This window comes from Mesorhizobium sp. Mes31 (genome assembly GCF_024519675.1).
Taxonomy (GTDB): domain Bacteria; phylum Pseudomonadota; class Alphaproteobacteria; order Rhizobiales; family Rhizobiaceae; genus Mesorhizobium.
In genome coordinates this window covers 110468-168138 of sequence record NZ_JALJRL010000002.1, presented here as the reverse complement: position 1 = coordinate 168138, position 57671 = coordinate 110468, and the positions used below count along the sequence as shown (strand labels likewise).

The 57671-nt window shown below is 60.5% G+C and carries 47 protein-coding genes and 1 tRNA gene (2 of these 48 running past the window's edge); 19 read left to right on the top strand and 29 right to left on the bottom strand.

Annotated features, from left to right (window positions below):
• Positions 1 to 76, bottom strand: the beginning of a protein-coding gene (locus NR193_RS03455) for a phosphomannomutase/phosphoglucomutase (RefSeq protein WP_256749480.1). It extends 1445 nt beyond the left edge of the window; the window shows 76 of its 1521 coding nt (coding positions 1-76); the start codon lies at positions 74 to 76; its stop codon lies beyond the left edge, outside the window.
• 198 nt (positions 77 to 274) lie between these two features.
• Between NR193_RS03455 and NR193_RS03450 the strand changes: the two genes are divergently transcribed.
• The 4 genes from NR193_RS03450 (at position 275) to NR193_RS03435 (ending at position 2322) form a co-directional block, all read left to right on the top strand.
• Positions 275 to 351 (top strand) — tRNA-Pro (locus tag NR193_RS03450).
• 479 nt (positions 352 to 830) lie between these two features.
• Positions 831 to 1136, top strand: coding sequence for a hypothetical protein (locus NR193_RS03445; RefSeq protein ID WP_256749479.1), 306 nt, complete (start codon positions 831 to 833; stop codon positions 1134 to 1136).
• Between the two features lie 123 nt (positions 1137 to 1259).
• A complete protein-coding gene (locus tag NR193_RS03440) occupies positions 1260 to 1535 on the top strand; it encodes a hypothetical protein (RefSeq protein WP_256749478.1) in 276 nt (91 codons plus the stop codon).
• Between the two features lie 442 nt (positions 1536 to 1977).
• Positions 1978 to 2322 (top strand): hypothetical protein, encoded by a 345-nt coding sequence (locus tag NR193_RS03435; RefSeq protein WP_256749477.1) that lies wholly within the window; start codon positions 1978 to 1980, stop codon positions 2320 to 2322.
• A 39-nt stretch (positions 2323 to 2361) separates the two neighbouring features.
• Here NR193_RS03435 and NR193_RS03430 read toward each other — a convergent pair whose 3' ends face one another.
• The 4 genes from NR193_RS03430 to NR193_RS03415 all read right to left on the bottom strand — a co-directional run bounded on the left by NR193_RS03430 (position 2362) and on the right by NR193_RS03415 (position 7792).
• Positions 2362 to 3981: an ABC transporter ATP-binding protein gene (locus tag NR193_RS03430; protein WP_256749476.1), complete on the bottom strand. Its 1620-nt coding sequence runs from the start codon at positions 3979 to 3981 to the stop codon at positions 2362 to 2364.
• Between the two features lie 17 nt (positions 3982 to 3998).
• Positions 3999 to 5120, bottom strand: a complete 1122-nt coding sequence (locus tag NR193_RS03425) for an ABC transporter permease (protein ID WP_256749475.1) — start codon at positions 5118 to 5120, stop codon at positions 3999 to 4001.
• Positions 5113 to 6036 carry an ABC transporter permease subunit gene (locus tag NR193_RS03420; RefSeq protein WP_256749474.1) on the bottom strand — a complete coding sequence of 308 codons (924 nt, stop codon included), beginning with the start codon at positions 6034 to 6036 and terminating at the stop codon, positions 5113 to 5115. Before NR193_RS03420 ends, NR193_RS03425 begins: the two co-directional genes overlap by 8 nt.
• Before the next feature lie 163 nt (positions 6037 to 6199).
• Complete coding sequence (locus NR193_RS03415) at positions 6200 to 7792, bottom strand: peptide ABC transporter substrate-binding protein (RefSeq protein WP_256749473.1); 1593 nt, start codon at positions 7790 to 7792, stop codon at positions 6200 to 6202.
• A gap of 359 nt (positions 7793 to 8151) precedes the next feature.
• Here NR193_RS03415 and NR193_RS03410 point away from each other — a divergent pair, with 359 nt between their 5' ends.
• Both NR193_RS03410 and NR193_RS03405 read left to right on the top strand, forming a co-directional pair.
• Positions 8152 to 8607, top strand: a complete 456-nt coding sequence (locus tag NR193_RS03410; protein WP_256749472.1) for a TadE/TadG family type IV pilus assembly protein — start codon at positions 8152 to 8154, stop codon at positions 8605 to 8607.
• Positions 8608 to 10374: a TadG family pilus assembly protein gene (locus tag NR193_RS03405; protein ID WP_256749471.1), complete on the top strand. Its 1767-nt coding sequence runs from the start codon at positions 8608 to 8610 to the stop codon at positions 10372 to 10374.
• A gap of 19 nt (positions 10375 to 10393) precedes the next feature.
• Here NR193_RS03405 and NR193_RS03400 read toward each other — a convergent pair whose 3' ends face one another.
• The 10 genes from NR193_RS03400 to NR193_RS03355 all read right to left on the bottom strand — a co-directional run bounded on the left by NR193_RS03400 (position 10394) and on the right by NR193_RS03355 (position 26450).
• Positions 10394 to 12019: an alpha-glucosidase family protein gene (locus tag NR193_RS03400; RefSeq protein WP_256749470.1), complete on the bottom strand. Its 1626-nt coding sequence runs from the start codon at positions 12017 to 12019 to the stop codon at positions 10394 to 10396.
• Positions 12006 to 14054, bottom strand: a complete 2049-nt coding sequence (gene glgX, locus NR193_RS03395; protein ID WP_256749469.1) for a glycogen debranching protein GlgX — start codon at positions 14052 to 14054, stop codon at positions 12006 to 12008. The genes NR193_RS03400 and glgX overlap by 14 nt, the downstream gene beginning before the upstream one ends.
• Positions 14054 to 15682: an alpha-D-glucose phosphate-specific phosphoglucomutase gene (locus NR193_RS03390; protein WP_256749468.1), complete on the bottom strand. Its 1629-nt coding sequence runs from the start codon at positions 15680 to 15682 to the stop codon at positions 14054 to 14056. The genes glgX and NR193_RS03390 overlap by 1 nt, the downstream gene beginning before the upstream one ends.
• A gap of 3 nt (positions 15683 to 15685) precedes the next feature.
• Positions 15686 to 17131, bottom strand: coding sequence for a glycogen synthase GlgA (gene glgA / locus NR193_RS03385; protein ID WP_256749467.1), 1446 nt, complete (start codon positions 17129 to 17131; stop codon positions 15686 to 15688).
• 26 nt (positions 17132 to 17157) lie between these two features.
• On the bottom strand, positions 17158 to 18423 hold the full coding sequence (glgC, locus tag NR193_RS03380) for a glucose-1-phosphate adenylyltransferase (protein ID WP_256749466.1): 1266 nt from the start codon (positions 18421 to 18423) through the stop codon (positions 17158 to 17160).
• 15 nt (positions 18424 to 18438) lie between these two features.
• A complete protein-coding gene (gene glgB, locus NR193_RS03375; protein WP_256749465.1) occupies positions 18439 to 20658 on the bottom strand; it encodes a 1,4-alpha-glucan branching protein GlgB in 2220 nt (739 codons plus the stop codon).
• Positions 20659 to 20831: 173 nt separating this feature from the next.
• Positions 20832 to 23300 carry a glycogen/starch/alpha-glucan phosphorylase gene (locus NR193_RS03370; RefSeq protein WP_256749464.1) on the bottom strand — a complete coding sequence of 823 codons (2469 nt, stop codon included), beginning with the start codon at positions 23298 to 23300 and terminating at the stop codon, positions 20832 to 20834.
• A 132-nt stretch (positions 23301 to 23432) separates the two neighbouring features.
• Complete coding sequence (locus tag NR193_RS03365) at positions 23433 to 24215, bottom strand: ATP-binding cassette domain-containing protein (RefSeq protein WP_091585956.1); 783 nt, start codon at positions 24213 to 24215, stop codon at positions 23433 to 23435.
• Positions 24212 to 25273: an ABC transporter permease gene (locus NR193_RS03360; RefSeq protein WP_256749463.1), complete on the bottom strand. Its 1062-nt coding sequence runs from the start codon at positions 25271 to 25273 to the stop codon at positions 24212 to 24214. Before NR193_RS03360 ends, NR193_RS03365 begins: the two co-directional genes overlap by 4 nt.
• A gap of 160 nt (positions 25274 to 25433) precedes the next feature.
• A complete protein-coding gene (locus NR193_RS03355) occupies positions 25434 to 26450 on the bottom strand; it encodes a sugar ABC transporter substrate-binding protein (protein ID WP_256749822.1) in 1017 nt (338 codons plus the stop codon).
• A 229-nt stretch (positions 26451 to 26679) separates the two neighbouring features.
• Between NR193_RS03355 and NR193_RS03350 the strand changes: the two genes are divergently transcribed.
• The 4 genes from NR193_RS03350 (at position 26680) to NR193_RS03335 (ending at position 30667) form a co-directional block, all read left to right on the top strand.
• Positions 26680 to 27906, top strand: a complete 1227-nt coding sequence (locus NR193_RS03350; protein WP_256749462.1) for an ROK family transcriptional regulator — start codon at positions 26680 to 26682, stop codon at positions 27904 to 27906.
• Entirely contained in the window at positions 27907 to 28353 is a 447-nt protein-coding gene (locus tag NR193_RS03345; RefSeq protein ID WP_256749461.1) for an RbsD/FucU family protein, read from the top strand.
• Positions 28350 to 29273 (top strand): carbohydrate kinase, encoded by a 924-nt coding sequence (locus tag NR193_RS03340; protein WP_256749460.1) that lies wholly within the window; start codon positions 28350 to 28352, stop codon positions 29271 to 29273. The genes NR193_RS03345 and NR193_RS03340 overlap by 4 nt, the downstream gene beginning before the upstream one ends.
• Before the next feature lie 251 nt (positions 29274 to 29524).
• Positions 29525 to 30667, top strand: coding sequence for a DegT/DnrJ/EryC1/StrS aminotransferase family protein (locus tag NR193_RS03335; protein WP_256749459.1), 1143 nt, complete (start codon positions 29525 to 29527; stop codon positions 30665 to 30667).
• A gap of 14 nt (positions 30668 to 30681) precedes the next feature.
• Here the strand turns inward: NR193_RS03335 and cysQ are convergent, their stop codons facing one another.
• Genes cysQ through cysD form a run of 3 tightly spaced genes read right to left on the bottom strand, consistent with a single transcriptional unit; the run spans position 30682 to position 34329 of the window.
• Complete coding sequence (gene cysQ / locus NR193_RS03330; protein ID WP_256749821.1) at positions 30682 to 31473, bottom strand: 3'(2'),5'-bisphosphate nucleotidase CysQ; 792 nt, start codon at positions 31471 to 31473, stop codon at positions 30682 to 30684.
• A gap of 10 nt (positions 31474 to 31483) precedes the next feature.
• Positions 31484 to 33421: a sulfate adenylyltransferase subunit CysN gene (cysN, locus tag NR193_RS03325; RefSeq protein ID WP_256749458.1), complete on the bottom strand. Its 1938-nt coding sequence runs from the start codon at positions 33419 to 33421 to the stop codon at positions 31484 to 31486.
• A 2-nt stretch (positions 33422 to 33423) separates the two neighbouring features.
• Positions 33424 to 34329, bottom strand: a complete 906-nt coding sequence (cysD, locus tag NR193_RS03320; RefSeq protein WP_127412411.1) for a sulfate adenylyltransferase subunit CysD — start codon at positions 34327 to 34329, stop codon at positions 33424 to 33426.
• Positions 34330 to 34821: 492 nt separating this feature from the next.
• On the opposite strand from cysD, the gene NR193_RS03315 reads away from it, so the two are divergent.
• Both NR193_RS03315 and NR193_RS03310 read left to right on the top strand, forming a co-directional pair.
• Positions 34822 to 36126 carry an O-antigen ligase gene (locus tag NR193_RS03315; protein ID WP_256749457.1) on the top strand — a complete coding sequence of 435 codons (1305 nt, stop codon included), beginning with the start codon at positions 34822 to 34824 and terminating at the stop codon, positions 36124 to 36126.
• Positions 36127 to 36143: 17 nt separating this feature from the next.
• Positions 36144 to 37091, top strand: coding sequence for an NAD-dependent epimerase/dehydratase family protein (locus NR193_RS03310; protein WP_256749456.1), 948 nt, complete (start codon positions 36144 to 36146; stop codon positions 37089 to 37091).
• 48 nt (positions 37092 to 37139) lie between these two features.
• Here NR193_RS03310 and NR193_RS03305 read toward each other — a convergent pair whose 3' ends face one another.
• The 3 genes from NR193_RS03305 to NR193_RS03295 all read right to left on the bottom strand — a co-directional run bounded on the left by NR193_RS03305 (position 37140) and on the right by NR193_RS03295 (position 40800).
• A complete protein-coding gene (locus tag NR193_RS03305; RefSeq protein WP_256749820.1) occupies positions 37140 to 37679 on the bottom strand; it encodes a sugar transferase in 540 nt (179 codons plus the stop codon).
• Between the two features lie 120 nt (positions 37680 to 37799).
• The gene (locus NR193_RS03300) at positions 37800 to 38732 is read right to left on the bottom strand and encodes a glycosyltransferase family 2 protein (RefSeq protein ID WP_256749455.1); all 933 of its coding nucleotides are present in this window, start codon (positions 38730 to 38732) and stop codon (positions 37800 to 37802) included.
• A 79-nt stretch (positions 38733 to 38811) separates the two neighbouring features.
• A complete protein-coding gene (locus NR193_RS03295) occupies positions 38812 to 40800 on the bottom strand; it encodes a nucleoside-diphosphate sugar epimerase/dehydratase (protein WP_256749454.1) in 1989 nt (662 codons plus the stop codon).
• A 199-nt stretch (positions 40801 to 40999) separates the two neighbouring features.
• Here NR193_RS03295 and NR193_RS03290 point away from each other — a divergent pair, with 199 nt between their 5' ends.
• The 7 genes from NR193_RS03290 to NR193_RS03260 all read left to right on the top strand — a co-directional run bounded on the left by NR193_RS03290 (position 41000) and on the right by NR193_RS03260 (position 48909).
• Positions 41000 to 42010 (top strand): ABC transporter permease, encoded by a 1011-nt coding sequence (locus NR193_RS03290; protein ID WP_256749453.1) that lies wholly within the window; start codon positions 41000 to 41002, stop codon positions 42008 to 42010.
• Positions 41973 to 42746 carry an ABC transporter ATP-binding protein gene (locus tag NR193_RS03285; RefSeq protein WP_256749452.1) on the top strand — a complete coding sequence of 258 codons (774 nt, stop codon included), beginning with the start codon at positions 41973 to 41975 and terminating at the stop codon, positions 42744 to 42746. Before NR193_RS03290 ends, NR193_RS03285 begins: the two co-directional genes overlap by 38 nt.
• Positions 42747 to 43047: 301 nt before the next feature.
• On the top strand, positions 43048 to 44067 hold the full coding sequence (locus NR193_RS03280) for a glycosyltransferase family 2 protein (protein WP_256749451.1): 1020 nt from the start codon (positions 43048 to 43050) through the stop codon (positions 44065 to 44067).
• Positions 44068 to 44691, top strand: coding sequence for a bifunctional 2-polyprenyl-6-hydroxyphenol methylase/3-demethylubiquinol 3-O-methyltransferase UbiG (locus NR193_RS03275; protein WP_256749450.1), 624 nt, complete (start codon positions 44068 to 44070; stop codon positions 44689 to 44691). It begins immediately after the preceding gene.
• 4 nt (positions 44692 to 44695) lie between these two features.
• Positions 44696 to 45640, top strand: a complete 945-nt coding sequence (locus tag NR193_RS03270) for a hypothetical protein (protein ID WP_256749449.1) — start codon at positions 44696 to 44698, stop codon at positions 45638 to 45640.
• Positions 45637 to 48129, top strand: coding sequence for a hypothetical protein (locus NR193_RS03265; RefSeq protein ID WP_256749448.1), 2493 nt, complete (start codon positions 45637 to 45639; stop codon positions 48127 to 48129). The genes NR193_RS03270 and NR193_RS03265 overlap by 4 nt, the downstream gene beginning before the upstream one ends.
• Before the next feature lie 225 nt (positions 48130 to 48354).
• Entirely contained in the window at positions 48355 to 48909 is a 555-nt protein-coding gene (locus NR193_RS03260) for a bifunctional 2-polyprenyl-6-hydroxyphenol methylase/3-demethylubiquinol 3-O-methyltransferase UbiG (protein ID WP_256749447.1), read from the top strand.
• Positions 48910 to 48917: 8 nt separating this feature from the next.
• Here NR193_RS03260 and NR193_RS03255 read toward each other — a convergent pair whose 3' ends face one another.
• The 8 genes from NR193_RS03255 to NR193_RS03220 all read right to left on the bottom strand — a co-directional run.
• Positions 48918 to 49703: a class I SAM-dependent methyltransferase gene (locus tag NR193_RS03255; RefSeq protein WP_256749446.1), complete on the bottom strand. Its 786-nt coding sequence runs from the start codon at positions 49701 to 49703 to the stop codon at positions 48918 to 48920.
• A 4-nt stretch (positions 49704 to 49707) separates the two neighbouring features.
• Positions 49708 to 50391, bottom strand: a complete 684-nt coding sequence (locus NR193_RS03250) for a class I SAM-dependent methyltransferase (RefSeq protein ID WP_256749445.1) — start codon at positions 50389 to 50391, stop codon at positions 49708 to 49710.
• Between the two features lie 17 nt (positions 50392 to 50408).
• A complete protein-coding gene (locus NR193_RS03245; RefSeq protein ID WP_256749444.1) occupies positions 50409 to 53891 on the bottom strand; it encodes a glycosyltransferase in 3483 nt (1160 codons plus the stop codon).
• A complete protein-coding gene (rfbD, locus tag NR193_RS03240) occupies positions 53888 to 54796 on the bottom strand; it encodes a dTDP-4-dehydrorhamnose reductase (protein ID WP_256749443.1) in 909 nt (302 codons plus the stop codon). The genes NR193_RS03245 and rfbD overlap by 4 nt, the downstream gene beginning before the upstream one ends.
• Complete coding sequence (rfbB, locus tag NR193_RS03235) at positions 54793 to 55863, bottom strand: dTDP-glucose 4,6-dehydratase (protein WP_256749442.1); 1071 nt, start codon at positions 55861 to 55863, stop codon at positions 54793 to 54795. The genes rfbD and rfbB overlap by 4 nt, the downstream gene beginning before the upstream one ends.
• 34 nt (positions 55864 to 55897) lie before the next feature.
• Positions 55898 to 56449: a dTDP-4-dehydrorhamnose 3,5-epimerase gene (rfbC, locus tag NR193_RS03230; RefSeq protein ID WP_256749441.1), complete on the bottom strand. Its 552-nt coding sequence runs from the start codon at positions 56447 to 56449 to the stop codon at positions 55898 to 55900.
• Between the two features lie 2 nt (positions 56450 to 56451).
• Positions 56452 to 57333, bottom strand: a complete 882-nt coding sequence (gene rfbA / locus NR193_RS03225) for a glucose-1-phosphate thymidylyltransferase RfbA (protein ID WP_256749440.1) — start codon at positions 57331 to 57333, stop codon at positions 56452 to 56454.
• Positions 57334 to 57552: 219 nt separating this feature from the next.
• Positions 57553 to 57671 carry the final stretch of an NAD-dependent epimerase gene (locus tag NR193_RS03220; RefSeq protein ID WP_256749439.1) on the bottom strand. 907 nt of this gene lie beyond the right edge of the window, so the window shows 119 of its 1026 coding nt (coding positions 908-1026); its start codon lies beyond the right edge, outside the window; its stop codon occupies positions 57553 to 57555.

Genomic DNA, 57671 nt, shown 5'->3' with positions numbered 1-57671 from the left:
CGGACGCCTTGATCAGCGCCGCGGTTTCGAATTCGAAGCTGTTGGGCCGGGCCTCGCCGACGATCCTGGGGGTCAAGACTGGAAAACTCCGAGCAGTTGGAACACGCCTTGTCGAGGCCGTGGCTAGCACACAAGCCTTTAAGCCGTGTTTATCCCTAAGGAATATCCGGGCGCCCGCAACATGCATGACGAAAGGAGACGAAATGCGACAGAAGTGCTGCCATTGCCGCTTGCAGGAACGGAGCACGGCGGCTATAAGCCCGCGGTCTGGTCACGGAGTGTAGCGCAGCCTGGTAGCGCACCTCGTTCGGGACGAGGGGGTCGCAGGTTCAAATCCTGCCACTCCGACCAGAAAAACAATATGTTAGCGCATCCCGACTTTGGCGCTCCCCCGATGTTCCCCACAAGGAAATAGGGCGAGGTGACTCGCTTCCCCCGGCGTACAAGCTCAGGGTCTCGTCAACGCACCATGCCATTGTGCCTGTTGAAGACGCTGACGACGTAGGTCGCGCTTATCTGAGGCCGAAAAAGCTCAATATCGCTATCACGATGACCACTGCTCCAACGAGCCAAATGATGTTGTTCATGATCTATCTCCTGTTGCCTGAGGAACCCGTGCCTCTGGTGGAGGATGCGGGCCGACCAGCTTTTGTCAGCTGATCTCGAGCAGACACCACATCCTGGTGTCTGGGATAGAACTATCAGGTGCATCTAACGTTCCACCGTTTGGCAAGATCGCGAACTTGCCCTGGTGAATTGCATTTATATTAGCAATGGCGCATGTTTCGTTGGCGGCAGTGACAGGATGCCGGTGACAACCCGGAGCCACGATGCGCAAATTGATTTTCGCGGCAGCAGTTGCGCTTGCCTGCTACGGCGCGCCGTCCCAGGCTGACGACGAGCGGTCATGCGAAATAGTGGCAGCGGCCGCGCAGCTCTCCGGAAAGACCAACTGTAGAGAAGGCGATATCGCCACCATCTCTGGAATGAGCACCAAAGACCTGTCGATGTCAGTGGCCAGATATTGCGATTTCTGGGGGCAGATCGTCGTACTGCCCGATGCGGGCGTGACCGATGCATCGGGCCACATCGTTATTTGCAAATACCATCAGCGAGAGGCAGCCCCTCCTCCCTAGGTGGGCGATCGCTCCTCCTTTGCCTTGCCGCAAGTGTTCGGGCCGGCCCTCGGAAGACCGGAACCAAACTGGCCAGCGGCAGTTACCCGACGAAGGGTCAATTAAGGAAATGGAGAAACTGAAATGAAAACAATGATCATGTGCGCTTTGGCGCTCTCCATGGCATTACCGGCCGTAGCTTCGGCAGCCCAGACTGATGTGGTTATCAAGACGCATCATCGACACCACGGCAACGTCAAGATCATCAACGAGGACGGCCAGCGCCTGCATCACCGCCGCCACGGTAGCGTTGCGTTCTACGACCATGGCCGCCGGCATCATCGCCCGGACACCGTCATTGTCACAGGCTCCGTCCACCGTCACCATCACCCCGTGGTGATCGAAAACAACGATTACTGATACCGACCCGGCCCCGGCTCTCCGACTGGGGTCGGGCCCATCCTTTGACGACATCCCACGACGAGACTGACATTGCCCAGACAGTGCTCGCACGTTGCGCCCCACGACTTTCGTCGTCGAGGCAGTTCCAGGGCGACGAGGGCGAACTCCTGGACGAACCTGCTCCAAGTCGGAGATCGCCAAAGCGCGAAAAGCCCGCCCCGGCCTCAGCCGAGACGGGCTCTCGCCGTTTTCCAGTGATTGAATTGAAGCACTCGACGGGTGCTAACTTCGGGTGACCGAAAATGTTCCTGCATTCGGAACCCGTGAGTGTTCGGGCCGTCATGGTCGCGGCTCAGCGTGGGTTCCATCGCGATGGCAGACTTTGACGAAAGTGGCTGTCGGCTCTAGGTAGTTCGATGGCTATGATGGAGCCAGTAAAACTGGCGAGCCGGGTGCGGACATGACTCTGATTTCAAAGACAGCCTCGCGCCCGGTTCTGATAGTCGCGCTGCTTCTCGTTGCCGGCTGCTCATCGATCGGCAAAACCGTCGATCCGGCGAAATATGAAAGCATGAGCTGCACCGAGCTCAACAGCGCGCTGGGAAGCATCGCCCGCGACATCTCGCAAACCGCAATCACTCGCGGCAAGGTCGCAAACACCAGCGTTCCACACTGGCTGCTGGGTGGGTCTCGGGTGAAGAGTGCCGTCGCAAACCGTGAAACGGCCAGGATCGAAAGGCTGAAGCATCAGCAAGAAGCCATTGTCAGCGTGCGCGCACGCAAGTGCGCGAGGTCAACGAACTGAGCGAACAGGTGCTGCCTTGGTGCCTGGCGGCGACCTGTTTCAGGCACTCAGCCGAAAGCGCGTGACGTCGATCGCCGCGGCCATCAGCGTCTGCGTGTAAACGTGCTGCGGATTGCTGAAGATCGCCTCGGTCGGCCCCTCCTCGACGATCTTGCCCTGCTTCATGACGATGATGTAGTCGGCCATGGCACGCACGACCGAAAGATCGTGGCTGATGAAGAGGTAGGACAGTTCGTGGTCGGTCTGCAGTTTGCGCAGCAATTCGACGATCTGTTTCTGTACAGAGCGGTCGAGCGCCGAGGTGGGCTCGTCCAGCACCACGAGCTTGGGCTTCAGGATCATGGCCCGCGCGATGGCGATGCGCTGCCGTTGCCCGCCCGAAAATTCATGCGGATAGCGGTTGCGCGCGTTGGGATCGAGGCCGACCTCGCGCAAGGCTTCGACCGCGCGTTGATCGCGCTGCTTGCCCGAAAGGTTCGGCTCGTGCACCAGAAGCCCTTCTGTGACGACCTGGCCGACGGTCATGCGCGGCGACAGCGAGCCGAACGGATCCTGGAAGACGAGTTGCATCTCGCGCCGCAGCGGCCGCATCGCCTGTCGGTCGGCAGTGGAAATGTCGCGATCGCCGAAACGGATGAGACCGTCGCTCGGCAACAGCCGCAGCAGGGCGCGGCCGAGCGTCGATTTGCCGGAGCCGGATTCACCGACAATGCCGATGGTCTGGTTGCGTTGCAGCCGGATCGAGATGTGGTCGACAGCACGCAGCATCAGCGGCTCGCCGGCGAGAAAACCGCCGCCGATCCTGAAGGTTACTTCGACATTCCTGCCTTCGAGCAGTACGGGCGCGTTGGCGGGCGGTGGCGCCTTGCGGCCAGTCGGCTCAGCCGCCAGCAGCATCTTGGTATAGGCATGCTGCGGGTTGACGAAGATGGCTTCCGCCTCGCCCTCCTCGACAACCTCGCCCTGGCGCATGACATAGACCCGGTCGGCGAAACGGCGAACGATGCCGAGGTCGTGGGTGATGAAGACGATCGCCATGCCGAGCTTGCGCTGCAGTTCGGCCAGAAGCATCAGAATCTGCGCCTGGATGGTCACGTCGAGCGCCGTCGTCGGCTCGTCCGCGATCAATATGTCGGGGTCGTTGGCGAGCGCCATGGCGATCATGACGCGCTGGCGCTGGCCGCCGGACATCTCGTGCGGATAGGACTTCATCCGCCGCTCGGGATCCGGAATATGCACAAGCCGCAGCAGCTTGAGTGCCTCTTCATGCGCCTCGGCCGCACCAAGCCCGCGGTGCCGGCGGATCGGTTCGATGAGCTGGTTGCCGATCGAATAGAGCGGGTCGAGCGAGGTCATCGGCTCCTGGAAGATCATGCTGATCTTGGCGCCGCGGACCTTGTTCAGCTCGGATTTGCTCAGTGTCAGAAGGTTGCGGCCGCGGTAGTCGACACTGCCGGTGGCTTCGCCATTCGAGGCCAGCAGGCTCATCGCCGCCATCATCGTCTGGCTCTTGCCGGACCCGGATTCGCCGACCACGGCCACCGTCTCGCCCGCGTTGACGTGAATGTTGATGCCCTTCACCGCCTCGACCGCGCCATCGAGCGTGCGAAAGCGGACGCGCAGGTCCTTGACGCTGAGGATCGTTTCAGAAGCAGCCATGTCAGCGATCCCCATCTTTATCGATCTCTCGGGTCGAGCGCGTCGCGCAGGCCGTCGCCGACAAAGTTCAGGGCGAACAGCGTCGAGACTAGGAAGAAGGCGGGAAACAGGAGCAGCCAGTTGGCGGTTCCGATGTTCTTGGCGCCGACCGAAATCAGCACGCCCCAGCTGGTCATCGGTTCCTGCACGCCCAGGCCAAGGAACGACAGGAAGCTTTCCAGGATAATGACCTGCGGCACCAGCAGCGTCATGTAGATCACCACCGGGCCGAGCAAATTGGGGATGACATGGCGGATCAGGATGCCACGCTGGCCGACGCCCATCGCCTCCGCCGCCTGGACATATTCCTGGCGGCGGATCGACAACGCCTGGCCGCGCACGATACGCGCCATGTCGAGCCACAGCACGGCTCCGACCGCCAGGAACATCAGCACGAAGTTGCGGCCGAAGAACACCACCAGCATGATGACGAAGAAGATGAAGGGCAGCGAATAGAGCACGTCGACGATGCGCATCATCACCTCGTCGACCTTGCCGCCGGCAAAGCCTGCCGCAGCGCCATAGAGCACGCCGATCACCACCGCCACGACGCCGGCGAGCAGGCCGATGGCCAGCGATATGCGACCGGCCATCAGCGTGCGCGAGAGGAGATCGCGGCCGGTGTTGTCTGTGCCGAACAGGAAGTACTGCTGCTTGATCGACGCACTCATCGTCACTTCGAGGCCGTCGGGCGACTTGCTCTCGACCTTGGTGTCGTCGAAGGCATCGGAGCGGTCGAGATAACGGATATTGCGGTCGTCGATTGGCTTGGTCGACTTGACGGTAACGAAGACCTGATTGCCTTCCTGATGCCACTCCTTGACGTCGACCCGCATGCGCTTGATCGCCTCGGTGAGCGCCGTCTCGATCATGTCGGGCTTCGGATAGGCCGAAAGGCTCGGCGGCATGCGCACATAGTCGGCATAGATGGTCGTATACTGATGCGGCACGAACCAGGGCCCGAACACGCTGACGACACCGATCAGCGCAAGGTAATAGAGGCTGAACATGGCGGCGCGATTGGCCTTGAGGCGCGCCCAGGCATCGCCCCACAGGGAGCGGCCAACGACGGCGGGAGCTGTGGCTGCGATGTCAGTCATAGCGCACCCTCGGGTCGACGACCGCGTACATGACGTCGACGATCAGGTTGAAGACGATGGTGAAGATGGCGATCACCACCACCGTCCCCATCACCAGCGTGTAGTCGCGGTTGAGCGCGGCATCGACGAAATAGCGGCCGACGCCTGGAATGGAGAAGATCGTCTCGACGATGACCGAGCCGGTCAGCAGTGCCGCGGCTGCCGGGCCCGTGAAAGAGACGATCGGCAGGATCGCGCCGCGCAACGCGTGCTTGACCACCACCGACCAGTCGGAGAGGCCGAGCGCACGGGCCGTGCGGATATGATGGGAGCGCAGCGATTCGATCATCGAGCCACGCATCAGGCGGGCGACGATGGCGATCTGCGGCAAGGCAAGCGTCAGCACCGGACCGACCTTGTTGATGAAAGCGCCATCGCCCCAACCGCCGATCGGCAGCAGCTTCCAGGTCAGCCCGAACAGCAGCTGGATCACCGGCGCGATGACGAAGGTGGGGATGGTGCTGCCGGCGGTCGCCAGCGCAATCACCGTATAGTCGCCAAGCTTGTTCTGGTTGAGCGCGGCAATGGTGCCGAGCACGCTGCCAAGCAGCAGCGCCAGGATCAGCGCCGAGGCGCCGAGCTGGACCGAAATGGGCAGGCCCTTGGCAAACAGTTCGGTGACGGTGAAATCCGGCATGTTGTAGCTCGGGCCGAAATTGCCGCGCAGCAGGTTGCCGAGATAGTGGACAAATTGCAGCCAGAGCGGATCGTTGAGGCCGAACTGGGCTTCCAGATTGGCCCTGATCTCGGGGCTCAGCCCTCGCTCCTGGTTGAATGGCCCTCCTGGCGCGACGCGCATCAGGAAGAACGCCATGGTCACGATGACGAACAGCGTCGGAATGGCGGTCAGAAGCCGCCGGAATACATATCGCAGCATCGGTGCCCCGCTTGATCCAGAGCAACGAGCGTCCAGTTGGACACGTGCGCTCCAGCCTTCAATCTTCGCACCGAACTTTCCGAAAATCGAATCCGGTTCCCGGGCCGATGCGATGGCAAACCAGCGCCGCCGCGCACTCAGTGCGCGGCGGCTTGGCCAGGGATCAGTCCTTGCTGACGAAGCGGGACGGATGGACGTCCATCACGTTGTCGACAAAGCCGTGCAGCTTCGAGGAAACGATATCGTGGTAGCTGTAGTAGAGAAGCGGAATCTGGCCGACATCGTCGACGAGGATGCGCTCAGCCTCGGAGAGTTCCTTCATGCGCTCTTCGGGCTTGCCGCCAGCGGCGGCGGCCTTGTCCATGGCCGCCTCATATTGCGGGCTGTCGTAGTTCGAATAGTTGTTGCCGCTCGCCTTGCGCGAGATGCCGAGGAAGGTTTCCGGATCCTTGTAGTCGGCAATCCAGGCGGCACGCGCCACGTCATAGTCGCCCTTCTGTTCAAGGAAGGAGTAGTGGGTCTTGGTGTCGGTGTTGAGCAGCGTGACGTCGACGCCAAGCGGCTTCAACTGTTCCTGGATGGCGACCGCGGTGTTCTTGTGGTTTTCCGAGGTGTTGTAGCGGATCTCCATCTTCAGCGGGTGCTCGGGCGTGTAGCCGAGTTTCTCGAGGATCTTCTTGGCTGCGTCCTCGCGGTCGATCTGCGGCGTGTCGGCATACTTGGCCATCGCCGGCGTGTAGCCCTCAATGCCGGGAGGCACCATCGAGTAGCCGGGCAGCATAGAGTTTTGCCAGACCTTTTCGGCGATGAAATCACGGTCGATCGCCATCGAGATGGCGTTGCGCAGTTCGGGGTTGTTCCACGGCGCCTTATCGGTCTTGATCGCATAATAGTAGGTGCCGAGGTACGGTCCGACGTGAATCTGATCGCCAAACTTGGTCTTGAGGTCGGCGAGTTGTTCTGTCGGCAGATCGTCGTAGCTGTCGAGTTCGCCGGCCTCGAAGCGCTTCATCGCCGATGAGCGATCTTCGGTCGGAATGTAGTTGACAACGTCGAACTTGACGCTCGCGGCGTCCCAGAATTTCGGATTCTTGACCAGTTTCATGTGGTCGTTGGGGACCCACTCGGCCAGCGTATAGGCACCGTTCGAAACCAGATTGCCCGGCTTGATCCAGTCGGCGCCGAGCTTTTCGATGGAGGCCTTGCTGACCGGATAGGTCGCCTGGTGGGTCAGCATCTCCAAGAAGTAAGGCGTCGGTGCCTTGAGCGTCACCTCCAGAGTGGTGGCGTCGATCGCCTTGACACCCATATCCTCCGGCTTGCCCTTCTTGGTGTTGACTTCCTCGGCATTCTTCACGGGATAGAGCATGGACGCGTATTCGGCGCCGGTGGCCGGATCTTCCAGGCGATGGAAAGCGTAGACGAAGTCTTCGGCCGTCACCGGGCTGCCATCCGACCAGACGCCGTCCTTGCGCAGCTTGAACGTATAGACGGTACCGTCATCCGAAACCGTCCAGCTTTCCGCGGCGCCCGGAATGAGGTTTGCCTTCGCATCCTGCATGACCAGGCCCTGAAACAGGTCACGCAAGACATTGGCTTCATACACCGTCGAGGTCTTGTGCGGGTCGACCGATTCCGATTCGGCGGCCGTGCCCCTGTTATAGACGCTCTCGGCAAAGGCCGGCGTGTAGAATGTGCCGGCCGCCACGGCCATCGTCGTCGCGAACACCGTCGCCTTCAGCATGTTTTTCAGCATGAAGTTCTCCCTTTGGCGCTGCCGTCGGCGCGCCTCTATGTGTTGACGCCCCGAAGCCGATGTCTGGCCCCTTTGAGCGCGCCGCCGGTTCCCTTCCGGCGGCTGGTGCCCAGACACTAACGCGGAGATTTTTTATTTCAACAGACTCTCTGGTTCACCCAAAGTAAGGCGGCACGAAAGCTGTGGAGCGGCGCCCGAAACACCGCCGAAACCAGAAGCTTGACTTGGTTTCCTCACCTCGAGGCTATTTTTCACGGGGCCGCATCAGTTTGCCGGAATGTGTTAATGCGTTCTTAAGCAACCGGAGGTTACATTATGACTACCTTCTGTACGATTCACATTCAAGATGCATGGCGACTATGAGTAACTTACCAAGTAAACTATCTATAATTCGTCATAAAATATGGAAATTTCAAGAAGAGTCTGGAACTTCCGCGGTCGAATTCGCTTTGCTCTCGCCGCTCTTCATCCTCCTTCTGCTCGGAATGGTTGCATACGGTATATATTTTGGCGCCGCCAACTCGATCCAGCAGATCGCGGCGGATGCGGCCCGGACAGCCATCGCTGGATTGAACCAGACCGAGCGGCAGACGCTCGTGGCCAGCTTCGTTACCAACAACGCCAGCGGATATCCCTTCGTGGATGCCAGCAAGCTGACCTATCAGGCCAATGACAGCACCGCCGACGGAAGCCAGTTCGTGGTGTCCATCCAGTACGATGCCCGCAACCTGCCGATCTGGAACCTTTTCCCGGGCCTGGCCATGCCCGGAACCACGATCAAGCGCCAGTCGACGATCAGGGTCGGGGGCATCTGAATGCTGCTGCGTGGCCGTAAGGGGATCGTCCGGCTCGCACGGTTGATGCTGAGCGACAGGAAAGCGAATTTTGCCGTCATGACGGCATTGAGCGCGCCGGTGGCGCTGGCGCTGGCCGCGGTGGCCATCGACGAAGCCTCGATCTACACAGAGCGCCGGGAAGCTCAGGCGATGGTCGACCTGGCGGCGATCACCGCTGCCTCGAACATCACCAACATCCAGGCCGCCGTCGTCACGACACTCACCGACAACGGCATGCCAGGCGTCGTCGTTCAAGGTTCGGGGCAGACCATTCCCGCGGCTGTCGGGAAAACCGTGGTGACGGTCACGCCCGGGCGATACGCAACATCAACCGCCAATGTGAGCCAGCGTTTCCAAGCCGGCGTGACACCTTACAATGCGGTGCATGTCACCCTGAAGAAAATCCCTGCCCGCTATTTCGCGAGTTCGTTGATCCCCACTCCCGTCATCGGCACCGAGGCTACCGCCAGCATGACGCCGCAGGCGACATTCTCGGTCGGGTCGAGACTGCTCAGCGTCAATGGCGGCATCCTCAACGCGCTTCTCAGCGGACTTCTCGGCGGCAACATCTCGCTCAGCGTCATGGACTACAACGGTTTGATCTCGGCCGATGTCAGTGTCCTCTCCTTCGTAGATGCCCTTGCCACACAAGTGAACGTGACCGGCGGTACCTATTCGGATGTTCTGGCATCGAAGGCGTCCGTCGGCCAGGTGGCCACCGCCATGGCCAATGTGCCTGGACTTGGCAATACGGCCAAGGTCGCCCTGCAGACAATAGCCTCCAAGTCGACCAGTACGGTCAAGATCCCGCTCAGCAGCCTCGTCGATCTCGGCTCGCTCGGCAGCCTGGGCCTGGGGCAAAGGCCAGCCGGCCTCGGGGTCGACGCAAGCGCCATGGGCATGCTGACGGCCGCTGCCGTGCTGGCCAACGGCACCAACCAGGCTCAGGTCGATCTTGGCGCCACCATCCCGGGGCTCCTCTCCACCAAACTGACCATCGCCATCGGCGAACCTGCACAGTTCTCACCATGGCTGTCGGTCGGCGAGATCGGCACCGTCGTGCGCACCGCCCAGACGCGCATCAAGCTGGTGGCCTCCGTCGGTGTCGGTACGCCCGGTCTCGGCGGCGGCATCAGCCTGCTGGCCGTCAATCTGCCGCTCAATGTCGAAGTCGCGTATGCCGAAGCCAAACTGACCGACATCACCTGTCCGAAAGGGCCTTCCAGCATCAACGTTTCGATCGCCGCGCACCCAGGTATTGCCTCGCTGCATCTGGCCAACAGCAACAGCTCGGGCTTTGGCGACTTCAGCCAGCCTCAGTCGTTCACCGACGCCGAGATCGCGGATGTGAGCCTCAAGCTGCTGCTGGTCAACGTTCCGCTGATACAGGTGATGGGTTCGGCCGCGACCGCGATCACCAACAACAGCCCGACGACGCTGAACTTCAACGCGACTGACATCGCCAACAAGACGGTCAAGACTGTTTCGACGCGAAACATCTCGCAGTCGCTCACCACGTCGCTGGTCAACAACCTGTCGCTTTCGGTCAATGCGCTTGGTCTCGGGATCGATCTGACCGCCCTGCTCGGAACGGTCAAGCCGGCAGTGGTGGCCGTGCTGAACGGTGTGACGGCGCCGGTCGACGACCTGCTTTACAATGTGCTGTCAGCGCTGGGTGTCGGCGTCGGACAGGCGGATGTGCGCGTCACCGGAGCGACCTGCGGACGCTCGGTGCTTGTCCAGTAAAGGCGGCCGAGACGCCAGATCAGTCAAGTCGGCCGAGAAAGCAACCGAGCGCGGGCAACGACAACTCGGCTTCCTCGATGACAGCGGCATCGCCGCCAAGCCTTGCGACCGACCCTATATCCCGCGGCAACGGCCAATTGGCCGGCACCTCGGCGAAATTGAAGACGCAAAGCAGTCTTTCACCGCCACCTTCGCGGATGAAGGCGAGCACGTCACCCTCGGCGTCGAGAAAGCGGATCGAGCCTGTTGTCAGTGCTACATGCTCTCGGCGCAAGGCCAGCGCGGCCCGATAAAACGTGAGCACCGAGGCGATGTCGGCATTCTGGACGTCGACCGCGCGGGCGCGATGGCTGGCCGGTACCGGCAGCCATGGCTTGCCGGTAGAGAACCCCGCATTGTCGGCACCGGCCTCCCAGACCATCGGCGTGCGGCAACCATCCCTGCCCTTGACGCCCGGCCAGAAGCGGATGCCGACGGGATCGCGCAAGTCCTCGAAAGCGAGTTCGGCCTCCTCCAGGCCGAGTTCCTCGCCCTCGTAGAGGCAGATCGATCCGCGCAGGCAGCACAGCAGCATGATCGAGAATCTTGCGACCACGTCGGGGTCGCTGTCTGGCCTTGTCCAACGGCTGACATGGCGCACCACGTCGTGGTTGGAGAATGCCCAGCAGACCCAGCCATCGGAAACGGCCGCCTCGAAGGCTTCGACGCAGCCACGCACATGCGCCGCAGAGAACTGCGGGCCAAGCAGATCGAACGTGTAGCACATATGGAGCTTGTCGCCGCCGGACGTGTAGGCGGCGAGCGTCTGCAATGAGCGGCCTTCATCGCCGATCTCGCCGACGGCGGCGCGGTCCTCGTACTCATCGAGCAGCGCCCTGAAGCGACGAAGGAACGCCAGGTTCTCCGGCTGCGTCTTGTCGAACAGGTGCTCCTGGTAGAGGTAGGTGTTGGTCTCGTTGTTGGTGCCGGCGACGCTCGACGCCAAGGGCGGATTGCTGCGCAGCCAGCGGTCGTGGACATAGTAGTTGACCGTATCGAGCCGGAAGCCGTCGACGCCGCGCTCCAGCCAGAAGCGCACCGTTTCCAGAAGCGCGTCCTGAACCTCCGGATTGTGGAAATTCAAATCCGGCTGCGCGGCGAGGAAATTGTGCATGTAATATTGCCGGCGGGTCGAGTCCCACTCCCAGGCCGGACCACCGAAGACGGAAAGCCAGTTGTTGGGGGCGCCGCCATCCGGCTTCGTATCGGCCCAGACATACCAGTCGGCCTTGGGATTGTCGCGGCTGCCGCGGCTTTCGACAAACCACTCGTGCTTGTCGGATGAATGCGACAGCACCTGGTCGATAATGATCTTCAGGCCGAGGCGGTGCGCCTCGGCGATCATCGCGTCGAAGTCCTCCAATGTGCCGAACATCGGATCGACATCGCAGTAATCCGACACGTCGTAGCCCATGTCGGCCATCGGCGATTTGAAGAAGGGCGACAGCCAGATGGCGTCGACGCCAAGCGAGGCGACATGAGCCAGCCTCGATGTGACGCCGCGCAGATCGCCACTGCCGTTGCCGGTCGTATCCTGGAAGGAGCGCGGATAGATCTGGTAGATGACGCAGCCGCGCCACCATTCGGACCTGTCACTTGCCGCCATTGCGTTTCTCCCTCGAGCCAGCCTGCACGGCCGCTCGTTCGATCATGAAGATCACCGTCCGCCCCGATACCGGCCGCGAGATATCAACCGCCTCGCCTGTTTCGAGAGCCGACGCCCAGAAAAACCCTTCGCGCCCGGGCAGCGTGAACATGCAGGCCCGGCGATCGCCGTTGATGACCACTGCGAGGCGCCGCCCGTCATCGGCGGTGCCACCCAGAACCATGACCAGACGATGCCTCTGCGGGTCCTGCCAGCTCTGTTCATCGAGCGGCGCGCCTCTCTCGGTCAGCCATGCGACGTCTGGCATCCCTGAACCTGCCGGCGGCTGGCCGGTGAGGAAGCGTGTGTCGGAAAGCGCGGGCACCGTGCGCCGCAACGCCGCCAGCAGTGACGCGTAGCGCTCCAGCGCCCGGTCGCGCCCGGCCCAGTCGAGCCAGGTGATCTCATTGTCCTGCGCATAGGCATTGTTGTTGCCGTGCTGGGTGCGGCCGAATTCGTCACCGGCGGTCAGCATAATGGTGCCGCGCGAGGCAAACAGCGTGGCGAGCAGTGCATGGTGATCGTTCAGGCGTGCCGCCGAAACGGCCGGGTCATCCGTGACGCCCTCCACGCCATTGTTCCACGACAGGTTCTCATTGTGACCATCGCGGTTCTGCTCGCCATTGGCCTCGTTGTGCTTGCGCTCGTAACGCACGGTGTCGGCCAGCGTCATGCCGTCATGGGCGGCGATGAAATTGACGCTGCGGCTGGTGTGTTGGCCTGCCTTGGCAAACACATCGGACGAACCGGCAAGCCGTGTCGCCAATGCGCCGACCATGCCGGCGTCGCCGCGCCAGAAGCGCCTGACATCGTCGCGGTACTTGTCGTTCCATTCGAGGAAGGGCGGGGGGAAATTGCCGAGCTGATAGCCATCCGGACCGATGTCCCAGGGCTCGGCGATCAACACGCGGTCGGCCAGCAGCGCGTCCTGGCGCATCGCTTTCAACAATGGCGCCTCGGCCTCGAATGTTCCCTCGACTCGCCCCAGAATGGGTGCCAGGTCGAAGCGGAAGCCATCGACGCCGGCATCACGAACAAAATGGCGAAGCGCGTCGATGATCATTTCCTGAACGACAGGGTGGTCGCAAGCGACCGTATTGCCGGTGCCGGTGTCGTTGGCCAGCCTGCCGTCCGACGCATGCCGGTAATAGGCCTGATTGTCGAAGCCGCGCAGCGAGAGCGTCGGGCCGAGCCTGTCGCTCTCGCCGGTGTGGTTGAAGACGAGATCGAGGATGACGCCGATGCCGGCTTCACGCAGCACGGCGACCGTGTTTCGCAATTCCACGATGCCGCCCGGCGCAAGACGTGGATCGAGCGCCATGAAGGTGACGGGATTGTAGCCCCAGGCGTTGCGCAGCCCAAGCGGCGGCAGATGCCGCTCGTCGATCGACGCCGTCACAGGCATCAGTTCGACGGCGCCTACGCCGAGCTTTTTCAGGTGTTCGATAACCGCCGGATGAGCGAGGGCGGCAACCGTCCCGCGCAGCCTTTCCGGAACGTCGGGGTGGCGCATGGTGAAGGCGCGCACCGGCACTTCGTAGATCAGGCCGCCGGCCCGGAAAAGCGGCGGCGACGCCCGCGCGGGTTTCGGCAAGGCCCCGGCAATCGCCTTCGGCATCAGCGGGGCGGTATCGCCCCCTTCCCCCCGGCGGTGGGCCAGCCGCCAATCATGGGCGTAAGGCCTGTCGATCTCGATGGCGTAGGGATCGGTCAGCAATTTGTCGGGGTCGAACCACAGACCGCGCTCCGGCGCATAGTCGCCGTCGGCGCGAAATCCGTAGCGGGTGCCGGGGCCAAGGCCCGCGACGAACAGCGCATGGACGCCCTCGCCTTCCGGCTGCAGCTCAAGCCGTTCGATTTCCCGATTGCCCTGCTCGTCGAAGATCGAGACCCACAGCCGCCTGGCCGCCTGCGACCATACGGCGAAGCGGATGCCACCGTCCGAAACAAATCCGCCAAATCGCGGCCGATGATTGGCCGCAGGTGTCGATGGCATCAGGTGATGACGCTCGGCTTGGCGCGGCCGGTATGGCTGCGAATCCCGGCAATATCATCGGCCGCGGCAATCAGATCGGCAAGTGCGGCCTGCGTATCCAGATCATGCCTCGACTTGTCCGGCTCGTAACGCTCGATATAGACGCGTAGCGTCGCGCCCGACGTGCCGGTGCCGGATAGCCGGAAGACGACGCGCGAACCGCCTTCGAACAGAACCCTGATGCCCTGATGCTCGCTGGTCGAACCGTCGACCGGGTCGTGATAGGCGAAGTCGTCGGCGCTGGCGATTGTCATGCCGCGCACCCTGGTGCCCGGCAACGAGCCGAGCTTGGCGCGCAGCTCGTCGACCAGCGCATTGGCGCGGTCGCTCTCGACCTCCTCGTAGTCGTGGCGTGAATAGTAGTTGCGGCCGTAGGTCGCCCAGTGCTCGGTGACGATCTGCTTGCAGCTTTCGCCGCGCGCGGCCAGGATGTTGAGCCACAAAAGCACCGCCCACAGGCCGTCCTTTTCGCGGACATGGTTGGAGCCGGTGCCGGCACTCTCCTCGCCGCAGATCGTCGCCATGCCGGCATCGAGCAGATTGCCGAAGAACTTCCAGCCGGTCGGCGTTTCATAGATGCCGATGCCGAGCTTGTGGGCGACGCGGTCGGCGGCGCCGCTGGTCGGCATCGAGCGAGCGATGCCCTTCAGGCCGTCCTTGTAGCCGGGCGCCAGGCGGGCGTTGGCGGCGAGCATGGCGACCGAATCCGACGGGGTGACGAAAATGCCCTTGCCGATGATCAGGTTGCGGTCGCCGTCCCCATCGGAAGCGGCGCCGAAATCCGGCGCGTCCGCTCCCATCATCTCGTCATAGAGGTGCTTGGCATGGACGAGGTTCGGATCCGGGTGATGGCCGCCGAAATCCGGCAGCGGCTTGAAATTGCGGCAGGTGCCGTCGGGCGCGCCAAGCCGGTTTTCGAGGATCTCCTTGGCATAGGGACCGGTCACCGCGTGCATGGCATCGAAGCGCATGCGGAAGCCCGATTTGAAGAGCTTGCGCAGTGCCTCGAAGTCGAACAGGCTTTCCATCAGCTCGGCGTAGTCGGCGACCGGATCGATGATCTCGACCGTCATGCCAGCGGCCTTGACCGTGCCGATGGTGTCGATGTCGATCGGCTCGATATCGGCGTTCTTGAAGTTCGAAATCGACTTGGTCCTGGCGAAGATCGCGTCGGTCAGCTTTTCCGGCGCCGGGCCGCCATTGCCGGCATTGTACTTGATGCCGAAATCCTCATGCGGGCCGCCCGGATTGTGGCTGGCCGACAGGATGATGCCGCCGAAGGTCTTGTATTTGCGAATGACATGCGAGGCCGCCGGCGTTGACAATATGCCGCCCTGCCCGACCATCACCTTGCCGAAGCCGTTGGCGGCGGCCATGGCGATCGCCTTCTGGATGACCTCGCGGTTGTAGAAGCGGCCATCACCGCCGATTACCAGGGTCTTGCCCTTGAAGCCGTCCAGCGCGTCGAAGATCGACTGGATGAAGTTCTCGGCATAGTGCTCCTGCTGGAACACCGGCACCTTCTTGCGCAGGCCCGAAGTACCGGGCTTCTGATCGGAGTAAGGCTTGGTGGGGACGGTCCGTATCATGCTTCAGGCAACCCTTTTCAAAAGCAGCGAGCGATAGAGTTCAACGTATTTTTCCGCGCTCTTGTCCCACGACACATCGGCCTTCATGCCCTGGCGTTGCAACGATTCCCAGACCGCCGGACTGGCATGCGCGTCGACGAGGCGGCGCATGGCGTGCAGCAAGGCGCCACCATTGTTGGGCGCGAACTGGAAGCCGGTCGCGACGCCGGCCGAGACGGCAGCCTCGTTGGCGTCGATGATGGTATCCGCCAGGCCGCCGGTACGGGCAACCACAGGCACGCAGCCATAGCGCAGGCCGTAAAGCTGCGTCAGCCCGCAGGGCTCGAAGCGCGAGGGAATGACGATGGCGTCGCAGCCGCCTTGCATGATGTGCGAAAGCGCCTCGTCGTAGCCGACGACGACCCCGATGCGGCCACGGTGTCTAGCGGCGGCGGCGAGCAGCGCGCCTTCGAGGCCAGCATCGCCCGACCCCAGGACGGCCAGGCGCGCGCCGGTCGCAACGATGCCGTCGATCACCAGCGCCAGTATGTCCATGCCCTTTTGCCAGGTCAGGCGGCTGACGACGCAGACGATCGGGCTGTCGTCGCGATCGAGGTTGAAGCGCTCCTCGACGGCGGCCCTGTTTGGCGCGCGCGCCTTCAGCGTCCTGCCCGTGTAATTCGACACCAGATGCTTGTCGGCTTCCGGATTCCAGATGCCGGTATCGATGCCGTTGACGATACCATAGAGATCGCTGGAGCGCATGTTGATGAGGCCGTCGAGACCCATGCCGAATTCCGGCGAGCGGATTTCCTGCGCGTAGGTTGGGCTGACCGTGGTGATCGCCCAGGCGGCCTGCAGGCCGGCCTTGAGGAACCCGACACCACCGTAATATTCGACGCCGTCGAGCGCCATTGCAACCGCCGGCAAGCCAAGCTCGCCAAAGATGCTGGCGCCGAACTGGCCCTGGAAGGCGAGGTTGTGAACGGTCATCATTGACGGGACGCCGATCGCCTTGCCGTAACGCATATAGGCCAGGGTCATCGCCGACTGCCAGTCATGGGCATGGACGATGTCGGGCTGATAGCCAGAAATGGCGCCACCGGCGATGTCACCGCCCACCTGGCTCAGCGCCGCGAAGCGCCGCCAGTTGTCGGGCCAGTCACCACCGCTGGCATCGCCATAGGGACCACCGGGGCGGTCGAACAGATGCGGCGCGTCGAGCACGAACAGGTCAAGCCCTGCAAGCTGGACGGCATGAACGGAAGCCTTGCCGCCCTGCAGCAAGGGATATTGCAGGACCGCCCGCTTTTTCTTGAAGGCGGCCATCACGGTGGGAAAGCCCGGAATGAGCGTGCGCATTGTCACGCCCTTGGCTGCCAGTGCGACAGGCAAAGCGCCGGTCACGTCGGCAAGCCCACCGGTCTTGATCAGCGGGAAAATCTCGGGCGTGACCGACAGAACCTGCATGCGCCTTCAATCCGATCCTGTCTGTCCTAAAGTCCCAGTTTGTCGATCATGTCCTGGGTGACCAGGCAGATGCCTTTCTCGGAGACCCGAAAACGCTTGGCGTCGAGAGCGGGATCTTCGCCCACCACCAGCCCTTCCGGTATCCTAACACCATGGTCGATGACCACGCGCTTCAACTTTGCGTTCCGGCCGACATGAACGTCGGGCAGCATGACGACTTCTTCCAGCGTCGAATAGGAATTGATGCGCGCGCCGGTGAAGATCAGGCTTCTCTTCAGCGAGGCGCCCGAGACGATGCAGTCGCCCGAGACAAGCGAAGAGACCGCCGAGCCGCGGCGGCCATCCTCGTCATGCACGAACTTCGCCGGCGGCTTCAATTCGGCATAGGTCCAGATCGGCCAGTCGCGGTCATAGAGATCGAGTTCCGGCGTGATGTCGGTCAGGTCGATATTGGCTTCCCAATAGGCATCGACCGTTCCGACATCGCGCCAGTAGGCCTCGTTCTCGGCCGTCGAGCGGACGCAGGATTTGGCGAAGCGGTGCGCGATCGCCTTACCGTGCTGGACGATATAGGGAATGATGTCCTTGCCGAAGTCGCGGCTCGAGCCCGGCTCGGCGGCATCGCGGCGCAGCTGCTCCATCAGGAACTTGGTCTTGAACACGTAGATGCCCATCGAGGCCAGGGCGAACTCCGGTTTGTCGGGGATGCCGGGCGGATCGGCGGGCTTTTCGACGAAGGCGATGATGTTGTCCTTGCCATCGACGTGCATGACGCCGAAGCCGGTGGCTTCCATGCGCGGCACTTCGAGGCAACCGACGGTGACGTCGGCATTGGCGTCGACGTGCTGGCGAAGCATTAGCTCGTAGTCCATCTTGTAGATGTGGTCGCCGGCCAGGATGACCATGTATTCGGGTCCATAGGCCTCGATGATGTCGATGTTCTGATAGACGGCGTCGGCCGTGCCCTCGTACCACTGCGTCTCCGAAACGCGCTGGCTGGCCGGCAGGATGTCGAAGCTTTCGTTTCGTTCGGGCCGCAGGAAGTTCCAGCCACGCTGCAGATGGCGGATCAGCGAATGCGCCTTGTACTGGGTGGCGACGCCAAGGCGCCGGATGCCGGAGTTAAGCGCATTGGAGAGCGCGAAGTCGATGATGCGCGTCTTGCCGCCGAAATAGACGGCTGGCTTGGCGCGCCGGTCTGTCAGTTCCTTGAGGCGGCTGCCACGGCCGCCGGCCAGTACATAGGCCATGGCATCGCGCGCCAGCGGCTGGGTCCGTTTCAAGTCTGCCATTTCTACCCTCCCAAGTTACTCAGTCTCGGCAACGAGCTCGAGCATGATCGTCGACAGCGGTGGCAAAAGCATCGTCGCAGAGATGCTTCCTCCCTCCGCCCGTGCCTCGACCATGCCGCCATTGCCCTTGCCGGAACCACCATATTCCGAAGCGTCGGTGTTGATGATTTCGCGCCATTTCCCGGCCGTCGGCAACGGCACGCGATAATTGTCGCGCGGCACCGGCGTGAAGTTGGAAATGACGGCCACCGGGCTGCCGCCCGGTGCGCTGCGCAGCCAGGCGAAAACCGAATTCTGGCTGTCGTCGACGATGAGCCAGGAAAACCCTTCCGGTTCGCAGTCGCGGCCATGCAGCGCCGGGCGCGAACGGTAGAGGTAGTTGAGATCGCGCACCGTCTGCCAGACGCCGCGATGCGGCCGGAAATCAAGCAGGTTCCAGTCGAGCGCGCGTGCCTCGCTCCATTCGCGGCGCTGCGCGAACTCCTGCCCCATGAACAGCAACTTCTTGCCGGGGTAACCCCACATGAAACCGTAGTAAGCGCGCAACGTCGCGAATTTCTGCCAGTCGTCGCCGGCCATCTTGCCAAGCAGCGTGCCTTTGCCGTGCACGACCTCGTCATGCGAGAGCGGCAGCACGAAATTTTCCGAGAAGGCGTAGGTCAGACCGAAGGTGAGGTCGTTGTGGTGGTGCTTGCGGAAGATCGGCTCCTTGGAGAAATACTCCAGCGTGTCGTGCATGAAGCCCATGTTCCACTTGAAGCCGAAGCCCAGCCCGCCCTCATGCACAGGTGCCGAGACCTTCGGCCATGAGGTCGATTCCTCGGCGATGGTGATGACGCCCGGATGGTGGCCGTAGACCTCCTTGTTCATCTTCTGCAGGAAGCTGACCGCCTCGAGGTTTTCGCGGCCGCCCTTTTCGTTGGGGATCCATTCGCCGGCCTTGCGCGAATAGTCGAGGTAGAGCATCGAGGCGACCGCATCGACGCGCAAACCGTCGACATGATATTTCTCGGCCCAGAACAGCGCGTTGTTGACCAGGAACGCCACCACCTCGCGGCGGCCAAAATTGTAGATCGCGGTGTTCCAGTCGGGATGAAAACCCTTGCGCGGATCGGCATGCTCGTAGAGCGCGGTGCCGTCGAAATGGGCGAGACCGTGCTCGTCGACCGGGAAATGCGCCGGCACCCAGTCGAGAATGACGCCGATGCCGGCGCGGTGAGCGCCGTCGACGAAGCGGGCAAAGCCGTCCGGATCGCCGAAGCGAGCCGATGGCGCGAAGAGGCCGGTGGTCTGGTAGCCCCAGGACGGATCATAGGGATGCTCGGAGATCGGCATGAACTCGATGTGGGTGAAGCCGGTCTCGACCGCATAGGGTATCAATCGGTCGGCCAGTTCGTCCCACGACAGGAAGGTGCCATCGTCGCGAAGCTGCCAGGAGCCGGCATGAACCTCGTAGATCGAGATGGCTTCGCGGCGAGGATCGGCGTTGCGCCAGTAACTGCGATGCGCCTCGTCGCCCCATGGATGCGACGGCGGCACCGCCGTCACCGATGCCGTGGCCGGCCGCAGTTCGGACTTGAAGGCGAACGGATCGGCCTTCAGCGGCAGCCTGACGCCGTCGGGGCCGATGATCTCGTATTTGTAGGGCCGGCCGGCGCCGATATCGGGAATGAACACCTCCCAGATGCCGGTATCGCGACGGTCGCGCATCGAGTGCCTGCGGCCGTCCCATTCGTTGAAGTCGCCGACCACCGAGACGCGCCTTGCATTGGGCGCCCACACGGCGAAATGCACGCCCGAAGCGCCTTCGTGCTCGATGACATGCGCACCGAGCTTGTCGAACAGCCTGAGATGCGAGCCCTCGGCGATGTAGTAGTCGTCCATCGGCCCGAGCACCGGACCGAACGAATAGGGATCCGTCAGCCACCAGTCGCCGCCGGCGTTCCTGGCATGATAGCGCAGCGGCTGACGCTTGCGGATCGACAGCTTGCCTTCGAAGAAACCACGGTCGTCGCGCCGGGAAAGTTCACCTGCGATGGTGCCGGTCAGCGTATAGGCGGTGACGAACTCCGCATGCGGAACGAAGCAGCGGGCAAACAGGCTCTTGCCGACCTCATGAACGCCAAGGACCGCGAAGGGATCGCCGTGCGTGCCGGCAACAATCGCCGCGACATCGCCGGCTGGCGCCAGTCCGTCCGGCCCGCTTGTCGCAGCGGTCGCGCGCGGCTTCTTCATCAGGCAGTGTCCCTCCCCGGGCACCAATCTCGTTCTCGTGCATCCCCAAAAACGCTAGACATTTTTGGGCTACATGCATCTCTTGTTCTTGTGCATGTCGTTGCCCCAAAACCGCTACACACTTTTGGGCGACATGCACCGGACCACATTATCCGTGGCCTCATGCAATCACATCAGACAGGCACGTTCCAGATTTCTTTCGCATATTGGCGGATCGTGCGATCGGAGGAGAACCAGCCGACGCGCGCGACGTTGCGGATCGCCTTGGCATACCAGTCCGGGCTGTTGCGCCAGACCGCATCGACTTCGCGTTGGGCTGCGGCATAGGCGTCGAAATCGGCGGCCACCATGAACCAGTCGCCCTCGTAGAGGCCGTTGATGAGGTCGCGGTAACGTTCCGGATCATCCGGCGAGAAGACGCCTGACGAGACGGCAGCAAGCGCCTGCGACAACTCCGGTGAAGCCTCGATGACCGAGCGCGGATTGTAGCCATTGTTGCGCCGCTCGGCGACCTCGGCGGTGGTCAGGCCGAAGATGAAGATGTTGTCGTCGCCGACGCACTCCTTGATCTCGACATTGGCACCGTCGAGCGTGCCGATGGTCAACGCGCCATTCAGCGCGAACTTCATGTTGCCGGTGCCCGACGCTTCCATGCCGGCGGTCGAGATCTGCTCGGAAAGATCAGCGGCCGGCATCATGATCTCTGCCAGGCTGACGTTGTAGTTCGGCACGAACACCACCTTCAGCAGACCGCGAACGGCCGGATCACGGTTGATGACCCTGGCGACATCGTTGGCGAGTTTGATGATCAGCTTGGCGTTGTGGTAGCTGGGCGCCGCCTTGCCGCCGAAGAATTTCACGCGCGGCATCCAGTCGCGCTCGGGGTGCGAGCGGATCTGGTCGTAGAGCGCGATCGCCTCGAGGATGTTCAGAAGCTGGCGCTTGTATTCATGGATACGCTTGATCTGGATGTCGAACAGCGCCGAAGGATCGACCTTGATGCCGAGCCGGTCGGCGACGAGATTGGCCAGCCGCGCCTTGTTGGCCCGCTTGACGGCGGCGAACTTGTCGCGAAAGGCGGCATCGCCGGCGAAGGCATCGAGATCCTTGATGGCGTCGATGTCGTCGAGAAAGCGGTCACCGATCGCCTCGCGGGCGAGCGCCGTCAGGCCGGGGTTGCACTGGATCAGCCAGCGCCGCGGCGTGATGCCGTTGGTCTTGTTGTTGATGCGATCGGGATAGAGCTTGTGCAGGTCGGCGAACACCGTCTCCTTCATCAGATCGGTATGAAGAGCCGAAACACCGTTGATCGAGTGCGAACCGACAAAGGCCAGATTGCCCATGCGCACCCGGCGGTCGCCATTTTCCTGGATCAGCGAGATGCGGCTGATCTGCTCGTCCGAAAACTGGTTGGAGGCACGCGCCTCCAAAAGCACTTCGGCGTTGATGGCGTAGACGATCTGCATATGGCGCGGCAGCAGCCGCTCGAAAAGCGGCACCGGCCAACTTTCCAGCGCCTCGGGCAGCAGCGTATGGTTGGTGTAGCCGAAAGTGCGCTTGGTGATGCCCCAGGCCTGGTCGAAGTCCATGCCGTGGACATCCATCAGCAGGCGCATCAGTTCGGGAACCGCGATGGCCGGATGGGTGTCGTTGAGGTGGATCGCCGCCTTGTCGGGCAACGACTGCAAATTGCCGTACTGGCTGATGTGGCGCTGCAGGATGTCCTGCAGCGACGCGGTGGAGAAGAAGTACTCTTGCCTGAGCCGAAGCTCCTGCCCCGCCTTGTGGGAATCGGCGGGATAGAGGACCCGCGACAAGGCATCGGCCTTGTTGCTTTCGGCAAGCGCGCCGATATGGTCGCCGGCATTGAACTTGTCGAGCAGGATCGGATCGACCGGCATGCCCGACCACAGTCGCAACGTGTTGACCCGGTTCGCCCGCCAACCGACGACAGGCGTATCATAGGCGACCGCCAGGACATGCTCGGTCGGCTTCCAGACATGGCGCTCGAGCCGGCCGTCCTTCGAGGTTATCGATTCCACCGAACCGCCGAAACCAACCTCGAACGACCGTTCGCGCCGTTCGAATTCCCAGGGATTGCCGTGATCGAGCCAGGTCTCGGGCAGTTCAACCTGCCAGCCGTCGTGGATTTCCTGGCGGAACATGCCGTTGGCGTAGCGGATGCCGTAGCCATGCGCGGGAATGTTGACGGTCGCCATGCTTTCCATGAAGCAAGCGGCGAGCCGGCCGAGGCCGCCATTGCCGAGTGCCGCATCCGGCTCGAGGGCAGCAATCAGATCGAGATCGACGCCGAGCGACGACAGCGCGTCGCGCATATTGTCCATCAGGCCGAGATTGGAGAACGCGTCGCGCATCAGACGGCCGATGAGGAACTCGAGCGACAGATAGTAGACGCGCTTTTCCTGCTGGTCGTAGGCTTCTTTCGTCGCCTGCATCCAGCGATCGACGATGCGGTCGCGAACGACCTTGATCGAGGCGGTGAGCCAGTCGTACTGGGTCGCGACGGTGGTGTCCTTGCCGACCCGATATTTGAGGGCCATCAAGACTTCCGTGGCGAGCGTCTTGGGATCGGGGTTTTCGAGTAGTGGCGGGAGGGCTTCGGATGTCATCGCGCGCGTCATGCTACCTCTCGTGCTGTTGCCACGATCATACCGGCTTTCAACAATCCTCCCAGCCCATGCTAGCGCATCTTTCAGTATGTTCAATCGATTTAGACAACGACGGAGCCGGGCGCCCCTGCGGCAATTTGGCAGTCAGGCGGCCAGTGCGGCCTCCGGTGGAACCTTGGCTCCGGTCATGAAGGCAACGGCATCGGACATCGTATATTGCTTGGGATCGATGACGCAGAGGCGACGGCCCAGCCGGTGGATGTGAATGCGATCGGCCACTTCGAAGACATGCGGCATGTTGTGCGAGATCAGCACGATCGGCAGGCCGCGCTTCTTGACGTCGAGGATCAGTTCAAGCACGCGGCGGCTTTCCTTGACGCCAAGGGCGGCAGTCGGTTCGTCCATGATCACCACACGGCTGCCGAAGGCGGCGGCGCGCGCCACCGCCACGCCCTGGCGCTGGCCGCCCGACAGCGTTTCCACCGCCTGGCTGATGTTCTGGATGGTCATCAGGCCCAGTTCGGTAAGCTTGTCGCGGGCGCGCTTTTCCATCGCCGGACGGTCGAGCATGCGAAGCCAGTCCCCCAGAAAACCCGGTTTGCGGATCTCGCGACCAAGGAACATGTTGTCGGCGATAGACAGCGCCGGCGACAGTGCAAGGTTCTGGTAGACCGTCTCAATGCCGGCTTCGCGGGCTTCCATCGGCGATCTGAAGGCGACGGGTTTGCCCTCAAGCCGGATCTCGCCCTCGTCGGGCACGGCCGCGCCGGAAATCGCCTTGATGAGCGATGACTTACCGGCGCCATTGTCGCCTATGACGGCAAGGATTTCGCCCGGATAAAGGTCGAAGTCGGCATTGTCGAGAGCGGTGACGCGGCCATAGCGCTTGACCAGACCGCGCGCGGTAAGGATGGGTTCCTGGGTCATGCGGAAACCTTTCTGATCCATTGGTCGATGGCCACGGCGCCGATGATCAGCACACCGGTGAGCAGCACTTTCCATTGCGGATCGGCGCCCAGCATGTTGAGACCCATGGAGACGACACCGACGATCATCGCGCCAAACAGCGTGCCCAGGATCGAGCCACGCCCGCCGAACAGGGAAATACCACCAATCACCGTCGCGGTGATCGCCTGCAGATTGTAGTCAGTGACGGCGGCTGACGGTGAAATCGAGCCGTTGCGGCCGATGGAGACCCAGGCAGCGAAAGCAGCGATCAACCCGGCAAGGGTGTAGACCGTCATCAACACCTTCTTGGTCTGGATACCCGACAGCTTCGCCGCCTCCTGATCATCGCCAACGGCGTAGACATGGCGGCCCCATGCCGTGTGGTTGAGCACGTACCACAGGATCAAGACGAGCACGACCGTGGCAATGACCCCGAGCGTCAGCACCGCCGTGCCGATCTTGAAGCTCAGGGCGAACAGATGCAGCAGCGGCGCCTGGGTATCGACGTCGGTGTCGCGGATCGTCTCATTGGCCGAATAGATGAAGTTCGTGGCCATGACGATGTTCCAGGTGCCGAGCGTCACGATGAAGGGCGGCAGCTTCATGTAGGCGACCAGCACCCCGTTGAGCAGCCCACAGGCCGCACCGGCGGCAAGCCCGATCGCCACGGCCAGTACGCTCGGCAGACCGTAGCTGACCGCGCAATTGCCCATGATCACGGCCGAAATCACCATGATCACGCCAATCGACAGGTCGATGCCAGCGGTCAGGATGACCAGCGTCTGCGCGGCTCCGAGGATGCCGACGATGGCGATCTGCTGCAGGATCAGCGTCAACGTGTAGGACGAAAAGAACCGCCCTCCGATCGTGATGCCGAAGACAATGATCGCCAGAAGCAGCACGATCAGCGGCACCGCGGCTGGCGTTGAATGCAGGAAATGCTGGATGCGCTTGACGGCCGATTTGTGCTCGTCAAAAGCGGCAACACTTGTGTCGCTGCTCGAGAGAACTTTCTCGAATTCCTGAGCTTGAGCCATGTTTCCTCCCCGTAGGGTGTCAGCCACACGCCGACGCCCGTCCACGCCTTTCCGGTCTGTCGCCGGGATTGTTCGCGGTCACGCGACCCATCGTCCACCCGAAGCGGCCGGGGATCAAGCCCCGACCGCTTCGGTTTTATGGTTGCCGGTCAGACCGGCATCAGCCCCAGCACTTGGCGAGGCCTTCCTTGGTGTCGATGGACTTCACGCCATTGGCCGGCTTATCGGTCACCAGGTTGACGCCGGTATCGAAGAAATTCTTGCCTTCGGTCGGCTTCGGCTTGGTTCCATCCTTGGCGAAAGCAGCGATCGCCTCGATGCCGAGGGCCGCCATCTGCAGCGGATATTGCTGCGACGTCGCGCCGATCACGCCTTCCGTAACCGACTTCACGCCGGGGCAGCCGCCGTCGACCGAGACGATCAGCACCTGCTTTTCGAGGCCGACGGCCTTGAGCGCCTGGTAGGCACCGACAGCGGCCGGCTCGTTGATGGTGTGGATGACGTTGATGGTGTTGTCCTTCTGCAGAAGGTTCTCCATCGCCTTGCGGCCGCCTTCCTCGTTGCCGTTGGTGACGTCGTGGCCGACGATGCGCGGATCGTCCTCGTCGCCGATCTTGTTGGGGTCCTTCACATCGATGCCGTAGCCCATCATGAAGCCCTGGTCGCGCAGCACGTCCACGGTCGGCTGCGAGGGGGTCAGGTCGAGGAAGCCGATCTTGGCGTCCTTGGCCTTGTCGCCGAGCGTGGCGGCGGCCCAGGCGCCGATCAGCTTGCCGGCTTCGAGATTGTCGGTGGCGAAGGTGGCGTCGGCCGCGTCGATCGGATCGAGCGGCGTGTCGAGCGCGATCACCAGCAGGCCGGCATCACGCGCCTTCTTCACCGTAGGCACGATGCCCTTGGTGTCGGATGCGGTGATCAGGATACCCTTGGCGCCGTCGGCGATGCAGCTTTCGATCGCCGCCACCTGGCTCTCGCTGTCGCCGTCGATCTTGCCGGCGTAGGTCTTGAGGTCGACGCCGAGTTCCTTGGCTTTCGCCGTGGCGCCTTCCTTCATCTTGACGAAGAAGGGGTTGGTGTCGGTCTTGGTGATCAGGCAGGCGCCAACACCAGCCGCGGATGCGGACGATGCAAACGCCACCAGACCCAGAGCAGCGGCGGCAAACACGGTCGATTTCAACAGTTTTGTATTGGTCACGATTTTCCTCCCAGTGGAACCATTCTGGACGCCGGCCAACCGGCATCTGCAGCGCGTCCAACGAACTTCTCCCAGCGTGGACGCTGTCCCAACAGACACCAGACCAACGCCTCTGTCAATAATTAAATCACTCTTATTTATTATTGACAGCCTTGCTTCGTTCACTCATTCTGGCCCAAAAGCATTGAGGGGAAACGACGGGAGGAACAGGGTGGAGACCGCCATTTCCAGGCACGGTTCGCCCGAAGCGAATGAGAGCCTTATTCACCGCGGCACCAACCAGAGCGGCATGCGCGACCACAACGAGCGGCTGGTGCTCTCGCTGGTGCGGCAGCACGGCAGCCTGGCGAAGTCCGATATCGCGCGCATGACCGGGCTTTCCGCGCAGACCGTATCGGTCATCATGCGTGAACTGGAAGAGGAAAGCCTTCTCGTTCGTCAGGCGCCGTTGCGCGGCAAGATCGGCCAACCCTCCATCCCCATGGCGCTCAATCCCGACGGCGCCTATTTCATCGGCCTGAAGATCGGCCGCCGCAGCGCCGAACTCGTGCTGATCGATTTCCTTGGCCATGTCCGTTCGATGCTGCAGCATTCGTACCGCTATCCGGCGCCACGCGAGACAGTGGAATTCGTCACCAACGGCATGCGGCAGATGCGCGGCGAGCTGACGCCAGCGCAGGATAAACGCATCGCCGGCCTGGGGATCGCCATGCCGTTCGAATTGTGGAATTGGGCCGACACGGCCGGCGCCCCGCGCGACGTCATGGACGAATGGCGTCACCGCGACATTCGTGCCGACATCCAGGCGCAATGCGACTTTCCTGTCTACCTGCAGAACGATGCCACTTCGGCCTGCGGCGCCGAGCTCGTCTTCGGCCAGGCCGGTGCGGCGCGTGACTTCGTTTATTTCTACATCGGCGCGTTTGCCGGCGGCGGCATCGTGCTGAATGGCCGACTTTTTGGCGGGCCGACCGGCAATGCAGGCGCGCTCGGCTCCATGCCGGTGCCCGGACCGGACGGCAAGCCGACGCAGCTGATCGACGTGGCGTCCATCGCCATGCTCGAAAAGGCGCTCAATGCGCGTGGCGTCGAGGCCTCGCATCTGTGGACATCGCCGGAAGACTGGGGCGAGATCGGTCCCGAGCTCGACGAGTGGATCGCCAGCGCTTCGCAGGCGCTTGCCTATGCCATCGTCGCGGCATCCTCGGTCATCGATTTCGAGGCGGCGGTGATCGACGGCTGGATGCCGAAAGCCGTGCGCCGCCGGCTGGTTGACGCCATCATCGCGGCGATCGCCATGATCGACGCTGAGGGCTTGAAACTTCCCGCCGTTCGCGAGGGAACCGTCGGCATCCATGCCCGGGCGCTCGGTGGCGCCAGCCTGCCGCTTTCCGAACGCTTCCTGATCGGTTCGACGACGATTTCCAGGAGCGCCTGAATGCTGATCGGAATCCCGGCGCTGCTCGGTCCGGACCTTCTGGCGACACTGCGCGCCATGGGCCATGGCGATGAGATCGCCCTGGTCGATGGAAATTATCCGGCGGAACACCAGGCAACCCGGCTGGTTCGGGCCGACGGTCACCACCTCATCCCGGTACTCGACGCGATATTGAGTATCCTGCCGGTGGACGACGCCGTGCCGGAAGCCCTGTTTCGCGCGTCGGTGAAGGGCGATCCTTCGCTCGCCGATCCTGTCCACCATGAGATGGAGGCGATCTGCGCCAAACGCGCGCCGGGCCGCAAGGTGGTTGCGCTGGCCGGCGCCGACTTCTATGCACGGGTCAAATCGGCGTTTGCCATCGTCGCGACAAGCGAGCCGCGGCTCTACGCCAACATCATCATCCGCAAGGGCGTGATCTATCCGCCGGAGACCAGGAAACCATGATCCTCTGCTGCGGCGAAGCCTTGATCGACATGCTGCCGCGTACAACGACAGAGGGTGAGCCGGCCTTTGCCCCCTATGTCGGTGGCGCGGTCTTCAACACCGCGATAGCACTTGGCCGGCTGGGCGCGCCGGCAGGTTTCTTTTCAGGCCTGTCGTCGGATCTGTTCGGCGGCCAGCTGCGGGATGCGCTTGGGGCCAGCAAGGTCAGCTCCACCTATGCGCACACCTCGCCCAACCCGACCACGCTCGCCTTCGTGCGGCTGAACAATGGCCAGGCGACCTACACATTCTACGACGAGAATACAGCCGGACGCATGCTGACCATCGACGACCTGCCGGAACTCGGCGACGAGATCGAAGCCATGTTGTTCGGCGCCATCAGCCTGATTTCAGAGCCCGCCGGTGGTGCCTATGAGGAGTTCATGCGGCGCGAGCATGGCCGGCGCGTCATGATGCTCGACCCCAACATCCGGCCCAACTTCATCCCCGACAAGGCAAAGCACCTCAAGCGCATCCGCGCCATGATGGCGATGGCCGACATCGTGAAACTGTCGGACGAGGACCTGGACTGGTTCGGCGAAGCCGGCTCGCACGAGGATGTCGTCCGCAACTGGCTCGAGCGTGGCCCGAAGCTGATCGTCGTCACCCATGGCAGCGAAGGCGCCGTCGGCTATACCAGGGATCATGCCGTCACGGTGATGCCGGACAAAGTCGAAGTGGTCGACACGGTGGGCGCCGGCGACACGTTCAACGCCGGCATCCTCGCCTCCTTGCATGAGCAGGGGCTGCTGACGAAGGCGGCGATCGCCGGCCTGTCGAAGGATGCTATCCAGGCGGCGCTGGCGCTCGGCGCCAAGGCGGCGGCGGTGACTGTGTCGCGGGCCGGCGCCAATCCGCCCTGGCGGCAGGAAATCGCCTGAGCAACGTGCCCAAGATAGATTGAGCCAGTCGATCACTTTATGTTTCGCAGGGCCTGTCCCAGGGACTATAAAGGCGAGATCGCGCCCGACGAAGGCCGGATTTCCGGCATCTCGCGAAGACACGCTGGAAAACACAGGTAACAGACTGCGACACTTGCGCAATTCGCGGCTTTGCCGGTCCGGCTTTCTCGACAGGTGCAACTCTGGTACCAGCGGGCCGTTATCTCTGGCTAAACCGTTTTGAGGCCGACATGCAGTTCATCGATCTTGGCGCACAGCGCGAACGAATCCGCGATCGGCTGAAGGCGGCGATCGACCGCGTCGTCGAAGAGGGCCGTTATATCCTCGGGCCGCAGGTCACCGAATTCGAAAACAATCTTGCCGCCTATATCGGCACCAAGCATGTCGTGGCCTGCGCCAACGGCACAGATGCGCTTTTGTTGCCTTTGTTTGCGGCCGGCGTCGGTCCGGGCGACGCCGTGTTCGTTCCGAGCTTCACTTTCGCCGCCACCGCCGAAGTGGTGGCATTGGCCAAGGCAGAACCGGTTTTTGTCGACGTCGATCCGGCGACCTACAATATCAACATTGCCAGCCTCGAGGCTGCCATCGCCATGATCAAGAAGGAAGGCCGGCTGAAGCCGAAGGCGATCATTCCGGTCGACCTGTTCGGCCTCGCCGCCGACTACGACGCGATCATGGCGATCGCCAATCGAGAGAATCTGATGGTGATCGAGGATGCCGCCCAGTCGATGGGTGGCTCGGTCGACGGCAAGATGTGCGGCTCGTTCGGCGCCGTCGGCTCAACCAGCTTCTACCCGGCAAAACCGCTTGGCTGCTATGGCGATGGCGGCGCGATGTTCACCAATGACGATGCGTTGGCCGAGCAACTGCGTTCCTTCGCCTTCCACGGCAAGGGCGAAACGCAATATGACAATGTCCGCGTCGGCATCAATTCCCGGCTCGACACGCTGCAGGCGGCGATCCTGATCGAGAAACTGGCCATTCTCGAAGACGAGATGGTGGCCCGCCAGGTGGTGGCAAACCGCTACGCCGAAGGGCTTGGCGATATCGTCACCGCCGCGCGGAACCTCGGCGGCAGCCGTTCGGCGTGGGCACAGTACGCGATCGAAACGCCCAAGCGCGACGGACTGAAGGCGCATCTCGGCGAAAAGGGCATTCCATCGGTCATCTACTACGTCAAGCCACTGCATGCCCAAGTCGCCTATCGCGACTACCCACGCACGCCGACCGGTCTTGCAGTGTCGGAGGAACTGCCGAAGCGGATCCTCTGCCTGCCGATGCATGCCTATCTGAGCGAAACCGACCAGGACCGCATCATCGAGACGATCCGCAACTATATCGGCTCGAATTCAGCCCAGGCCGCAGCCGAGTAAACCGTCGACCGGTCTCAGGCGGGGCTGGCCCCTGCCCTGCCGCTGGCGATGAAATGCGGATTGGCGAAGTCCTCGTCATCGCTTTGCCTGCGCTTGCCATAGACCAGGGGCAGACCGTCCAGCGTGCGCGTCATGCCGCCGGCAGCGCGCAGCACGGCGTCGCCCGCGGCCGTGTCCCATTCCATGGTACGGCCGAAGCGCGGATAGACGTCCGCCTCGGCGCTGGCGAGAAGACAGAATTTCAGGGACGAACCGACCGAGACGATCTCAGCGGCACCGAGGTCGCGAATGTAGGCCTCGGTTTCCGGCGTGTTGTGCGAGCGGCTGGCAACGACGGCCAGCGGCGCCGCAGCCGTTCTCACCGAGATCGGCCGGCGGCCGACGATCTGGTACTCGCCATTGATTTCCAGCGATTCCGCCCTGCCCGGCCGGCCGGAAAAGAAGCGGCCAGTGCAAGGCGCAAAGACGACGCCGACTTCCGGCACGCCATGGCGAACCAGGGCTATGTTGACGGTGAAATCGGTGCGACGGTTGACGAATTCCTTGGTGCCGTCGAGCGGGTCGATCAGAAAGAAGGCCCCGTGGAGGTCGGGTGGCACGACGCCGGCGGACGCTTCTTCCTCGGCCACGCACGGAATGTCGGGAAATGCGGTGCGCAGCCCGGCGAGAATGATCTTCTCGCTCTCGCGATCCGCCTCGGTCACCGGCGAGGAATCGGATTTACGGTCGACCGCACAGCCTTCGTGGAATACGCGCATCACCTCGCGTCCGGCCGCCAGAGCCAGTCGCTCGAAGATTTCGAGCATCAGCCCGTCGTCAGATCCCGCCGCCGCTGTCGTATTGGTCTTCGGCAATGTCGCGCTCGTTCAGCCAGTGTTCCAGGGTTTCTACCATCTCTTCGGCCGATTTGCCGAGCGTCTTCAGATGGATTTCCGGTTTTTCCGGCGCCTCGTAAGGGGAATCCACACCGGTGAAATTCTTGATCTCGCCGTTCAGCGCACGCGCATAGAGCCCCTTCGGGTCACGCCTGGCGCATTCCTCGAAGGGCGTATCGACAAACACCTCGACGAATTCGCCATCGGTCATCAATTCGCGCGCCATGCGCCGCTCGGCGCTGAACGGCGAAATGAACGAAACAATGACGATCAGCCCGGCATCGGCCATCAGGCGCGCCACCTCGGCGACGCGCCGAATGTTCTCCACACGGTCGGCGTCGGTGAAACCAAGATCGCGATTAAGACCGTGACGGACATTATCGCCGTCGAGGATATAGGTATGGCGGCCAGAGGCGAACAGCTTCTTTTCGAACAGGTTGGCGATGGTGGACTTGCCGGAGCCCGACAGTCCGGTGAACCAGAACACGGCGGGCCGCTGGTTCTTCATGTCGGCACGCACGCGCTTGCCGACATCGAGCGACTGCCAGTGGATGTTTTCGGCCCGGCGCAGCGAGTGCAGGATCATGCCGGCACCGACCGTGGCGTTGCTGATGCGATCAATCAGGATGAAGGCGCCGGTCGTGCGGTTTTCAGCAAATGGGTCAAAGGCGATCGGCGTCCGCGTCGAGATGTTGCAGATGCCGACTTCGTTCATTTCGAGCGACTTGGCCGCCTCATGGGCAAAGTCGTTGACGTTGATCCGGTATTTCAGGTCGGTGACGGTGGCGCTGGTCTGATCGGTCTCGGTGCGCAGGATGTAGGAACGCCCTGGCAGCAGCGCATGCTCGTCGAACCAGACGATGTTGGCGGCGAACTGGTCGGCGACCTGCGGCCGAGCAGCCGGCGAAACCAGCATGTTGCCGCGTGAAATCTCGACCTCGTCATCAAGGACGAGCGTGACGGCCTGGCCGGCCGCCGCCTGGGCGAGGTCGCCGCCATACGAGACGATCCGCTTGACGCGCGACGATTTTCCGGACTTGGCGACAACAACCTCGTCGCCGGGCGCAACCGAGCCGGATGCGATCGTGCCGGCAAAACCGCGGAAATCGAGATTGGGACGATTGACATACTGGACCGGGAAGCGGAACGGCAGCTCGACCGCGGCTTCGTCGACCGACACGGTTTCGAGATGCTCGATCAGCGTCGGGCCGGAATACCATTCGGTGTTGTCCGATCGGCTGGTGACATTGTCGCCGTAGCGCGCCGACATCGGGATCGGCACGATGGTCTGGAAACCGAGATCGCGCGAAAACCGCCCGTAATCTTCAACGATCCGCTCGAAGACCGCCCGGTCGAACCCGACGAGGTCGATCTTGTTGACGGCCAGCACGATGTGGCGGATGCCGAGCAGTGAGGCGATGATCGAATGGCGCCTGGTCTGGCGCAGCACTCCTTGCCGCGCATCGATCAGCACGATCGCCAGGTCGGCGGTCGAGGCACCGGTCGCCATGTTGCGGGTGTATTGTTCGTGGCCGGGCGTGTCGGCAACGATGAACTTGCGCTTCGGCGTGGCGAAGAAGCGGTAGGCGACGTCGATGGTGATGCCTTGCTCGCGCTCGGCCTCGAGGCCGTCGACCAACAGCGCGAAATCGATGTCGTCGCCGGTGGTGCCATGCTTGCGCGAATCGCGTTCGAGCGCGGCGAGCTGGTCCTCGAAGATCTGCTTGGTGTCCGACAGCAGGCGGCCGATCAGCGTCGACTTGCCGTCATCGACGGAACCGCAGGTGAGGAAGCGCAGCAGCGACTTCTTCTCCTGTGCCGCCAGATAGTCGCGAACGTCGTCGGTGGGGGCGAGGCTCTTTGCCATGATGTGGCGCATGGTCAGAAATACCCCTCGCGCTTCTTCTTTTCCATTGAGCCGGCTTCATCGCGGTCGATCAGGCGACCCTGCCGTTCCGAGGTGCGCGCGGTCAGCATTTCACCAACGATGGCCTCCAGCGTGTCGGCATCCGATTCGATGGCGCCGGTCAGCGGATAGCAGCCCAGCGTGCGGAACCGCACAAGCCGGTTCTCCACCGTCTCACCGGGGCGCAGTTTCATGCGCTCGTCATCCCTAAGGATAAGCATGCCGTCGCGTTCCACCACCGGCCGCTCCTTGGCGAAATAGAGCGGCACGATCGGGATGTTTTCCTGCAGAATGTATTGCCAGATATCGAGTTCGGTCCAGTTCGACAGCGGAAACACCCGGATCGATTCCCCTGACGCGATACGGGTGTTGAATATCTTCCACATTTCCGGCCGCTGGTTCTTCGGATCCCACACATGCTGGGCATTGCGGAAGGAGAAGATGCGCTCCTTGGCGCGCGACTTCTCCTCGTCGCGACGGGCACCGCCAAAGGCGGCGTCAAAACCGTATTTGTCGAGCGCCTGGCGCAGGGCCACGGTCTTCATCACATGGGTATGCGTGTTCGAACCGTGATCGAACGGATTGATGTTGTCGCGCACGCCATCTTCGTTGACGTGGACCAGGAGGTCGAAGCCGAGTTTCTGCGCCATCTGGTCGCGAAAGGCGATCATCTCGCGGAATTTCCACGTCGTGTCGACATGGAGGAAGGGAAAGGGTGGCTTGGCGGGATAAAACGCCTTCATCGCCAGATGCATCAGCACGGAAGAATCCTTGCCGACCGAGTAGAGCATGACCGGCTTGGCGAAGGCGGCCGCAACCTCGCGGAATATATGGATGGACTCGGCTTCAAGCCGTTGCAGATGCGTAAGCGCTGTTGTCATGGACTGTGAGCGTTCTCTCGTGCCTTCCGACAGAAGGACTTGCGTGAAATCATCGAGCTTTTGCGCCCGGTTCATGCTTCGCTTCTGGATAAACATGTTTCGAGCGGGCCTTCTAGCAGATCGCCGCCGCCCAGAACAATGCAAGACGAGCCCGGCGCCGGTCCGTTCGAGAATGAATTTTCCACGCTTGCGCCAAAACCCGGAAATTTCTGCTCGCACTGTCAACTGCCGAGAAAAGGCTGGAAAAATATTGCTTGAGGGACCGCGGCGGCGGCCCTCCTAATGGCCTTCTCCAATCGCCCGGAGCCAGCTGTCGATTTGCGGTGGCTATCGGCCCTGACGCACTATCGAAAAAGCAGCCCAGCCGCTATACCAGCCTCTGAAAGCGGGCAAGATGCATCGTACGGCACGGGCAATTTCGAGGCGAGCACATTTGATTTCGCTCAACAAGATCTGCCGTATGTAGTTTCCAGAGACTAGCGAGCCAGAAAATTGACCCGGCTTTCCTCCATAAGACAGCAATTCACGCCTTCGCGCGTCAATATCTATTTCTCCATTCTCTGTTTCTTTTTCCCACCGGTTCTCGGATCGGTGGTCAGCTTTGTGTTCAATGGCGGCGGCCTGTGGTCCGTCCTCTTGATTGCCTCCAGGAAAAGACGCTTCAACGTCGACCGACCGGTGATCGCGCTGACGGTCGCCATCTACGCCTATTGCGCGGCCAATCTCATGGCCTCCATCGTCAACAACTCGCTCGCTCGGGATGCGCCACACCTGATCCCGCTCGTCACCTTCCTGTTTTTTCCCGTCTCCTATTCGACCTGGAGTATCACGCCGAAAGCGACGCTCGTCCGCATCATCATACTCTGCAGTATGGCCGCCTGTTTTGTAGCCGTGCTGCTGGCGATCTTTCAGCAATATTGGCTGGGGATGAGAGCCGAGGGCGGGGCCGGCAATGCGATCGTGTTCGCGGAGGTCCTCTGCCTTGCCGTGATGATGTGCGTGGCCGGCGCCCTGTCGGGTGTCGAGAGACACAGGATCGCCCTCGTCTGCGCCGCGCTTGGGGGGGTGGTTGCCATCGTCTACTCCGGTACGCGCATTGCCTGGCTGGCGCTGCTGATTTCCGGCATCGCCGTTCTGCTGATCAACCAGCAGAGGCTAAGAGGGCGCAATGTCGTTCGCCTGCTGTTGTTGCTGGTGGCGGTCGGCGTCGTGATCGCGGCTTTGGGCTTTCAGACGATAGCCGAGCGCCTCGACTTTCTGCGCTCGGACTGGGATGCACTCGGGGCGCACGGCAACTACGACACCTCGTTGGGAATACGTGTTGCCCTTTGGGAGATCGGCCTGAAGGCGTTCCGCGAGATGCCATTGTTCGGACACGGGGTGAGTGCGACCCAGCTTTTGATAAAGCAAGGTTTCCAGGACCAGTTCGCACTGTCGCTAGGCTTCAATCATTTCCACAACGGGTTCCTGACCGCCCTGGTGCAGGCAGGAACCCTGGGTGCCGTGACACTGGCGGCGATCTTTGTCGTTGCCGCCAGAAATGCCGCCCTGGTCCTGCGAAACAGCACCGATCCGATCGAGCGCTTCGGCGCCATGATGATTGTCGTCGTCGTGATTACCTATCTCACGTCCGGAATGACGGGCATCCTGGTTGGTCATGACATTCTGGACTCGGTGCTGATGGTCTTCCTGGTGAGCGGGACATATCTCGCCTCCGGCCGTCAGGCTCCCTTGGTGGAGAACCAAACTCATCCGCCAGTGGTGGAAGATCAAGCTCTTCCATCAGCCACCCAATAGCTGTTGCAGGCAAGGCAATGAAAGTCTTGGTCACAGGCGCGACGGGATTCATCGGGCGCCTTGTCGTACACCATCTTCGCGAAGCCGGGGCCGAGCTTCGCCTTGCCTCCCGCCGCCCTGAGAAACTGGGGGCGGAAAACGACGCTGTGCTTATGCCCAATTTCGATGCGCCAGCAGCGGCTTTCCTGGCACTCACCAGGGATGTGACCCATGTCGTCCATTGCGCGGGCTTGAACAATGATCAGGGCAACGCCACCGAAGCCGATTATCGGGCGGCCAATGTGGAATTGAGCGCGCGGCTGGCGCATGCCGCGGCCGCACAGGTGAGCGGACGCTTCATTCAGCTTTCCTCGATCCGGGCCGTGATCGGCGCTTGCGTCAGTGCAATGATCGACGAGAACACGCCCCCTGCCCCGCAATGCGTCTATGGACGCTCGAAACGCGAAGGCGAGATCAGGGTTCTCGGTGCCTATGCCTCGCAAGGCCGTTCCGATGCCGCCCTGCTGCGCCTGCCTCCGATCTATGGAAGCGGCATGAGGGGAAACCTGGCGACGTTGATGCGCCTGGCCGACACCCGCTTGCCGCTGCCGACAGGCGCCTTGACGGGAATCCGCTCGCTGATGTCATCCGAAGCCGCGGCGCGAGCCGTGTCGCACCTGTTGAGCCATTCAGCATCGCTTCGCCCGGTCTATGTCGGCGCCGATGTGCCGCCGGTCGCGGTCGCCGCCATCATCGGCGCCTTTCGCAGCGGTCTTGGACGGACTCCGCGCCTGATCGCCGTACCGGCCGGCCTGATGCGACCAGCCGCGGCCGTGTTTGGCAGGCGGGCGTTCTGGGACAGCATGACCGCGACACAGATATGCGATCCTTCCCTGCTGGTGTCGGAGGGCTGGCTGCCAGAAACCGGCACGCTGGAGCGGCTGGCCGAGATAGCGCGGCTCAGCAAATCTCGACTTCTTGTTTGACCATGATCTTTCCAAGACCGGCTTCAACTTTTTGAGGCCATGGTCCGCTCAGCCTCGATAGAGTGTCCTGAACAGGATCCGAAGGTCGAGCCACAATGACGCGCTCTTGACATAGGCGGCATCGGTTTCGGCCAGAAGCGCCGGGCTGGACATGTCTATGCCCCTGATCTGGGCCAGGCCGGTAATGCCCGGAAGTGCCCCCAGGACCCCCAGCCGCCTGCGATATTCGATCACTTCCGTCTGGGTCGGCAGAGAGGGGCGAGGCCCGACCAGGCTCATCTCGCCTCTCAGAACGTTCCAGAACTGCGGCAGTTCATCGAGCTTGAACTTCCGCAAGACCTCGCCAACCGATGTCACGGCGTTCACGGGCGTCTCATGCGAGGGCAATGACGGCGTCCCGACGTACATCGTCCTCAACTTGTGACAGCGAAACAGCGCGCCGTCGCGACCGACCCGCGTCTGGGAAAAAATCGCCGGACCGGGAGATGATGCCCGAACCGCAAGGACGGCGAGCAGGAAAACAGGAGATGTGACCAGCAACAGCAGGGCCGCACCGACTAGGTCGAAGATTTGCTTGGCTGCCTTCATGAACGGCCGATAGCGCTCCCTGCCAAAGCCATGAGGCAACGCCACGTAGGGAGCCCCTCGATCCGGTCGACGTAGCATGAGGTTATCTGTTGACCAAGCGCGCCAGGCATCATTCGTTGCTCAGATACGACCCAGGATGAATGCGAGATAGAGCCCGAGGGTGCCGGCAAAAGTCTGCCGATAGACACCGCTTTTGCGCAAGCCGGACAAGCGGTGGAAAAGACTGCCCTGCCGCCCGCTGGTGAACAAGTCGAGGCACGCCGCCGCATCCGGGGTAAGGAGGTCGCGATTGACGGCAAGCCCGTCGAGGTTGAGATCGGTCCAGCCGGCAAACTCGCCCCTGAACAGGCGGCCAAGCCGGGAAACCCTTGCCTGCCACGACACGTTGGCGCCAACCAGGTTTGCGGAATGCTGCCGGTAGCGCACCAGCGGCCGCGGATCGTAGCGGACGATGCCGCCGGCGGCGGTCACGATCAGATAGGCCCACCAATCATGGCTGACGAACCCGGTGCGCGCGCAGGCCGTGGCCAGCAGGTCGCGTGCGGCGGCGTTCAACAGGATGGTGTTGCCGCCGGCGATGCTTTGCACGAGCGCGTTGCGAAAGGACGGTGGCCGGCGAAACAACGGCGAGTGGCCGACGAGGCTTCCGGCCTCGGTCATGGTTGCCGTCCGCGAGCAGAACATCAGCGGGGTTCCTGCATCGCGCCCCTGCATCCAGCGGACGGCGGTTTCCAGCCTGTCGGGCTCCCAGATATCGTCCTGGTCGCAGAAAGCATAGCAGTCCGCCTCGATACGTCGATCCAGGATCATCGAGCGGAAATTGGCGGCGAAGCCTTGCCGCGGCCCCTCCAGCAGGGTCATTCGCCCCTTCGACCAGCGGGGCCTCCAGGCCTCGATGATGGCGGTCGTGCCATCGACGGAGCCATCGTCCGAGATCCACAGGTCGATGAGAGGGTGCGACTGCGCGAACAGGGATCGCAGTTGCTCGTCAATGAAGGCGGCGCCGTCTTTCGTGCCCATCAGGACTGCAATGCGTGGATCTTCCTTGCTCACCAGCTTCAAATACCCTGCAAATGCCCTGGAATGGCTAGGCCTGTCCGATCCACGATCAAGATCATTCTCTGAATTGGGTCTAGGTCGCCCGCCCGGCCGTTTTTGGGATGACGTCCCGAGGGGCGCTCCCCTTTGCCCTCTTGGCGCGGTCAAGGCCGGCCAGCACGGCGAGCGAGGAAGCCTTGTCCTGGCTCTTCATCGACTGCTGCAGTTCCGCGAGCGCGGCCTGGACATCCGACCATTCCACGACATCGGTGCTCAGGCCGAAAATCTTCGAAATGCCGAGCTCGACCAGCTCTTCATCTTCGCCATGCAGCGTTTCGTGGAGCTTTTCGCCCGGCCTTATGCCGGTGAACCGGATCGGAATGTCCGTGTATGGGTTCTGTCCGGACATGCGGATCATCGTTTCGGCCACTTCAAGGATCGGCACGGGCTTGCCCATGTCGAGCATATAGACGGCATAGTCGTGGCCGCCCTGCCGCGATGCCGCATCGGCCGCCGACATGATGACCAGATCGACGGCTTCGGCCACCGTCATGAAATAGCGGGTCATGCGCCGGTCCGTGATGGTGACGGGCCCGCCGGCCTCGATCTGCGCCTGGAATATGGTCGCCACCGAACCATTGCTGCCGAAGACGTTGCCGAAGCGGACGGCTATGAACTTGGTGGCGGACCGACGCCCGCCCGGCTCGCTCGCGGGCGCCCCATGCAAGGCGCTGACGATCTGTTCGGCGGCCCGTTTTGTCATGCCAAGCACCGATGTCGGATCCACCGCTTTGTCACTCGACACCATGACGAACTGCGGAACACCGCATTTGGCGGCGACCTCGGCGCAGACGAGCGTGCCGAAAACATTGGTCTGGATGGCGGAATCCCAGTTTTCCTCGAGCAAGGGAACATGCTTGAGCGCGGCGGCATGAAAGATGATGTCCGGCCTGAATTCGGTGACGACACGCGTTATCTGGCGCCGGTCGGCGACATCGACAATACGGACCTTGAGGCGGTCATGGTGCTTCTCGTCAATGTACTGGCTCAACTGGAAGATGCCGAATTCGGAGTTGTCGGCGACCAGCACCGACTCGGCCCCCAGTTCCAGCGACCGTTTGACCAGCGTTCGGCCGATCGACCCGGCGCCTCCCGTCACCAGAACGCGTTTGCGGCCGACGAAGGCGCCGATACGCTCGATATCGGACGGGACTGTCGGACGGCGCAGGATGGTTTCCATCTCGACGGCGTCGAGAACCAGCTTGCCCTGCTGTTCCAGCTGCGAAAGGCCGGAGAATTGCACCACCGTTATATCGCCGTGCCGGGCGACGCGGACGAGCTCCGTATATTCCTCGATCTCGTGCTCGGCTCCGCTGCCGAAAATCAGCAGATCCAGGCTTTTGGTGCCGGTTGCATAGTCCTCCAGGACATCGACCAGACGCGGCCGGGTCGCCACCACGGGAACGCCTTGAATACGCGTACCCAGGGGAGCGCCTTGCTCGGTCGCCATGATGCCGGCGATGGAATAGTCGGCGGGCTCAGCCGTGCGCGTGAAGCGAATGATCAGGTCGGCTTCGCCGAGCCGGCCGACGAACAATGCCCGCTTGGTCCACGATTTGTCGCTCTTGCGGCTCAGGATGCCCCAGCTCGCACCGTCACGCAGGAAGCGGTAGAACAGCCGCGGCCCCGATATGATGGTGAAGGAGACGAGGAAGAAGACGATGAACTGTCGTTCGTTGAGCCCCGCCACCGGCTTAAGGAAACGAACCAGCAGCGAAGCGCCATAGAGAACAAGCGTCAAAATCGCGCAGCTCTTCAGGATGTTGAAAAAGTCGGGCGTCGAGGCAAAGCGCCAGACCGTGGTGTAGAGACCACTATACCTGAACAGCAAATGGCTGATGACAACGATGCTCGCCCAGGTGGCCAAACCCTCGTTGGAGAGCGCACCGAACGAAAGATCCGACCGCGAAAGGACGAGGCTGAGCGCCACCGCGACCAGGACCATGACCACGTCCTGGACCATGATGAAGGCGCGCCGCATCTCCGGCCTGAGTCCGAATACAGCTTCCAGGTAGGAATTCATTGGATGGCACTAGACTCCAGGCTCTCGGACATGGACACCTGAAAGCGCGAACACGAAAACATTCGTGGCCGATCACTCTTTCAAAGTGCCATCCCCGGCCCCCGCCGTGCTGTATCGCATACTGCGGGCTCGAAGTCATAGCCAGATGTTTTTTCGGTAGAGCGTGTGAATAAGAGTAAGATTTACCCCCTGTTGCAGAATGGTTGTTGCCAAGCCCGCGGCCAGCGTTGCGATTTGCACACTGCCGCTACGTCAGCGCGTATCCAGTTTTGCCGCGGTTGACTCTGCTCTCGACCTCGTTACGACGCAATGCGTTGCCATAGGCTCTTCGAAATGGCTATTAGAGAGGGGGCTTGGTGGTTCGCTATGGCCAGCGAAGAGTAATGCGCCGGAACAACAGATTGCGATACCCCAAACGATGATTGCGGCACTAAACGGCGCTTTTGACGACATCTCCAGGGCCATGCGGCTGCACAGAGTCTGGGTTGCGCTGGCCCATGAGGACATCGGCGACCAGCACAGGCGCACGACTCTCGGACCGCTTTGGCTGCTGGTCAACTACGTTGCGTTCGTGGGCACATTCGTCTTCGTATTCCAACCAGCGGGCAAGGATGCCGCGGGTTATGCTGCCTATGTCGCGATCGGCCTTCTGGTATGGTTCTACCTGATGGAGGTCATGTCGCTGAGCGTGTCGCTGTTCCAGCGCGAAGAGAGCTTCATCGAAGGCACGACGCTGCCTTTGTTTGTGTATGTGATGCGGCTGGCATTGCAGTCTGCCATCCGGGCAGGCTATGCGATCGCTGGTTGCCTTGTCATTCTGCTCTTGAGCGGCTCTCCGCTCGCTACTCCATGGCTGTGGTCGCTGGCGGGATTGTTCCTGATCTTGTTCGCCACACCCGCCCTTATCACCGTCTTCGCGTTTCTTGGGGCCTTCTTTCCTGACAGTCAGTTCATTGTCGGCAATTTGCTGCGGGTAGGCATGTTCTTCACCCCCGTTTTCTGGGTGTATAACGGGCAAGACCCTATACAAAAATACGCCTACGAATGGAATCCGTTCACGTACTTCCTCGAGATCGTCCGTTTGCCGATCATGACTGGAGAATTTCCAGCTCATGCTTTCACGGTAACGATCATCGTGTCATTGGCTACATGGATGATTGCATTGCTGCTGCTTGGCCGGTACCGCAAGCAAGTCATCTTCATCATCTGAGTTTTCGATGGTTTCTATCAAACTGGACAACGTTAGCCTTGTTTACAAGCTGCACGAGAAGCTGACGCTTTCCGCGCCGGACCGGCGCGTGGGTGGGCCAGGCGGCAGGATCGAGAGCTCGGGCCGAAAGCAGTTTGTGCAGGCGCTCGACGGCATAAGCTTCGAGTTGAAGGCCGGCGACCGGCTGGGCCTGGTTGGCCCGAACGGAGCCGGCAAGACCACCCTTCTCAAGGTGCTCTACGGGATCTACGAACCATCCGGCGGAAGCGTAGCGATAGAAGGCAAGGTCGACGCTCTTTTCAACATCAACATAGGCTTTCGCCGCGAGGCCACCGGGCGCAGGAACATCGTGTTGCGTGGGTTGATCAGCGGATGGACGGAAGCCGAGATCGAAGAGAAGATGGAGGAGATCATCGCCTTCAGCGAGCTCGGGGACTTCATCGACCTGCCGTTCAAGGCCTACAGCCAGGGCATGGCGGCGCGATTGGCCTTTTCGGCGGCAACCGCGCTTGATCCCGAGATTCTGTTGATGGACGAGTGGATCGGCGCCGGCGACGCCTCTTTTCAGGACAAGGCCAAAAGGCGCATGGACGAACTCGCGGAAAAGGCCGGCATCATCGTGCTGGCCAGCCACAATGAGAGTCTTATTGAAAGCGTGTGCACAAAGAAAATGACGCTCAAGAGCGGTCGAGTGGAATCGCTGACGGCGAAGCTGATCGAATCGGCCAGAGCTTAGACATAGCGCGCCAAGTCACGTGCAACGCGATGCGCCAATCTGGTTCTGCTGTCCATAACCAAGCTCGACAGCTGACAGAAGGACATCGCCCAGAAGGGTGACAACCCGATGCGCAATTGCAACGGCCGTGGAAGCGGCTGCAGGCACGCCGATCGACGAAAGGCCAGCGATGAAAACGGCCTCCCCGCCGCAAAAATGGGCTATTTTGCCAAAGCGGGTAGCGTACCGGAGCAAAGTTCTTTAGGTCCATGCCGCAAACGATGGCCGACCGATCTTGAGAAAAGAAAAAGAAGAGGGTGGATTGTCAAAGCTCATTATTCAAATCCCATGCTTGAATGAGGAGGAGACACTCGCCGTCACGCTTGCTGATCTCCCACGGCAGGTCGAGGGTTTCGATACGGTGGAGTGGCTCGTGATCGACGATGGTTCCACCGACCGCACGGTGGAGGTTGCCTGGGAAAACGGTGTGCATCACGTGGTCTCACTGCCCCACAATCAGGGGCTGGCCAAAGCCTTCATGACCGGCATTGAAACCGCGTTGAAACTCGGCGCCGACGTTATTGTCAACACCGATGCCGACAACCAGTACGACGCCTCCTGCATTCCCGATCTCATCCGGCCCATCCTGGAGAAAAAGGCACAGATTGTCGTCGGCGCAAGGCCGATCAGTGAGATAGAGCATTTTTCACCCATCAAGAAATTTCTGCAGAAGCTTGGAAGCCTGGTCGTCAAGCTTGCCAGCGGCACGACGATCCCCGACGCACCGAGCGGCTTCCGTGCCATTCACCGCGACGCGGCGATACAGCTCAACGTCTTCAACCGCTATACCTATACGCTGGAAACGATCATCCAGGCGGGGCGCAGGAACATTCCGATAACCTCCGTACCGATCCGCGTGAACGGCGATCTTCGGCCCTCGCGGCTGGTCAAGAGTATACCAAGCTATGTGCGGCGGTCCTTGATAACGGTGGTGAGGATTTTTGTCGTCTATAGCCCGCTGCGCTTCTTCTCGGTATGTGCGGCTATAGTCGCCACACCGGGTTTGATCATGATCGTCCGGTTCCTTTTCCATTATTTGAGGGGCGAAGGTAGTGGCAACATCCAGTCGCTCGTTCTTTCCAGCGCCTTGCTTGCCCTTGCTGGCATCCTCGCCATGAGTGGCATCCTTTCCGAATTGATCGCGGTTAATCGACAACTTCTCGAAGAAATCAGGATCAGGCAACTACAACAGGAGCATGGTGGAAGTGCTTTGGTTCGCTCGTTTGCAGCGGAGCGTAAAACGGCTGCAGTTAAGGCAAGTAAAATAAGCGGAACAATATAAATGAGCGAAGCGCCAACGGCCTACGACAACGTTCCAGGCAATTATTACGACAAGTACAATACCCGGAACCCGATCGCGCGATATCTCATGGATGGCTTTCTGAGCAGTTTCGATATGTTGACGGCCATGACAGGCGTTCGCAACGCGTACGAGGTCGGTTGCGGCGAGGGAAATTTATCCATTCGCCTTCATGATCAAGGGTGGAATGTCCGCGGTAGCGATCTGGAATCTGTCAGTGTTTCGGAGGCCAATGAGCAATGCATCACGCGTGGTCTTGCGCCAATATTTGAAACACGCTCGCTTTTTGACCTAACACCAGAAGTGGCTTCCGCCGAACTGGTTATATGTTGCGAAGTTCTCGAGCATATTCCTGACACCGAACAAGCACTGGCGGTTCTAAAATCACTCGCTAAACCCTACCTTCTTGTTAGCGTGCCACGGGAGCCCATCTGGCGCGCGCTTAACATCGTCAGAGGCAAATATATCACGAGCCTCGGAAATACGCCTGGGCATATCCAGCACTGGTCATCCACATCCTTCATCAACCTGCTAAGCAAATCTCTAAAAGTCGTTGAGGTCCGCAAACCGCTTCCTTGGACCATGGTCCTTTGCCGCTGTGACTGAGACAATGCAGACGGCACCATCAGCCAAAAGCAGCAAGTTAAAGTCCATAGTTCGCTTTGGGGGGCTGGCTGTCAGTCTTGCCGCGCTTGTCTTCGTGGGACTAGCGATCCATCGCTCCTTCGGTGATCTGCAACAACACCTCATCTCGCCACTTTTTTTGTTCTCCATATTAGGCTGCGCTGTCGCCTATGCTGCCATTCTGCAACTGGCCGGCATCGCTTGGTACCGGTTCCTGGCTCTCGTCGACGGACCATCCTTTGGACTAGGTCGTGCGCTTGCCATTTTTGGAAGGACGCAGATCTACAAATATCTGCCGAGCAACGTGATGCATATGGTTGGCCGCTTTGCCCTCGCCCGCAATGCCGGGGCGTCGAACAAGGCGCTTGCTTTTGCCCAGATAGGGGAATTGTCCGTTGTTGTTCTTGCCGCCGGGGCGTTGGGCGCCTTGCTGGCGTGGCCGGTTTTCCAAGATGCATATGCACGGTATAGTCTCGATAATCCTACATTGATCGCGGGATTGATCACCGCCGGTCTTTTGGCGTTTGCGATCGGGGCGGTGCTTTTGTTCCGCTTCAGGATCGTGGGCATCGGAAGCAGAGCGCTTGTCGTATCCGCCGAGGCTTTTCTTCTCTATGCACTGTTTTTCATTGGCAATGGGTTGCTGATCGTTGCGCTTTCCAGGACCCTAAGCGACGCGGGGCATGTGGCCGAGTTGATCGGCATAGGAGCGGCTGCCTGGCTCATTGGCTTTATCGTTCCGGGAGCGCCAGGCGGGCTTGGCGTGCGTGAGGCTGTCCTGATCATGGGGCTTACTGCTGCGGGCTTGTCGGCTCCATCGGCTACCGCGGTTGCTCTCGGCAACCGGCTCGTCACCGTTCTTGGAGATTGCCTGATCGCCTTGGTAGAGTTGATGCTGCGAAGAGGGGAAAGTGCTTGGATACGCAAATGACGGAAACATCCCTGCAAAACAATCACTTGCCGGACCCGGCCCCATTTTTGCGGCACGTCATTTCGATGGCGCTTCTTTTCGTTCTCGTCCTGGGTATCGTGGGTGTGAATCCCTTTCGGCAAACGCTGGCACCGATGGATCTGCTGTTGGCCTATCCAGGATGGGACAATGCCGGGGTCGACACCCCACTTGTCAATGCAGAGCGGTCTGACGCATTGGATCACCGGCTACCAAACTGGCGGGAGTTTAGGCGAGAGTTATGGGAAGGGCATATCCCGCTGTGGAACCCCGTCCATCAACTGGGTGCAGTTGGCATCCAGGCGCCGATTTACGAAGGCCTTTCGATACCCTTTCTAGTTTATGCCCTCACGCCGAACGAGGCTGTGGGTTACACGTTTGCAATTCTGGCAAATTATTTTTTAGCTGCTTTCGGCACCTATTTTCTGCTGTTTTTCATGTTCAGAAATCGAGTGGCCGCAATTTTCGGCGCCATGGTATTTGCATTTTGCGGCTTCAACATCGCTTGGGCACATTGGCCGCATCTGACAACGAGCGCTCTTATTCCATGGGTTCTCGCCACTCAACTTCGGTATTGGCAATCAGGCCGCCTGAGTTGGGCCTTGGGGTTCACTCTCAGCGTAGCCTTGATGGGCCTGGGCGGCTTTCCATTTGTGGCCATCCTTGGAGCTATCTCGTCCCTGATACTGGCGATCGTACTCCTCTTTGCCGAACTCCGGAGCTCAGGTATCAATCAGCTTACAGTCAGGCGAGTTACCGGGTTGGCATGCGCAGGCATCGCAGGTGCGCTCCTCGCCCTTCCCGGCCTTTTGCAAATCAAAGAAATTCTCGATTCAACTGACTTGTCTAGCCGAACAAGTGGAACGGGGTTCACACCCTACGACATCATCTATATGTTTGGCTCTGACTTTGCGGACCATCTAGGCGTTGAGCGTACCTTCTCTGCGGGAATACCTGCTGCTATCCTTACCCTTCTTGCGCTATATTTTATTTTCAAGTCACCTAATCGATTTGCTGTTTTCGGGTTACTCGTGGCAACATTCACGTTGGCGACTGCATTTGGCGCAGCGCCCGCCAACCTCATAAAGCTAATTCCTGGATTTGACGTCAATACATGGAGCAGGGCCTCAGTTTTATTCGGCTTATCAGCTGCCATATTGTCTTCTTTTTCGATCCACCGCATATCTTTTCTTTACTCGAAAATATATTATAACCCACTTATAATTGTATTCATATGCATCCTTCAGGCAATCAATCTATGGTTTTGGTTTGGACAAATTAACTCAAGGCCAGATATCGAGACATTTTTTCCGGAAACTCCGTCAATATCTTACGTTCTAGATAATATTCGCCCAGGGCAAAGTATCATTGCAGACGATAGCTTCCTTGTCTCTGGGTTCTTATCAAACTACCGGTTGCCAGAGCTGTTTGCTCACGGCTTTCGTACCGACGCACAAAATAAGATAGCCGCAGACATAGCACCTTCCTATCAGACAACATATACGGCCTCCATCATTCAATGCTCCGACATCAATTTCTCCAGCCGAGGGATTACCTATGCCGGCGTCCGCTTCTTCCTGGTCAAAGATGGTTGCGCTACTGAATTGGCACATCAGACCTCTGGAATTGGCCAGAGACCTACTCTTCCCCTTAACAATGGCGCCCTCAAAGGCGACTTGTTAATTGACAAACCCATGAACGCTACGAACGTGCAGGTGTTATTCGGAACCTATGATCAGGATCACGCCCCTTCGGCATTGATGTTTGATCTCTACAAAGATGAACTCCTCGTGGCTCACGCAGAAATACCGCCGGAAGCGGTCCGTAACAACCGGTTCGCCACCTTTGGTTTCAATCAGGACGTTCCTCTTGTGGCCGGAACTTATCGGTACGTCATTTCAATGGCCAAACCCGACAGCGAGAAGATGCTCAGCGCATGGGCCTTCGAAACTGCCGGAGGGGCAACTTATCAAATTGGGTCCAGTACATTTCCTGGTATTCCAAAAATTAAGGTTGTTGAGAAAACCCAGCTTCCTCAGAACTTTTCGATCACACCGGTAGAGCCGGGTATTGACGTTATCGAAAATCACGAAGTTTCAGGTTCCGGCTATTATGTGAACGCGTTAAACGGACAACCGGAAGCAGATTATGGCCCTGTGCGCCTCGCGACGTATCGACCGGATGACGTGACCGTGGAATATTCGGGGGCAACTCATGGATGGGTCATTTTCCCCATCCGCACCAATAAATATTGGCGAGCCACGCTGGATGGAAGGCCGGTAGAGCTAAAAAAGTTTTTAGATTTTTTTCCTGCCGTTGAGGTGAGCGGACAAGGAAAAATTCGTTTCTATTACGATAGCAGTCACTTGCTGAAGACGCTTGAATTTTGCATTGCTGGCTTTGCACTATCAGTTATCACCCTAATACTGGTGAACGGCAGGTCTTCTATCCCGAGAGCAAGCACTGGGTAAATAGCCGCTCGCGTTGAGATAGTGGACAGCAGGATATGTTGCGCGCTTGAAACACGAACTGATGGTCATATTACACCACCGCCGGGGACACAGCTCCAAGAGAATCCGCAGTCGAAACCCTCGACGTTTTGTGTAATGTCGGGTTCATTGCCGAGCTGCCAAAGCAGGCAATGTTTGATGACAACAGGGCAGATTTTGTGACACTCGACGCAGGAGGAACTGGGTTTGGCTGATCAAGCATCGCAGGGAATATTTTCTCCCGCCCTCCGTTTGGCGAGGGTAACTAAGGCTCGGCCTTGGTTACGCGGCGATACGCTTGATGTTGGGTGCGGAAGCGGAACGCTCGCCTCGTTTGCTAAAAAGGATCAATATTTCGGATATGACTACGATGCTGAGTCGATCGAGTTGGCTCGCCAATCCTATCCAAAACACCAGTTCGGAACTGCGCTCCCTGAAGGTCGGCGATTTGATACCGTCGTTGCTCTTGCTTTGCTGGAGCATCTCGAGGATCCGGCAAATCATCTCAATGAGTGGCGATCGCTTCTCGCTCCAGGCGGCCGCATCGTATTGACCACGCCGCATAAAGCATTCCGGAGAATTCACGATGTGGGCGCCGCAATTCGTTTATTCAGCCCAGACGCTGCTGACGAACATGAGGAAATGTTTGATCGGACTTCGCTAGCCGCGTTGGGCAAAACGTGCGGAATGCGTCTTTGCCATTATGAGCGATTTTTGCTGTGGGCCAATCAGCTGGCAGTCTTCGAGCCCGTTCCCGATTGATCGAATACCTAAATCCGCCCAATAGTCACATAGAATTCCAGCGTGTTGGGCTGTGTTGGTTGGAACGAAATGATTTCAAAAGAACCGTCTATTACACCGCCCGCCAATTTAATACACTCAATAAATTCAGAATCCGTAAACACCCAGCAGTGAGTATCAATGTAATCTTCTCTAAGCTTGAGATCTCTTAGGATTGGCAAAATATCTTTTCTATCTATCATATACTCCGCATTTTCAGGGGTAGTAATTTTACTCCAGCAATCCACCGGATTAGCCTTGCTGACATTCCAGAAATGGTCGCAGATCTGCCGAAAACTCGGCATCGTCCGCTTCTCAAGGTAAGACGCCACCAGATCCGAAATCATGCTGCTTTTTCGTTTCAGGTCGAAGCAGTAACGTTTGTCGGGAAACGCGACGGCGATCCGGCCACCGGGCTTGAGCACATGCAGATTCGCCTCAAGCCAACCCAGCAGGTCGGGCACATGCTCCATGACATGCGACGCGACGATGTAGTCGATCGACTCCTTTGGGAGAAATTCAGAAATCAACTTGCCGCCGGTGACGATATCAATCTCGGGGATCAGGCTGACGTCGACGTTGGGATCGTTGGCATAATGTTGCGCCAAGGAGGCGCGGTCGGCATGGTCCACATAGGAAACGTCGTAGTGCGGTTTCCGCAAAAGTGCCGCGTGCAAGGGGCCGTATTCGATACCCTTTCCGGCAAGGTTCAATGCCGAGGTAATGTTCTTCGTGCGCGGCTCTAAAGCTGGGGGAGACTTCCGGAAGAATCGCATCTTTTTATTTCACCATCACGCACATCGACTGGCCGAGAGCGTGCCCTTCGAGAACCGGAGCGTCGGCGTCGATAAATCTCTCCACATTGAAGCCGATCCTGGTCGCGAAGACCTCAATGGCCTCGCGCTCAAGGAACATGTTGAGAGTCGGGCGGGCTGCGGCCTCATATTGGATCACCGTCGCCTCGAAAATCTGCCAGTGAGGCGGCATGTGGAATTCCAAGAACGAAAACAGCAGCTTACCGCCCTTCTTCAGCACACGGTGACAGTCGCGCATGTAGATGAATGTCTCTTCGTGCAGAAGGTGGGTAAAGAGGCTGAAGGCACATACATAGTCGAATGTCGCGTCCGGGGCCGGGAGTTTCACCGCTCGGTTCATGTGGAACCTATAATTTTCGGGTGTCTTGCTCCTGGCATAGTCGAGCAAAGCCTGAACGATATCGTAACCGTCATAGTCGATGCGCAGGCGTCTTGCGAGCGCAACCGCCGTGCGCCCCGAACCGCAGCCGACGTCGGCAAGGCGCATGCCATCGCGCAGGCCGTTTTTGACGAGGGCTTCGGCTTCAATGCGGCCGATAATGTCATAGGCGCCACCGACGGCGAGTGACATCGCTTCGTCTATCGGATGATCGCGCATGAGTCTCGCGACGTGCATTTCGTAGTCTTCGACGAAATGGAATTCGGCCATTGCTATTCTTTCCGGTATTAGCCTAGCGAGAAATCTTCTCGCGCTTTTGTCAAATTCGGCGAATAGAAAGGGTCACGCTCGATGATCTTTTTCCACCGTCTTTGCATATACGCGATTTCACTGTTGAAACGCGCCATTTTTTCCGGAGCATCCTCAACGCCGCGAGAAACGCTTTCAAGGTGGTAAAGCTCGGCATAGGGCGTCCAGACGTTTGAATAGCCGGCTTCCTGTACTTTCAGACAAAGGTCGACATCGTTGAAGGCGACCGTCAGGTCGACCTCGTTGAGACCACCGACTTCTTGGAACAAGCTTTTGCGGATCAGAAGACAGGCTGCCGTAACAGCGGAGAGATTCTGCAGGACCTTCAGCCTGCAAAAATACCCTGGATGATGGCGTGGGAAATGCTTGTGCGAATGATTTGCGACACCGCCCAAGCCAACAATCACGCCGCCATGCTGAATCGTATCATTGCCATAATAGAGCTTTGCGCCAACGCAGCCCACATCCGGCTGAACGGCCCAGGAGACCATTTCCGTCAGCCAGTCCGGCGAGATCACTTCGATGTCGTTGTTGACGAGGCCAATGATCGACCCCTTCGCTTTCCCTACGGCGAAGTTGTTGATCGCAGAATAATTGAACGGTTTGTCGTAACGGAGCACACGAACGTTCTTCGCTTTCTTCAACTCGCTGAAATAGGCAAGGGTTTCCTCTTCCACTGAGCCGTTGTCGACCACTACAATCTCGTAGTTCCTGTAAGTTGTCTTTTCGCGGATGGACTCCACGCAGCGACGGAGGAGTTCGACCTTGTCACGCGTTGGGACGATGAGGCTCACAAGCGGCTGCGGCTCTGGCACGAAAAACCGAAGACGGTAGCAGGATGTGCCTGGAGCTTCCTCGGCTCTCGCCGGGATACCCATGCGCTCGACGTGTTCTTCCAGCGCCCGCAACCCAGCCAGATAGGCGTAGTTCTTTTGAGACCCGTCAAGCGCCGTCGAGCCTTCCACCGCCCGCCAATGGTAGAGCACTTTCGGAATGTGCCGAATTCCCTCAGGGGCAATGCGCTCGATGACGCGCAGATTGAGGTCATAGTCCTGGCTGCCCTCGAAGCCGGGGCGCCAGCCGCCGACGGCGCGGATATTTTCTGCCCGATGTGCGGTCAGATGGTTCAGATAGTTCTGTGACCGGAAAAGCTCCCGAGAAAAATCCGGCTTGAAGCAGGGATCATAACGCCTGCCTTCCGAATCGATCTTGTCTTCATCGCTATAGATCAGTTCGGCGTCAGGGTGGCGATCGACTTCCAGCACGATCTCGGCCAGCGCGTGCGGGCGGAGAATATCGTCGTGGTCAAGCATCGCAACCCACTCGCCGGTGACAATCTCCAGGGCGGAATTGGATGCCTGCGAGATATGGCCGTTCTTGTCGCGCAAGACGACCTTGATACGAGGATCGCGTTTCGCATATTCGTTCAAAACGCGCCGCACATGCGGCTCCGTCGAGCAATCGTCCGCAATACACAATTCCCAGTTCTCGTAGATCTGGGCGCGGACGCTCTCGATCGCTTCCCGCAGGAGTCTCTCTGGCGTATTGTAGACTGGCATGAGCACTGAAATGAGGGGCTTCACCTTAAGCTCGGCCAGGCGGTGGCGAAGGTCCGCAATGTCGTCTTCCGTCGGCGTGTCATGGAGCGCAATCCACCCTTCATAACTAACGCTGCCCAGAGCGCCTCGCGCCTCCGCTGATCGGAGTGTCGCTAAAAATCCCCGGGGGCCGCTTTGTCTCAAGAGTTTTACGGCGCGCGCGGCAGACCGTCCCAGGGAATCAGGGCTTTTCACGTGGCGGGCGAGGATTCTCCCGATGAGGCAAGCATAATATTCAACCCGTGCCAGCCGACGCAAACGGACGCCGCCGATCGTGATCTGAGCGGAACGGTCGCTTGGATCGAAACGCAGTTTCGAGGCTGCTACGCTAAGTGGGAAGGTCGCGGCGGCCAGACCTTTGCCGTTCGAACGAAAACGCAGATCGATCCGTTCGACTTCACTGTACCCCCTGCCGCTGTCGACATAAAGGCGCGCGTCAGTCAACGCCTCCGCTTCAGCAGGCACATACGCGCTGAGCCGGTAATGCCCGGCAGGCAACGGCTGGGAGCCCCGCCAGAGGAGTTCGAACTGCGGATCATCACCCGTTATTGTCCACTCAGTGGCTCGCTTGCCTAAAGGCACGCCTTCCAAATGATGCAGTGCGCGCAACGCGATGGTCCGTCCGGCATAGAAAGTCGCCGCATTCGGAAATGAAGCAAGTCTTCGCAGGAACGATCTATAGCGCCAGATCCGGCTGCCGTGAATCAATTCGATTTCGCGATTTAATTCCCCCACCCTATGTTCAAGCACTGCGAGATTCGCGTTGGCCAGCTCCAGCGCTTGCGTGACCGCGCGGACTTGCTCGCACTTTATCCTCAGTGCAGCGATCTCGTTGTCGCGATTTCTGATTCGCTCGCGTATCTCGACTAGCTCACCGGAAAAAGCCGCGATGCGCGCTTCCTGGCTTACCGCCAACGTCCAGTTGGTTTCAATTTCCTCTTCCATGGTCATCGACCTCAACGACCATAGATTTCCGGTTTGATCGGTCGCCTTGTTCTCCGTACCGTCAAGAGGAACCACGCTCCCCTCGGCGAGCGCAATGCGGCCATGCACACTGCGAGGCCCCAGAACATTTTCCCGAGTTGGCCGCTTCGTCACAACGCTGAGCGAGTTCAAGAACTCGATGGAATGGACCGACGCGAGGGATGCTTCCTCGAATGCGATCTTGTTCTGTTCGGCGAAAGTGGCCAGAGCATCGACGCGGCGGCGGTCCAGTCCCCAGTGCTCATGGTTGACCACATCGAGCAGGCGCTTGAAGAATGACATGGAGGAAAGAGGATCGTAGAGGCCGCCCTCGAATTCCCCCCAGTAACTGCAATGCAAATCTTCAGCTATGTAGACTCCCCCTTCCGAAAGATGAGGGAAATAGCGAGCGAAAGACCGTATTATATCCGACGACAGGTGCGAGCCATCATCGATTATGATGTCGAATTTTTCAGACCTCGCGAGGATATTTCGCTCTGTCTCGTCGGTATTGGCGTCGCCGACGACGACCGCAATCTTCTCATCGTCAAAAACCAGATTGCCGCAAGCCATATTGATGTCGCAGCCGAGGACAAGCTCCGCATTGGCGAAATATTGTCGCCAGATCTCCAGCGAACCGCCGTTCTGAACTCCGATTTCCAGGATTCGAACCGGCTTGTTCCGATACCCGGAAAAGATACGGTCATATGTGTCCAGATAGATTGACCATTTGTCCGACACTTTGCCGCCATGCGCGTTGTACAGGTCACGAAGCGAAAGGTCGCGCTCTCCAGGCTGCGCGGCTTTCGCCTTGGCCCGCTTCTTCGGCGCCGCCTCGGCTATGGCACGCCGGCCAGGTTTCGCGTCGCGGATATTCTCGGGTGACGGATGCTTGTTCATGCAGTCACTGCCTGTCTCGTCCCGCCGATAAGTAGACGTCGCACCACCTTTTCCGTCGATTGCCGCCAGTGCGGCGCCGTCCATGCGAAGGTGGAGGCAAATTTCGCGCTCGAAAGCCGGGAATTGGAGGGGCGGCGCGCCTTGGTCGGGTAGTCCATCGTGGCAATGTCCCGTACCCGCGCCCAAGGACCATCAAAAGCCTGGCTTGTGTCGAGGATATGACGCGCAAAGCCGCTCCAGTTGGTCTCGCCCGTGCCGACCAGATGATATACGCCAAAGGCACCGAAGCGCTTGTCGCCATGCAGCTGTGCTGCCGCATGCAGGATCGCGTCGGCGATATCAAGTGCCGAGGTGGGATTTCCCCATTGGTCGGCCACCACCGCGATCTCGTCCCGGTCGGCGGCCAGCCGCAGCATGGTCTTGACGAAATTCCTGCCGAACGGGCTGTAGACCCATGCCGTGCGCAGGATCAGATGACGCGGGTTGGCTGCCGCCACCGCCTGTTCACCGGCGAGCTTGGAAGCGCCGTAGACGCCGAGCGGCGCCGTCGCGTCGGTTTCGACATAGGCGCTGTCTTTCGAGCCGTCGAAGACATAGTCGGTCGACAGGTGGATGACGGGGACGCCGAGCCGCGCTGCCGCTTGCGCCACCTTGCCGGCGCCGACGGCATTCACCGCGAATGCCAGCTCAGGCTCATCCTCCGCCTGGTCCACCGCCGTGTAGGCGGCGACTGATACGACCATATCCGGCTGCGCGGCCGCAATGGCTTCGATCACGGTGTCGGGTCTTGCCAGGTCGAGCTCCGGGCGGCCAATGGCGATGACTTCCACGCCGGCGTGCCTCTGGCCAGCCTCGAGCAGGCTTGCCGCGACCTGGCCCTCGCGTCCGGTGACAACGAGCCTCACACCCCCTCCTTGCGCGCTTCGCCCAACCGTTCACCGGCGTAGCGCTGTTCGCGGATTGGCCCCCACCACCATTTGTTGTCCAGGAACCAGTCCACGGTTCTCGCCAGGCCGCTGTCGAAGTTCTCGCTGGGCGCCCAGCCGAGGTCCCGCCCTATCTTCGATGCGTCGATGGCATAGCGGCGGTCATGACCGGGGCGGTCGGTGACGAACGAGATCAGGTCGCGATAGCTCCTGCCGCCGGCCCGCGGACACCTGGTGTCGAGCAGATCGCAGATCGTCTCGACGACGCTCAAATTTGTCCGCTCCGAATTGCCGCCGACATTGTAGCTCTCGCCTGGCTTGCCCCTGGTGGCGACGAGTTCCAAGGCCCGCGCGTGATCCTCGACGAACAGCCAGTCGCGCACATTGGCGCCGGCGCCATAGACCGGCAGTGGCTTTTCATCGAGCGCGTTGAGGATGACGAGCGGGATCAGCTTTTCGGGAAAATGATAGGGGCCGTAATTGTTCGAGCAGTTGGAAAGCACGACCGGCAGGCCATAGGTCTCGTGCCAGGCCCGCACCAGATGGTCCGAGGCCGCCTTCGACGCGGAATAGGGCGAAGACGGCGCATAGGGTGTTTCCTCGACGAACATGCCGCCATCGAAAGGCAGATCGCCGAACACCTCGTCGGTCGAGACGTGATGGAAGCGGAAGCGGCTCTTCCTGTCCTCGGGCAGGCCGCGCCAGTATTCCAGCGCGGCATTGAGGATGCGGTAGGTGCCGACGATGTTGGTCTCGATGAAGGCGCCTGGCCCGTCGATCGAGCGGTCGACATGGCTCTCGGCGGCGAGGTTCATGACGACGTCGATATCGTCCCGCCGCAGGATGTCGAGCACCGCCCTCTCGTCGCAAATGTCGGCATGAACGAAACGGTAGTTGTGCGCATTCTCGATCGGCCGCAGCGAGGCCAGGTTGCCCGCATAGGTGAGCTTGTCGAGATTGGTCACGCGATAGGCCGGGTTGGCGCACAGATGCCGGCACACCGCCGAACCGATGAAACCGGCACCGCCTGTCACCAGGAAATTCATGCTGCTGTCCTCACGCACCCCTTGGCAACACCCATCAGGCAAACACCTCGGCGGCGGCGAGCGGCAGCGCCTTGAGGTCCTTGTCCGAAAGCTGGAACCCGCCAGCCATCGACGGCCATTCGATGCCGATGGCGGGATCGTCGAAACGGATCGACCGGTCATGCTCGGGCGAATAGGTGTCAGTAACCTTGTACAGAACCTCGGTGTCGGGCACGAGCGTCACGAAGCCGTGCGCGAAGCCCTTTGGCACCAGAATCTGGTTGCCCTTGTCGGCCGACAGTTCGAGGGCCACCCATTTTCCAAAGGTCTTCGAGCCGCGGCGAATGTCGACCGCGACGTCGAGGATGCTGCCACGGATAACGCGCACCAGCTTGTCCTGGGCGCGCGGCGCAAGCTGATAGTGGAGCCCGCGCAAGACGCCGGCGGCGGCGGAATAGGAATGGTTGTCCTGCACGAAACGCAAGTCTATGCCGGCCTGCGAAAAGCGCTCGGCATTGTAGGTTTCGATAAAGAACCCGCGCGCGTCACCGTGCCGCTTCGGAACGATCTCCAGCACGCCGTCGATGCCAAGGGGCCTCACCTCCACGCCTAACCCTCCGAAAGATCGACGACACGCCGGCGCAGATAGGCGGCGTACTCGTTCTTGCCCAGGCGGGTTGCACGCTGCAGCACCTGGTCCGCCGTCAGCCAGCCCTGTTCGAAGGCGATTTCCTCCGGGCAGGCAACCTTGATGCCCTGGCGGTGCTCGATCGTGCGCACAAAGGAGGAGGCTTCGTGCAGGCTGTCATGCGTGCCGGTGTCGAGCCAAGCATAGCCGCGCCCCAGCCGGTGCACGTGCAGCAGGCCGCGACCGAGATAGACGTTGTTGAGCGCCGTGATCTCCAGCTCGCCGCGCGCCGAGGGCCGGATGGTCGGGGCGATGTCGACGACGTCATTGTCATAGAAATACAAGCCGGTGACAGCCCAGTTGGATTTCGGCTTCTGCGGCTTTTCCTCGATCGTCAACGCGGTTCCGGTCGCCTTGTCGAAGGACACCACGCCATAGCGTTCGGGATCCTCGACATGGTAGGCGAACACCGAAGCGCCGCTTTCACGCGATGCAGCGGCGCGGCAAAGCTCCGACAGCCCATCGCCGAAATAGATGTTGTCGCCCAGAATCATCGACACGCTGTCCTTGCCGATGAAGTCGCGGCCGATGATGAAGGCCTCCGCAAGACCGTTGGGATGCGGTTGCTCGGCATAGGACAGGTCGAGCCCGAACTCCGATCCGTCGCCGAGCAGCTGGTGGAATGTAGGCAGATCACGCGGCGTCGAAATGATCAGAATCTCGCGGATTCCCGCAAGCATCAAAACGCTCAGCGGATAATAGATCATCGGCTTGTCGTATATCGGGAGAATTTGCTTAGAGACTGCTAATGTTAGTGGATAAAGACGCGTTCCACTGCCTCCAGCAAGGACAATTCCTTTCAAGAAGCTCTCCTTGACATGCCGAAGCCCCCCGGCCTTGACTGCCCGTGCTTAGGTTTCATGCAATGGCTTGTCAATCGACGCACGCGACAAACGACCTGACCATGTCCGACAGAAAGCCATCCCAGGCGGCAAGTGTCTATCCAAATACTTGGAGCGCGAACAGAGTTCGCAGGGCTGACACTAACTCAACAGCAATTTCGCGCAAGGATGTGCCCGTCGCTATCCCCGCCCATAATATGCCTGGTACCAGTCGACGAAGCGCCCGACGCCCTCGCGCACCGTCGTGGCCGGGCGGTAGCCGACTGCCTGATCCAGCGCCGACGTGTCGGCGAACGTAT

Bases quoted from the DNA above. Each gene is read 5' to 3' on its own strand.
- NR193_RS03445 (WP_256749479.1), top strand. From the start codon at position 831: ATGCGCAAATTGATTTTCGCGGCAGCAGTTGCGCTTGCCTGCTACGGC.
- NR193_RS03440 (WP_256749478.1), top strand. From the start codon at position 1,260: ATGAAAACAATGATCATGTGCGCTTTGGCGCTCTCCATGGCATTACCG.
- NR193_RS03435 (WP_256749477.1), top strand. From the start codon at position 1,978: ATGACTCTGATTTCAAAGACAGCCTCGCGCCCGGTTCTGATAGTCGCG.
- NR193_RS03430 (WP_256749476.1), bottom strand. From the start codon at position 3,981: ATGGCTGCTTCTGAAACGATCCTCAGCGTCAAGGACCTGCGCGTCCGC.
- NR193_RS03425 (WP_256749475.1), bottom strand. From the start codon at position 5,120: ATGACTGACATCGCAGCCACAGCTCCCGCCGTCGTTGGCCGCTCCCTG.
- NR193_RS03420 (WP_256749474.1), bottom strand. From the start codon at position 6,036: ATGCTGCGATATGTATTCCGGCGGCTTCTGACCGCCATTCCGACGCTG.
- NR193_RS03415 (WP_256749473.1), bottom strand. From the start codon at position 7,792: ATGCTGAAAAACATGCTGAAGGCGACGGTGTTCGCGACGACGATGGCC.
- NR193_RS03410 (WP_256749472.1), top strand. From the start codon at position 8,152: ATGAGTAACTTACCAAGTAAACTATCTATAATTCGTCATAAAATATGG.
- NR193_RS03405 (WP_256749471.1), top strand. From the start codon at position 8,608: ATGCTGCTGCGTGGCCGTAAGGGGATCGTCCGGCTCGCACGGTTGATG.
- NR193_RS03400 (WP_256749470.1), bottom strand. From the start codon at position 12,019: ATGGCGGCAAGTGACAGGTCCGAATGGTGGCGCGGCTGCGTCATCTAC.
- glgX (WP_256749469.1), bottom strand. From the start codon at position 14,054: ATGCCATCGACACCTGCGGCCAATCATCGGCCGCGATTTGGCGGATTT.
- NR193_RS03390 (WP_256749468.1), bottom strand. From the start codon at position 15,682: ATGATACGGACCGTCCCCACCAAGCCTTACTCCGATCAGAAGCCCGGT.
- glgA (WP_256749467.1), bottom strand. From the start codon at position 17,131: ATGCAGGTTCTGTCGGTCACGCCCGAGATTTTCCCGCTGATCAAGACC.
- glgC (WP_256749466.1), bottom strand. From the start codon at position 18,423: ATGGCAGACTTGAAACGGACCCAGCCGCTGGCGCGCGATGCCATGGCC.
- glgB (WP_256749465.1), bottom strand. From the start codon at position 20,658: ATGAAGAAGCCGCGCGCGACCGCTGCGACAAGCGGGCCGGACGGACTG.
- NR193_RS03370 (WP_256749464.1), bottom strand. From the start codon at position 23,300: ATGACGCGCGCGATGACATCCGAAGCCCTCCCGCCACTACTCGAAAAC.
- NR193_RS03365 (WP_091585956.1), bottom strand. From the start codon at position 24,215: ATGACCCAGGAACCCATCCTTACCGCGCGCGGTCTGGTCAAGCGCTAT.
- NR193_RS03360 (WP_256749463.1), bottom strand. From the start codon at position 25,273: ATGGCTCAAGCTCAGGAATTCGAGAAAGTTCTCTCGAGCAGCGACACA.
- NR193_RS03345 (WP_256749461.1), top strand. From the start codon at position 27,907: ATGCTGATCGGAATCCCGGCGCTGCTCGGTCCGGACCTTCTGGCGACA.
- NR193_RS03340 (WP_256749460.1), top strand. From the start codon at position 28,350: ATGATCCTCTGCTGCGGCGAAGCCTTGATCGACATGCTGCCGCGTACA.
- NR193_RS03335 (WP_256749459.1), top strand. From the start codon at position 29,525: ATGCAGTTCATCGATCTTGGCGCACAGCGCGAACGAATCCGCGATCGG.
- cysQ (WP_256749821.1), bottom strand. From the start codon at position 31,473: ATGCTCGAAATCTTCGAGCGACTGGCTCTGGCGGCCGGACGCGAGGTG.
- cysN (WP_256749458.1), bottom strand. From the start codon at position 33,421: ATGCGCCACATCATGGCAAAGAGCCTCGCCCCCACCGACGACGTTCGC.
- cysD (WP_127412411.1), bottom strand. From the start codon at position 34,329: ATGACAACAGCGCTTACGCATCTGCAACGGCTTGAAGCCGAGTCCATC.
- NR193_RS03310 (WP_256749456.1), top strand. From the start codon at position 36,144: ATGAAAGTCTTGGTCACAGGCGCGACGGGATTCATCGGGCGCCTTGTC.
- NR193_RS03305 (WP_256749820.1), bottom strand. From the start codon at position 37,679: ATGAAGGCAGCCAAGCAAATCTTCGACCTAGTCGGTGCGGCCCTGCTG.
- NR193_RS03295 (WP_256749454.1), bottom strand. From the start codon at position 40,800: ATGAATTCCTACCTGGAAGCTGTATTCGGACTCAGGCCGGAGATGCGG.
- NR193_RS03290 (WP_256749453.1), top strand. From the start codon at position 41,000: ATGGTTGTTGCCAAGCCCGCGGCCAGCGTTGCGATTTGCACACTGCCG.
- NR193_RS03275 (WP_256749450.1), top strand. From the start codon at position 44,068: ATGAGCGAAGCGCCAACGGCCTACGACAACGTTCCAGGCAATTATTAC.
- NR193_RS03270 (WP_256749449.1), top strand. From the start codon at position 44,696: ATGCAGACGGCACCATCAGCCAAAAGCAGCAAGTTAAAGTCCATAGTT.
- NR193_RS03265 (WP_256749448.1), top strand. From the start codon at position 45,637: ATGACGGAAACATCCCTGCAAAACAATCACTTGCCGGACCCGGCCCCA.
- NR193_RS03255 (WP_256749446.1), bottom strand. From the start codon at position 49,703: ATGCGATTCTTCCGGAAGTCTCCCCCAGCTTTAGAGCCGCGCACGAAG.
- NR193_RS03250 (WP_256749445.1), bottom strand. From the start codon at position 50,391: ATGGCCGAATTCCATTTCGTCGAAGACTACGAAATGCACGTCGCGAGA.
- NR193_RS03245 (WP_256749444.1), bottom strand. From the start codon at position 53,891: ATGAACAAGCATCCGTCACCCGAGAATATCCGCGACGCGAAACCTGGC.
- rfbB (WP_256749442.1), bottom strand. From the start codon at position 55,863: ATGAATTTCCTGGTGACAGGCGGTGCCGGTTTCATCGGTTCGGCGGTG.